Source organism: Comamonas sp. FUJ_7 (assembly GCF_057369555.1).
The window spans coordinates 225,510-283,180 of the sequence record NZ_JBXXZI010000004.1 but is presented as its reverse complement, the minus strand read 5'-3'; the positions used below and the strand labels follow the sequence as shown (position 1 = coordinate 283,180).

Here is a 57,671-nt window from a genome sequence, read left to right as displayed (position 1 = left end):
TGAATCGGTGCGCACTGAGTTGAGCGAACTCAAGGCCATGGGCGTCAATCGCATCGTGGCCTTGCGCGGCGATTTGCCCAGTGGTTATGGCTTAGGCGGCGAGTTCCATTACGCCAGTGATCTCGTGGCTTTTGTGCGACGCGAGTTTGGCGATTGGTTCCATATCGAAGTGGCTGCTTACCCGGAAACCCATCCCCAGGCTAAGTCCCCACGCAGCGATCTTGATGCATTTGTTGCTAAAGTTCGCGCTGGTGCTGATTCCGCCATCACCCAGTACTTCTACAATGCCGACGCATACATGCGCTTTGTGGATGAGGTGAAGGCTCTGGGACTGGACATTCCTGTCGTGCCCGGAATCATGCCGATTACCAGCTCTACACAGCTGATGCGCTTCTCGGATGCATGTGGTGCCGAGATTCCGCGCTGGATTCGTCTGCGTCTGCAGGCGTACGGAGATGACACTGCTTCCATTCGTGAGTTCGGTCTGGATGTCGTGACTCATCTATGTGAACAGTTGCGCAGCCAGGGTGCCCCGGGCTTGCACTTTTATACGATGAATCAGAGCGTCGCCACTCTGGAGATCTGCGACCGTCTGGGTCTGTAAGCCACAAGCTTGCAGGCAGCTTGGCGGGCTGTCTTGGGCGGCTCTCACTTGAGTTTTCAAGGAGATTGCGCCCGTGAAATATCTTTTTTGGCGTCCGCGTTGTTGTCAGTGGATGGGCCTTGCTGTGGTCACTGTTGCCATGGCGGGCTGCGCCCCGTTGCCTGAACAAACGGCAGAGCCAGCCCCTGCTCTGCACAGTCCTGCCCGAAAGGCGGCGCAGCCTAGCGTGTCTGCCTCCATGCTGCCCGATGCCTATGCGCGCAGCAACTATCGGGACAAGGGGCTGGGCGTCAAGGCCAACAAGCCTGTGGATGCCGACTCTGCAGACCTGCCCGAAGACAGCAACAAATACGAACTCAGCCCCCCTCGCGAGAGCGATCAGTCCGGGCTTGCCTCCTGGTACGGCGGCAAGTTCCATGGCCGCAAGACCGCCAGCGGCGAGCGCTTTGACACCATGGACATGACGGCGGCGCACAAGACGCTGCCTTTTGGTACGCGTGTCTGCGTACGCAGCTCCGTTACGGGCAAGAGCGTAGTGGTGCGCATCAATGATCGCGGGCCTTTTGCGCCTGGCCGCATCATTGACCTGAGCAAGGCCGCCGCGCAGGAGCTGGGCATGCTGGGCCTGGGCATCAAGCCGGTGGAGCTGTGGCAGCTGGAAGAGGACGAGGACGAATGTCCCGCGACGCTCAATGCCTCTGCGAAGAAGCGCCACCCCAGTGCAGCGAAGGGAGCATCGGCTTCCAAGGTCCGGGCAGCATCTTCCAGACGTCCGGTGCGCCAAGCATCACAGACAGCGAAGAAAAAGCGTTGATCTGAGCGGACTACTTTCCTTCTGCTTCGCTGGCCTTCGGCAAGGCCAGTTGGCCTGTGAGTCCTTTGTGGACTGACACGACTGAGCAAGCCATGGACTTGCGCTTGGAACGAAGCGCAAAGCCGCAGGCATTTCAGACGTGTACGAAAAGGCGAACAACCATGTGTCCATGGTTGTTCTGGAAGCTCTTAGCCACCCGACTCCAGAGTGAAAGCGGCATTGCCATCCTGGCCCAGCAGCTTGACCAGTTGCGGCATGGCCGGCTTGAGCTGATCTTTCAGGTTGAAAGGCGGGTTGATCAGGAACATGCCGCTGGCAGGCAGACCGCCGCGCTCGGAGGTCTTGTTGCTCTTGACCGTCAGCGTGGCATGCAGCCAGCTCTTGCTGGCCTTGGTAGCCATGGTTTTCAGGCGCTTGGGCAGATCGTGGGCTTCGGGGCGCGGAATGATGGGGTACCAGACGGCGTAAGTGCCGGTGGGAAAGCGCTTGAGGCTGTCGGCCACCATGTCCAGCACGCGGCCGTAGTCGGTCTTCAATTCATAGCTGGGGTCGCACAGCAGCAGTGCTCGGCGAGAAGGCGGGGGCAAGAATTTCTTCACTCCCTCAAAGCCGTCTTCCAGCAAGATGGCGACCTGGCGCTTGACCTCCAGCTGAGCCATGTTGCCGGCCAGCGAGCGCATGTCTGTGGGGTGCAGCTCGAAGGCTTTGAGGCGGTCATGGCCGCGCAGCAACGACTGGGTGATGAAGGGAGAGCCGGGGTAGTTGCGCAGCGCATTGCCCTGGTTGAAGCTGCGCACCGTCTGCATGTAGTTCTGCAGCACAGGAGCCAGCTCGGACTCCTTGGCGGCGGCCAGGCGCAGGATGCCGTCCTCGGCTTCGCCGCTCTTGCTGGCGTAGTCGCCGTCAAGACGGTACAGGCCGGCACCGCCGTGGGTGTCGAGCACCGTCAGCGCAGCCTCTTTTTGGGTGAGGTATTGCACGGTGGCGATCAAAACGGTGTGCTTGAGCACATCGGCGTGATTGCCGGCATGGAAGGCGTGGCGGTAACTGAACATAGAGACGGATGGTAACCAGCAGGGCAAGAGGGGAACAGCACTTTTTACCCTGTGGCTCTAAAGGCTGTTGGCGCCTGTGTGCACAGAGGAGAACAGGTCCTGTGGGGGCTGTTTCACAACAAGTGACTTCACGAAAAAACGCAGCTTCTGGCGTTTTTGTATAATGGCGGGCTTCGCAGCGATTTTATGGTTCCCGCGGCGAAGGCTTGGACTTTAGTTCGAGTAACCCCGCCTAAGAGGCTTCCTTTAAAAGACCTGTCTTTTTTGAGAAGAAGCACCGACCGCGGAAAAGGGACCGCCAAACCCTCTTTGAAAGAGAAAACTCATGTCTACATTCAGCGCAAAGCCCGCTGAGGTGCAACACGAGTGGTTTGTGATTGACGCCACCGATAAGGTGCTCGGACGTGTCGCCAGCGAAGTGGCACTCCGTCTGCGCGGCAAGCACAAGGCCATTTACACACCTCACGTTGACACCGGTGACTACATCGTCATCATCAACGCCTCCAAGCTCAAGGTCACTGGCACCAAGAACCTGGACAAGGTGTACTACCGTCACTCCGGTTTCCCCGGTGGCATCACTGCTACCAACTTCCGCGACCTGCAAGCCAAGTTCCCTGGCCGTGCGCTCGAGAAGGCCGTCAAGGGCATGCTGCCCAAGGGTCCTCTGGGCTACGCCATGATCAAGAAGCTGAAGGTTTACGGCGGTGCTGAGCACCCCCATACCGCACAGCAGCCTAAGGCTCTGGAAATCTAAGGAGACCTAGATGATTGGTGATTGGAACAACGGTACAGGCCGTCGCAAGTCTAGCGTCGCTCGTGTTTTCCTGAAGAAGGGCTCCGGCAAGATTACTGTGAATGGCAAGGACATTCAGCAGTACTTCGGTCGCGAAACCTCCATCATGATCGCGAAGCAGCCTCTGGCTCTGACCGAAAACCTGGAAACTTTCGACATCCAGATCAACGTCCACGGTGGCGGCGAATCTGGTCAGGCTGGCGCAGCCCGTCACGGCATCACACGTGCCCTGATCGACTATGACGCAGCTCTGAAGCCCGTCCTGAGCCAAGCCGGCTTTGTGACTCGCGATGCTCGTGAAGTCGAACGTAAGAAGGTCGGTCTGCACTCCGCACGCCGTGCCAAGCAGTTCTCGAAGCGTTAATTCGTTTCTGCTGCAGAAAGGCTCTTTGGAGCCTTTCCCACAAAAAAGCCGCTCCGGATGCAAATTCAGGGCGGTTTTTTTGTGGGTTGCCGCCGTGTTCAAGGACTGCAAGCAATGTCCCCACTTGCTCTGGCGACAAAGAAAAGCGGCCTGAATTCCCGAGCCCCTTGCTGTACCATTTCGAGCAATCAAGAAACTACGGAGTAATGCCATGAGCGCCGTTGCTGAAACCACGACTACCGAAATGCCTTCCCCCATCGTCTTCACCGACAGCGCTGCTGCCAAGGTGGCCGATCTGATCGCCGAAGAAGGCAACCCTGACCTGAAGCTGCGCGTGTTCGTGCAGGGCGGTGGTTGCTCCGGTTTTCAGTACGGTTTCACTTTCGATGAAATCACCAACGACGACGACACCACCATGACCAAGAACGGTGTCTCGCTGCTGATCGACTCGATGAGCTACCAGTACCTGCTGGGCGCAGAGATTGACTACAAGGAAGACCTGCAAGGCGCTCAGTTCGTGATCAAGAACCCCAATGCCACCACTACCTGTGGCTGTGGCTCCAGCTTCTCGGTCTAAGTCTTTGCGTTGATGCCAGACACAGGGCCAGTAGCGCAAGTCTGGCATCCGCACATCATTGAAGCCGCTGTTTTTCAGCGGCTTTTTTGTTTTTGAATTTCGGAGTTGCCCATGGGTGAGACACCCGCCATGCACAGCAGTGCACCCCACAAAGAGAGATTGCTGTGGCTAGTGGCCATCGGTTTTTTCATGCAGTCACTGGATGCGACGATTCTCAACACAGCCTTGCCTGCCATGGCACGGGAGCTGGGCGAGAGCCCGATGAAGATGCAGTCCGTCATCGTGGCCTATGCGCTGACTACGGCCATGCTGATTCCAGCTACGGGCTGGGTGGCTGATCGCTTTGGCACAAGGCGTGTGTACGGCTGGGCGATTGCCTTGTTTGTGCTGGGATCTGTGCTGTGCGCGCTCTCGCCTAGCCTGCCGTTTCTGATCGCGGCGCGGGTGGTGCAGGGCGTGGGCGGGGCCATGATGCTGCCGGTGGGGCGCTTGGCCGTGCTGCGTACCTACCCGCGTGGCGAGTTCATCCGGGCCATGAGCTTTATTGCCATTCCCGGCCAGGTCGGGCCGCTGTTGGGGCCGACCTTGGGCGGCTGGATGGTGGAGTACGCCAGCTGGCACTGGATCTTCTGGATCAACGTCCCTGTGGGGCTGATCGGGCTGTGGGCCACCTGGCGCTGGTTCCCGCGTAATGCTCCCATAGTGATTCGCAGCTTTGACGGTGCTGGTTACGCCATGCTGGCCTTTGGGATGGTGGCGATTTCCATCGCACTTGATGGTATGTCGGGCATGGGGCTGGGCATGGCGCTGGTCGTGGTGCTCATGGTGTTTGGCCTGGCCAGCCTGGCCAGCTACTGGATGCATGCGCTGCGCGTGGAAGAGCCTTTGTTTGCTCCGGGCCTGTTCAAGGTGCGCTCGCTGCGAGTGGGGTTGCTGGGCAATCTGTTCACACGCTTTGGCAGCGGCGCCGCGCCGTTTCTGATTCCGCTGATGCTGCAGGTAGGCCTGCAGATGTCGCCCATGAACGCCGGCATGATGATGCTGGCCACGGTCATCGGCTCCATGCTGGTCAAGCGCATTGCGGTGCGCACCGTGCAGCGCTTTGGCTACAAGCGGGTGCTGCAGGTCAACTCGGTCATGCTGGCCATCATGCTGGCCTCGTTCGGGCTGGTGGTGCCGGGCACACCGATCTGGGTGCTGCTGGTGCAGATGTTCATCTTTGGGGGCTTCAACTCCATGCAGTTCTCTGCCATGAACTCGGTCACGCTCAAGGACATGGAGGGCGAATTTGCCAGCAGCGGCAACAGCCTGCTGTCCATGGTGCAGATGCTGGCCATGAGTATGGGGGTGGCGCTGGCTGGGGCCTTGCTGACAGGCTTCAGTGATATGTGGCCAGGCCAGGCCGATGAGCGCATGCTGGCCATTCGGGCCACTTTTGCGACGGTGGCCCTGATGACACTGGCGGCTACGCTGGTGTTCAGTCAGCTCGATAGCGATGAACCGGTGCGACCTGCTCCTGATGGTGGTGATGCCTAAAGAAAATTGATAGCTTATGGCGCTTGTCATCTCTTGATTTCAGAGATGAATCTATTTGAGATCAAGATTTATAAAGCGCTTCAAGCTATCAAATTGATTAGTTTGAAGATGGGGCTTTGCTGTAAGCCCGTCTCCGCATTAACCCGGGTGAAAGCGCATTTTCTGCGGGTTCTCCCTTGATTTGTGGCGCAAATATATGCAGGGCTGCATAGCCGCTATGAGCGCTGCGATATGAGAAGCCGCAAGAGCACGCGTAGTCTTGCCATATTGACAAATGCCGCGTGTTGAATTCATCTTGCACGCAGGCACTTCTTCTCATTTCAGCACCACGATCATGAGTCATAGCCCGAACACACAGCCCATACGCTTCTTCCACCGTGGCGAGGTGGTGGAAGTGCAAGGCCCGCACCCCACACGCTCCGTGCTGCAATGGCTGCGCGAGGATGCGCACTGCACGGGCACCAAGGAAGGCTGCAACGAAGGCGACTGCGGCGCCTGCACCGTCGTCATCGGTGAGCTGGCCGAAGCCGGTGATACCCAGGCCATCAACGGCTTGCGTCTGCAGACCGTCAACGCCTGCATTCAGTTTCTGCCCAGCCTGCACGGCAAGGCCTTGTTCACAGTGGAAGACCTCAAGCGCCAGTGCGAAGGCGCATCCGCCTGTGCCAGCAAGCCTGCAGTCCAGTCACTGCACCCTGTGCAGCAGGCCATGGTGGACTGCCACGGCTCGCAATGCGGCTTCTGCACGCCCGGCATCGTGATGACGCTGTGGTCGGCCTACGAGCATCACCAGCAGCAAGGCAGCGAACCTTCGCGCCAGCAGCTGGCCGATGAGCTGTCGGGCAATCTGTGCCGCTGCACGGGCTACCGCCCCATTCTGGATGCTGGCCAGCGCATGTTTGATCTGCCTGCCGTGCGCCTGGATGCCGTGCCCGTGGTGGCGGCGCTGCAAGGGCTGCGCAGCGAGGCCGGGCTGCACTACGCGGCGGTGCAGAACACGCGTACCGATCACTTTCACGCACCACGTACGCTGGACGAACTGGCAAGTCTGTGCGAGGCCAAGCCCAAGGCGCGCATCGTGGCGGGCTCCACCGACGTGGGGCTGTGGGTCAACAAGCAGTTTCGTGATTTGGGCGACATGATTTATGTCGGGGATGTGGCCGAGATGAAGCGCATTGAGGTGCGCCAGAGTGTGGAAGGTGGTGCAGAAGGCGCAGAGCTGTATATCGGCGCTGGCGCCTCGCTGGAAGCGGCCTGGACTGCGCTGGTGGCGCGTGTCCCCAGCCTCACCGATGTGTGGCTGCGTTTTGCCTCGCTGCCCATCCGTCATGCCGGCACCATGGGCGGCAATGTGGCCAATGGCTCGCCGATTGGCGACTCACCGCCGGTGCTGATGGCGCTGGATGCGCAGATAGAGCTGCGCAAGGGCGAGCGCGTGCGCCGCATGCCGCTGCAGGATTTCTATCTGGACTATATGAAGAACCAGCTGGAGAGCGGCGAGTTTGTTCAGGGCCTGGCCGTGCCGCTGGCGGCCATGCAGCGTCAGGTGCGTGCCTACAAGATCAGCAAGCGCTTTGACTGCGATATCTCGGCCCTGTGCGCGGGCTTTGCCATCGAGCTGGATGGCGAAATCGTCAAGGCTGTGCGGTTGGCATTTGGCGGCATGGCTGCTACGGTAAAAAGAGCTGCTGGCGCTGAAACTGCCTTGCTTGGAAAGCCTTTTAATGCTGAAAACGTCAAGGCCGCGCAAGCGGCGCTGGCGCAGGACTTCAAGCCCATGAGCGATATGCGCGCCAGCGCCGACTACCGCCTGAAGGTGGCGCAGAACCTGATTCAGCGCCTGTGGCTGGAAACCCGTTCCGAGCAGCCATTGAATACGCAAGCCACCAGTGTCTGGAGCGTGATGCCGCACGTCACCCCGGCGGCCGTGGAGCAAGGAGTCTGAGATGAACCACCCGCATGAACTCCAAAGCGAGCTGGTCGCCGAAGCCTTTGCCGACTACCGCAAGAACACCGCCTATCGCGTCAACGAAAGCGCGGAAGCCAAGGCCCATGAGCAGGGCACGCGCGTGGGCATCAGCCGCAAGCACGAGTCCGCGCACCTGCATGTGGCCGGTGAAGCCGCATACATCGACGACCTGCCCGAGCTGGAAGGCACGCTGCATTGCGCTTTAGGTCTGTCGCCCGTAGCCCATGGCCGATTGACTGCGCTGGCGCTGGAGGCCGTGCGTGCCATGCCCGATGTGGTGGATGTGATCACGGCGGCGGATATCCCGGGTATCAACGACTGCGGCACCATCATCAAAGACGATCCGATTTTGTGCGACGGCGAGATTCGCTATGTGGGCCAGCCTCTGTTTGCCGTGATTGCGCGCAGCCGTGATGCAGCCAGGCGTGCCGCTGCGCTGGCCAAGAATGCGGCCACCATCAGCGAGTTGCCACCGGTGCTGACGCCGCACAAGGCCCATGAACTGGGCCAGTATGTAATGCCACCCATGCACCTGGAGCGCAGCACGCATGAAGGGGGTGCACGCGCCGCCATCGACACTGCGCCGCATCGCATCAAAGGTACATTCGATGTGGGCGGGCAGGAGCAGTTTTATCTGGAGGGGCAGATCAGCTACGCCACCCCTAAGGAAGATGGAGCTGTGCACATTTACTGCTCCACCCAGCACCCCAGCGAGATGCAACATCTGGTGGCCCATGCCCTGGGTGTAGCCTCGCACAGCGTGCATGTGGAATGCCGGCGCATGGGCGGCGGCTTTGGCGGCAAGGAGTCGCAATCGGCACTGTTTGCCTGCGTGGCTGCGGTGGCTGCAACCCGTCTGAAAAAGCCGGTCAAGCTGCGTGTGGACCGTGATGACGACTTCATGATTACCGGGCGACGCCACTGCTTCTGGTACGAGTACGAGGTGGGCTACGACGACGACGGCCGCTTGCTGGGCGTGGAGATTTCCATGGTCTCGCGCGCCGGTCATTCGGCGGATCTGTCGGCTCCGGTGATGACGCGGGCGCTATGCCACTTTGACAATGCCTACTGGCTGCCCGATGTGTTGATGCATGGCTACATGGGCAAGACCAATACCCAGAGCAATACCGCGTTTCGCGGCTTTGGCGGGCCGCAGGGCGCGATTGCCATTGAGAACATTCTGGATACGGTGGCGCGCAATCTGGGGCGCGATCCGCTGGATGTGCGCCGCGTCAATTTCTACGGCAAGGACGAGCGCAATATCACGCCTTACGAGCAGGTGGTGAGCGATAACGTGATCCACGAGCTGGTGGCCGAACTGGAGCAAAGCAGCGACTACCGCGCCCGCCGCATGGCGGTCAATGCGTTTAACGCGCAAAGTCCCGTGCTCAAGCGCGGGCTGGCGTTGACGCCGCTGAAGTTCGGCATCTCGTTCAACGTGGCTCACTTCAACCAGGCCGGGGCGCTGGTGCATATCTACACCGATGGCTCCATTCTGGTGAACCATGGCGGCACGGAAATGGGCCAGGGGCTCAACACCAAGGTGGCCCAGGTTGTGGCGCATGAGCTGGGCGTGGGCTTTGAGAAAGTGCGCGTGACAGCCACGGACACCAGCAAGGTGGCCAATACCTCGGCCACGGCAGCGTCAACGGGGGCCGACCTCAACGGCAAAGCTGCCCAGGATGCAGCGCGCCAGTTGCGCGAGCGGCTGGCTGCCTGTGCGGTCAGGCTGCACGGCGGCAAGGAGACCGACGTGCGCTTTGGCAATGACTGCGTGCAGGTCAACGGCCAGATCATCGCCTTTGCCGATCTGGTGCGCAGCGCCTATCTGCAGCGTGTGCAGCTGTGGTCCGACGGCTTTTATGCCACGCCCGGTTTGCACTGGGACGGCAAGGCCATGAAGGGCCACCCTTTCTTCTACTTCGCCTATGGCGCCGCGGTGAGCGAGGTGGTGATCGATACGCTGACCGGCGAATGGAAGCTGCTGCGCGCCGATGTGCTGCACGACGTGGGCCGCTCGCTGAACCCTGCGTTGGATGTGGGCCAGGTCGAGGGTGCTTTCATCCAGGGCATGGGCTGGCTGACGACCGAGGAGCTGGTCTGGCATCCGCAAAGCGGCAAGCTCATGACGCATGCCCCCAGCACCTACAAAATTCCGACAGCCAATGACTGCCCGCCGGTCTTCAATGTGCGCCTGTTCGAGGGCGACAACTTTGAAGACTCCATTCACCGCAGCAAGGCGGTGGGCGAGCCGCCGCTGCTGCTGCCGTTTTCGGTGTTCTTCGCAATTCGTGATGCGGTGTCTTCTGTGGCAGGTCATCAGGTCAACCCGCCGTTGCAGGCGCCTGCGACCGCAGAGGCCATCTTGCGAGCAGTGGAAGCTGTTCAAGGGCACACTGGCTAGTTTTTCCTCACGGGTGTTGCTGCCTTGCGGGGCAGCAGCCGTTCTGAATCATGGCCGATTGCTGCGCGGCAAGGCCATGTGCTACGCCGTCATTCGTGGCGTAGAACCGGGCGCGTTACTCTCGTTGCGCCTTGCATGCAAAACAACACGGAGACTATGCAATGAACTGGACAGAGCGGATATTCAAACTCAGTGAGCACCACACCAATGTGCGCACGGAAATGGTCGCAGGCCTGACGACCTTTCTTTCAATGGCCTACATCATGTTCGTCAATCCCTCCATCCTGGGGGATGCGGGCATGCCCAAGGGCTCGGTCTTTGTCGCCACCTGCCTGATTGCCGCCCTGGGATCGACCATCATGGCGCTGTATGCGAACTATCCGATTGCGCTGGCACCGGGTATGGGTCTGAATGCCTACTTCGCCTATGTGGTGGTGCTCAAGATGGGCTACACGTGGGAGGCTGCACTGGGTGCCGTTTTTGTCTCAGGCTGTCTGTTCCTGATCTGCACCTTGCTGGGTCTGCGAGAACTCATCATCAAGGGCATACCGCAGTCCATACGTGTGTCTATTACCGTCGGTCTGGGCTTGTTTTTGGCGCTGATTGCTCTCAAGACCGCTGGCGTGGTGGCTGCCGACCAGAATACCTATGTCACGCTGGGTGATCTGCACAAGCCCGAGGTCATCATGGCGCTGCTGGGCTTTTTGCTGATCGTGGTGCTGGACCGACTCAAGGTCCCGGGTGCGCTGCTGATCGGCATTCTGGCTGTGACCGTGGCCTCGTTCTTTTTCGGCGGTAACACCTTCCAAGGTATCTTCTCGGCACCCCCTTCCATCGAGCCAACGTTCATGAAGCTCGACATCAAGACAGCGCTGACCACGGGTTTTCTGAATGTGGTGCTGGTGTTCTTCCTGGTGGAGCTGTTTGACGCTACCGGCACGCTGATGGGCGTGGCCCGCCGCGCCGGTCTGCTGGTGCCCGAGCGCATGGGCCGCTTCAATCGTTCGCTGCTGGCGGACTCAGGCGCCATCTTTGTGGGCTCGGTGCTGGGCACTTCCAGCACCACGGCTTATGTGGAGAGTGCAGCAGGTGTGCAGGCCGGTGGTCGTACCGGCCTGACAGCGCTCACGGTGGCCGTGCTTTTCCTGGCCTGCTTGTTTATTGCTCCGCTGGCTGGCGTGGTGCCTGGTTACGCCACAGCACCTGCACTACTGTTTGTTGCCTGTCTGATGCTGCGAGACCTGACGGAGGTGGAGTGGGATGAAACTACAGAGGCCGTGCCTGCGGTGGTTACCGCGCTGATGATGCCTTTTACCTACTCCATCGCCAATGGACTGGCATTTGGCTTCATCACATATGCCGTGCTCAAGCTGTTCACTGGCAAGGTTCGTGAGGTGCACTGGATCATGTGGGTGATTGCAGGCTTGTTCCTTTTCAAGTTCGCCTATATCGGTGGGCACTGATTGAGTGCATCGCAATAAAAAAGGCAGCCTGCGGGCTGACTTTTTTATGCTCTGTTCACGCGGGGTAGATGGCACCCAGAATGCGCGGGCCGCGTGCACCGGTCACGCTGGCCAGGTTGCCGGGCAGGCCCAGCAGGCATTGGCGTGCCAGCCAGGCAAAGGCGGCGGCCTCGACTTCGAGTGGGGGCAGGCCGCGCTCTGCCGTGGTGGTGACGTTCACGCCGGGCAGCAGGGCCGTCAGGCGCTGCATCAGATAGCGGTTCAGTGCGCCGCCGCCGCAAACCAGCAACTCGCTGCCACTCTTGCCAAAGCGCTTTACCGCATCAGCGCAGCTGACTGCGGTGAACTCGGTCAGGGTGGCCTGCACGTCGACCGGTGCGGCCTGTGCGGCATGGCGCTGCAGATGAGTGCTCAGCCAGTCGGCATGAAACAGGTCGCGGCCTGTGCTTTTTGGAGGGGGCTGTTGTAGGTACGGGTCGCCGAGCATGGCGTCCAGCAGTTCGGGCAGAACATGCCCGGTGGCAGCCCAGCGGCCGCCTTCGTCATAGGCTTGGCCGGTATGGCGCAGGCACCAGCCGTCCATCAGCGCATTGCCAGTGCCGGTATCAAAGCCCAGCACCGAACCATCCACTCCCAGCACGCTGAGGTTGGCAATGCCACCGATATTGAGCACCAGAGTTGTCGCGCCAGCCTTGCCAAAAACGCCTTGGTGAAAGGCTGGCACCAGCGGCGCGCCCTGACCACCTGCCGCCACATCACGGCTGCGAAGATCTGACACCACGGTGATGCCTGTCAGCTCGGCCAGCAAGGCAGGGGCATTGAGCTGCAGTGTGTAGCCTGTGCCGTCAAACATCTGTGGGCGGTGGCGCACGGTTTGCCCATGGGCACCAATGGCTGCGACCTGGCAGGCTTGAACGCCGCTGGCAGCCAGCAGCTGGCGCACCACCTGCGCATAGTGATGCACCAGCGCATTGGCGGCCAGGCAGGCGCGATGCAGCTCATCTTGCCCGCCGGGTGTATTCAGTGCCAGCAGCTCGGCGCGCAGGGCTTCATCAAAGCCGCAGCTGACATGCTGCAGCACCTGTGTGCCTTGGCTGAAGTCCACCAGAACGCCATCTATGCCGTCCATGGAGGTGCCGGACATCAGGCCGATATAGAGCGGGCTTGAGGCCGCTTGGGTGAGGTCAGAGTTCATGGCAGAGCAGCGTGTGGTGATGTGAAACACTATCTTAGCTGTAGCGGTCAGCGCTTGACTGGTGCGCGCTTAAGCCACTTTTTGCTTGAAATAAAAAAGGGCTGCAATGGCAGCCCTTGAAGAGTGTGTGTAGTGAATTAGCGTGCGCTGGCCATGGCAAAGGATTGGGAGCCGGCGCTAAGTTCAATGCGCATTTGTGCAGCCAGTTGATCGAAGGCAGGGCGGGCAGCTTTGGAAATGGGCTGGGCAGCATCGGTGATCTGGGCAATGGTCATGGGATCGCGTTGCTCACCTTTTTCTCGAAATTCAAAGTGCAGGTGCGGACCGGTTGCCCAGCCGGTGGAGCCTACGGCACCAATGATGTCGCCCTGTTCCACGCGCTGGCCTTGCTTGACGTCCATGCGGCTGAGGTGGGCATAGACGGTGGTGTGGTGGTTGGCGTGGTCGATGAACACGACATTGCCGTAGCCGTTTTGCACGCCGGCAAAGGATACTACGCCATCACCCACGGTACGCACCTTGGTGCCGGTGGGGGCAGCAAAGTCCGTGCCCAGGTGGGCGCGCCAGGTTTTCTGAATGGGGTGTACGCGCATGGAGAAGCCGCTGCTGATGCGCGAGAACTCCACGGGATAGTTCAGATATGCCTGACGCAGGCTCTTTCCGTCCAGCGTGTAGTAGGCACCTTTTTTGCCTTCTTCCTGGAACCACATGGCCTGCAGAGTCTTGCCATTGTTGTGAAACTCCGTGCTCAGCACGCGACCGGCACGCAGAGGCTCGCCATCTGCCTCCAGCGATTCGTAGACCACGGAGAAGCGGTCACCCTTGCGCAGACCACGGCGGAAGTCCAGCTCGCCCTGGAAGATGTCGGCCATCTGCATGGAGACGCTGTCGGGGATGTCGGAGGCATCGGTAGCAGCAAAGAACGAGGAGCGAATCACGCCGCCAGCCAAGCGGGGGCTGGCAGTGAGCTTGCCGGTCTCGATCTTGGTTTGCAGTTTGTCGTCCACGCGCTCAATGGTCAGGCGCTGAAAGCTGCCGTCTTCATTGGGCGCCCAGCGCACGGTCAGCTGGCTGAGCTGGTGATCGGCAGTGGTCTCGGCAGAAACCAGGCGACCCGAGCGGCCCAGTACGTTCTGTCGCACGGCATCGTTGCTGCGCATGTAGGCTGCTGCCTGCGGGTCGGCGATGCCCAGGCGCTGCAGCAGCGACTCGGCAGTGTCGTTGCTGCGGGTGTATTCGGAGCGGTAGAGAGAGAAGGACTGCAGATCCGTCAAATCCGCCAGGTCCTGGCCTGCGGCCAGCGAGAGCACAGGCTCGGTGAGCGTACGCACGGGAAGGTCAGCAGGGTCTGGGCCGAGACTGGCCACAGCAAAGGCTCCGCTGCCTCCTGTGAGAAGCACCGCAGCCAGGGCAGCCGTGGCGCGCTTGGGGTGCTTTTGCAAAACCAGTATCAGCTGTGCGATCAGTGCACTGCCGGCATTTTTCAAGCCAGTCATCAAAACTTCAAATCCTTGGGAGAGCGTGTCGGCAGAGTTGGCATTTGTTACGACTGACACGACTCCAGCAACTCAACCGTGCCATAAGTCCATCCAAAGAGGTCTTTATGAGGGAGCAGTCTAGAATTGGTCGCAACGCCAAACCTCCAAGTATATCGGTCGCGTCCTACCGCGCCTTCCGAAAAACCCTTATGAATCAATCTGCTGTTACAAGTTTCCCCGTGACCGACAGAGTGAACCAAGCGCTGGAAGTCACTCTTCGTGGGGTCGATGAATTACTGCCCAAAGATGAATGGATCCAGAAGCTGGCCCAATCCGAGGCCACGGGTGTGCCTCTGCGCATCAAGCTGGGTCTGGACCCCACGGCCCCCGACATCCACCTGGGTCACACCGTGGTGCTCAACAAGATGCGCCAGCTGCAGGATCTGGGCCATCAGGTAATCTTTCTGATCGGTGACTTCACGACCCTGATTGGAGATCCTTCGGGCCGCAACTCCACCCGTCCTCCGTTGACGGCCGAGCAGATCAAAGTCAATGCCGAGACGTATTACACCCAGGCCGCTAAGGTGCTGGACCCGGCCAAGACCGAAGTTCGTTACAACAGCGAGTGGTGCGACAAGCTGGGCGCTCGCGGCATGATCGAGTTGTCGGCCAAGTACACGGTGGCGCGCATGATGGAGCGCAACGACTTCCACACGCGCTATACCGAAGGCAGCTCCATCAGCCTGCACGAGTTTCTGTACCCGCTGCTGCAGGGCTATGACTCGGTGGCGCTCAAGGCCGATCTGGAAATGGGCGGTACCGACCAGAAGTTCAACCTGATGATGGGTCGCCATCTGCAGTCTGAATATGGTCAGGCGCAGCAGTGCGTGCTCACAATGCCTTTGCTGGTAGGTCTGGACGGGGTGCACAAGATGTCCAAGTCCAAGAACAACTACATCGGCATCACCGAAGACGCCAACACCATGTTTGCCAAGGTGCTGTCGATCTCGGACGATCTGATGTGGGACTGGTACACCCTGCTGTCCTTCAAGAGCCTGGCCGATATCGCGGCGCTCAAGGCCGAGATCGAAGCCGGTGGCAACCCCAAGCACGCCAAGGTGGCTCTGGCCAAGGAGATCACCACGCGCTTTCACAGCGCCGAAGCGGCCGATGCGGCCGAGCAGGACTTCATCAACCGCTCCAAGGGCGGTATCCCCGACGAGATTCCTGAAGTGTCGCTATCGGGCGCGCCGGTGGGCATTGCCGCACTGGTCAAGCAAGCCGGTCTGGCTGCCTCCAACGGCGAGGCCAACCGCCTGATCGACGGTGGCGGCGTACGCGTGGATGGCAACGTGGTCAGCGACAAGGGCCTGAAGCTGGACGCTGGTACGTTTGTGCTGCAAGTGGGCAAGCGCAAGTTTGCGCGTGTGACTTTGAGTTAATCCCCTGAGGCGCTTTGCGCCTTCCGCCTTCCTCGCTACGCGGAAGGGGACCATGCCGTCGCTGCAGGGCGGCCGTTGCTTGGCATTTCTGGCTCAGAACCTGCTCATGCAAGGAGACTCAATAAAAAGAGAGCTGCTTACGCTTGATACGTATACGTTTCAAATCACTTTGTATTTGAAATATATGTAGATTAAGCGCTGGCAGCTCTCTTTTTTATGTCTTATCTCGTCTGCATGCGAGCGCGGGTTTGGCTGGCCTCAATCAGCAACCACTGGCAAAAGGCTTGCACTTCGGGGCGCTCCCCGCTGCGCGGGCCTTGCAGCAGCCAGTACGACAGTGGGGATGCCAGACGGTGCTCGGGCAGCACCTCCACCAGACTGCCTGCGGCCAGCGCATCGGCCACCAGCGGCAGGCGGGCGATGGCCAGCCCTTGACCAGCCAGAGCAGCCTGCACGATCTGGTGGGCGTAGTTGAAATACAGCCAGCGCGGCGGCTGCAGCTGGTCGCAGCCGTTGGCGGCAAACCAGCGCTGCCAGCTCAGCCACTCCAGCTGGGGCATGCGGTGCACATCGCCGGTTTCAATCAAGGTGTAGTGCGCGGCATCGGCAGCTTGCCGCAGCGGTGGGCCGTTCTTCAACAGCGCAGGGCTGGCCACCAGCACCAGTTCCTCGCCAAACAGGGCCTTTGCCGAGGCATCGGAGACGCCGGCGCTGTAGCGTATGGCCAGGTCCACATCGGTGGTCTCCAGATCCACCACGGCGTCGCCCGTATCGATGCGGATGTCGATATCGGAGTGGGCGCGCTGAAAGGCCTCCAGCCGGGGGATCAGCCACATGGCGGCAAAGCTGGCCCAGGTGGTGATGGCCACGCTCTTGCGGCCTGCCGTCTGGCGAATCTGGCGCACGGTGGCATCAATCGATTCCAGCGCCGGCTGCACGGCATGCAGCAACTGGGCGCCCGCGCCGGTGAGTTCCACGGCGCGTGAGTGACGCAGAAACAGCGGAATGCCCACTTCGTCCTCCAGCGACTGAATCTGCCGGCTGACGGCGGACTGGGTCAGAGCCAGCTCATCGGCCGCTGCGCGAAAGTTCAGATGCCGGGCCACGGCCAGAAAAGCGCGCAGATGGCCAGCGCCGATGGCGCGGGTTCGAAGCAACGGAGTGGGGCTGGTAGTGGCATGGGGCATGTAGCGCCAAGCATACGGTGTTTGCGGTGGCTCTTACTGGGGTAAGCAGTTGTCAGACATGGGGATGGGCCGATAATCGAGCAGTTTTTATCCTACGAATAACTATGACTGCACCTCTGGATATCGTCGTCATGGCTGCCGGCAAAGGCACCCGTATGAAAAGCCGCCACCCCAAGGTGCTGCAAAAGCTGGCTGGTCGCGCTCTGCTGCAGCATGTGCTGGATACGGCTGCGCAGCTCAAGGCGCGCTCGGCCGTCGTGGTGACGGGCCATGGCGCTGCAGAAGTGGAAGCCGCTATCGCTGCAGCCAACAGCGCTGAAGGTGCGCTGGATCTGAAGTTTGTGCGCCAGGAGCCCCAACTGGGCACCGGCCACGCCGTGCAGCAGGCCGTGCCGGCACTCAAGGATGATGGTTTGGTGGTAGTGTTGTCGGGCGATGTGCCGCTGACAACCGCCGATACGCTGCAAGGACTGCTGGATGCAGCTGGCAGTGACAAGATGGCGCTGCTGACGGTGACCATGCTTGACCCCACGGGCTATGGCCGTATCGTGCGCAATGAAGCGGGCACCGTGCAACGCATCGTCGAGCAAAAAGACGCGAATGACGCCGAGCGCGCCATCACCGAAATCTACAGCGGCATCATGGCCGTTCCCGCCAAGCACCTGACAGCCTGGCTGGCCAAGCTCGATAACAACAACGCCCAGGGTGAGTATTACCTGACCGACATCGTGGCCATGGCCGTGGCCGATGGTGTGCCTGTGGTGGGCCACCGCATTGACGATGCATTGCAGGTGGCAGGCGTCAACAGCCCGCTGCAGCTAGCCGAGTTGGAGCGCGCGCATCAGCTGCGTCAGGCGCGGGTGCTGATGGAGCAGGGCGTGCGCATGGCTGACCCTGCCCGCTTTGACCTGCGTGACGATGCACGTGGTACCAAGGCCAGCCTGAGCTGCGGCCAGGATGTTGAAATCGACGTGAACTGCATTTTTACCGGCAAGGTGACGATTGGTGCTGGCGCAAAGATTGGCGCCAACTGCCATATCAGCAATGTCACGATTGCCGACGATGCCGTGATCCACCCCTTCACCCATATCGATGGTGAAAAGGCTGGCGCAGAAGTGGGCCAGGGTGCGCTGATCGGCCCGTTTGCCCGTCTGCGCCCTGGTGCCAAGCTGGGTCGTGAAGTGCATATCGGCAACTTTGTGGAAGTGAAGAACTCCACGCTCGCCGATGGTGCCAAGGCCAACCACCTGGCCTATCTGGGCGATGCGACGGTGGGCGAGCGAGTGAACTATGGCGCAGGCAGCATCACCGCCAACTACGACGGTGTGAACAAGCACCGCACGGTGATCGAGGCAGATGTGCATATCGGCAGCAACTGCGTGCTGGTGGCCCCTGTGACCATTGGTGCCGGTGGCACCGTGGGTGGTGGCTCTACGGTGACCAAGAGCACCGAAGCCGGTGCGCTGACGGTTGGCCGAGGAAAGCAGGTGAGCATCAGCAACTGGAAGCGTCCTGAAAAGCTGCCTAAGCCCTGATGGAGCAAGCGCAAAACGCTCTTGAAAGCATAGCGCCTCAGACGCTGGATGAGGCGCTGGCGCTACTGGCCCGGCGTGATGCCGAGTTGACGGCCTTGCGCAGCGCGCAGCAGGATTGGGTGCATGCGGTGTCGCATGACTTGCGCGCTCCTTTGCGCCACCTGCTGGCGTTCAACCCGCTGATTGCCGAGTTGCTTCAAGCGTCCAGACCTGCGTTGGAGGATCTGGAAGAAGCCCGTAGCTTTTTACAGACCATGGATCAATCCGCACAGCGCATGTCGCAGATGATGGATGGCTTGCTGCAGCTGACACGGGCGCAGCGCCATGTGCTGCAGTGGCAGACGGTGGACTTGGGGCAGTTGCTGTTCGCGTTGCAAACGCGCTTTCAAGCGCAGTCCATGGATCGAGAGATTGAGTGGCGACTGCCTCTTGCAACGCCCCAGGTTCAGGCCGATGCCCATTTGCTGGAGCAGGCCTTGATGGCCGGTCTGTCGAATGCCGTCAAGTTTTCCAGGGCTGTTCCGCAGACACGTATCCAGGTGGATGTACGTACGGACGAGCACGGCGCATGCATTGTTTCTATCCGTGATAACGGTGCAGGCTTTGAGCAGGAGCGCGCAGGACGACTGTTTGGCATTTTTCAGCGCATGCATCGTGAGGTGGACTTTGAGGGTGTGGGTGTGGGCCTGGCCCTGGTGCGCGATATTTGTCGCCGCCATGGCGGCGATGCGGAGATTCAGGCACAGATGAATGCCGGCTGTCAGCTGACCATGAGCTGGCCTCAAGGCTGAGGCGCAGACTCAGGCAGAGCAATGGTCTGAGTGCTTTTGCTCTGTATTTTCAGGTTTCAACCGCGTGGACTCTGGCGACATGGGCATGGATGAGGGGCTATTGCGCCGCTCGGGCTCCTGCATGGCATCCATGACCTGATCGCGTCCACTGCTCTTGGCGCCGTAAAGCGCACTGTCTGCAGCCTTGACCCATTGGGTCACTGAGGTGAAGCCATCTTCCGCAGCTGCGACCCCGATACTCGCACTGACACGCAGTTGCGGATAGTCACGCACTCTGATCTGGGCGATTTTGTCGCGTATGCGCAGAGCGACGGAATATGCGGCGTCTGCCGTGGTGTTTTTGCAAAGCACGGTGAATTCATCGCCTCCATAGCGCCCAGCTATATCGTGGCTGCGCAGACTGTTTCTGATGGCCAGGCCCACCAGCTTTAAAACTTCGTCGCCCACAATATGGCCGTGCAGGTCATTCACGTCTTTGAAACGGTCAATGTCTATGACCAGCAAACTGGTGGGTTCATTCACTGCATGGTGCTGCTTCAAAGCGGCCCTGGCTTTTTTCCACCAATAATCGCGGCTGTAAACCGTGGTCAAAGGGTCAATACGTCCCAATAGCTTGAGTTGCAGATTCTGGCGGGCCAGGGTTTTTAGCATTTTGCTGTTGGCCCAGCTTGCATAAGCGCTGTGCAAAATGATCAGAGGCAGAAGGCTGAGCTCTACGGCAAGAGGGGCCTCCCATTGGGGCAAGGGAGTGAGAGCCAGTCCCATGAGGCCCATGCCAATCAGTAAAGCAGCCAAAGAGGGCAGCCAGTGACGCTTCAAGCCGGTATAGAAACGGTCTGCAGTCCCGATTGCCAATATGCAGATTCCGGGCAGGAGACTCCAGTGCATGAGCGCAATCCAGCTTCCGACGATCAAGGCATCCAGCAGCGCATTGACATATTCGGCTTGAAACTTGTCGTCTTGGCGGCAGGAGTGCAAGAAAGCGATATGGGGCCAGATCAATGCACTGACGACAGTAAATGCCCAACAGGCGATATTCGTGGGCATATGGAGCAAACTCACGCCGACTACGATTCCTCCCAGTGCCATATACGAGATACGCAGAGGATAAGTACGACGATGAATTTCTCGGTGCAAAGGCATCTGCGTGGATCGTAATAGGCAGAGTGAATCGGCGAGAATAATCGAATTAATACAATTTGTATCAAATATTGGTACGGTTGCGCTGCATCTAAACCACAGTTAAAGGTTCAAAAAATGTGGGTGTTTACTGAGAAATTTCAGGTAGAGGCAGTTCTGTACTGAATTTGGCTCGTTTGACGCTAAAAAACGCTTTTACATTGCGCACATTGGCGTCTTGTGTAAAAAGTGTTTGACTCAGAGCCAGGTAAGCGGGCATATCCGTCGTGGCAATGATCAGGATGAAGTCAGGCCCCGGAGAGACTCTCCAGCACTGCTGAACGCATGCCTCTGCAACGGCTTTGTGCTCGAACTGCAACAGTGAGGTGCTGTCCTGACGATCCAGAGAGACTTCTACGATGACCTGCAGTCCATGGCCCGCGAGGCTGGCGATGCGTTCGCTGCTCAGGATAGCGACTTGCTTCTCGATCACGCCTAGCTCTTGCAGACGCTTGACGCGGCGCAGGCAGGTGGGAGCTGACAGGTTCATCAGTTGTGCCAGTGCCAGATTGCTGAGGCTGCAGTCGCGTTGCAGCTGGCGCAGAAGCTGCAGATCTATAGCATCCAGCTGGATGAAACTTTTATTCATATTTTTGAATTTTATGAATTTAAAGTGATCATCTTGATGTGTTTGAAATTTTTGTTCGAATAATTATTTTTTTTGAATAAAAATTTTTTATCTCAACGAGTAGCATCCTCGGCAAATCAACTTAAGGCGTACTTCTATGTGTGGCATCGTTGCTGCGGTTTCTCATCGCAATATCGTTCCGGTTCTGGTGCAGGGTCTGCAGCGACTGGAATATCGTGGCTATGACTCCTGCGGCGTGGCTGTGCAGGCGGCTGACGCCAATGGCCTGGCTCTTGGCTTGCAGCGCGCGCGCTCCACAGCGCGTGTGGCCGAGTTGATGGAGCAGGTCAAGACCGAGCATGTGAGTGGCCTGACGGGTATTGCTCATACGCGCTGGGCTACACATGGTGAGCCTGCGGTGCGCAATGCCCACCCTCACTTCAGTCACGGCCCCGGCATCTCTGCAGTTGCAGATGCGGATGCCCCGGCTCGCGTGGCTCTGGTGCACAACGGCATCATCGAGAACTACGAAGCCTTGCGTGCCGAGCTGCAAGCCAAGGGATATGTGTTTGCCAGCCAGACTGATACCGAAGTCATTGCACATTTGGTGGACAGTCTCTACAACGGTGATCTTTTTGAGGCCGTGCAGGCAGCGACCGCACGCTTGCATGGTGCTTATGCCATTGGCGTGATGCACAAGGATGAGCCGCACCGAGTGGTCGGCGCGCGAGCGGGATCGCCACTGATTCTGGGTGTGGGCAAGGATGGCTCAGAGCATTTCCTGGCCAGCGATGCGATGGCCCTGGCGGGCGTGACAGATCAGATCATCTATCTGGAAGAGGGTGACCTGATTGACCTGCAGCCCGGACGCCATTGGATCATCAGCAAGAGTGGCGAGCGCCTGACTGAAAAGCAGCGTCCGGTAAAAACCGTGCAAGCGCATAGTGGAGCTGCAGAGCTGGGACCCTACCGTCATTACATGCAAAAGGAAATCTTCGAGCAGCCTCGCGCCTTGGGAGATACCTTGGAAGGGGTGCTGAACATTGCCCCCGAGCTGTTTGACGGCGTTACTTCTGAAGGCAAGAACGGCGCTGCAGCCTGGCGTGTCTTCAAGGAAATTGACCGGGTACTGATTCTGGCCTGTGGTACCAGCTATTACAGCGGCTGCACGGCAAAGTACTGGATCGAGGCGATTGCAGGCATTCCCTGCAATGTGGAAGTGGCCAGCGAGTACCGCTACCGCACCAGCGTGCCAGACCCCAGAACGCTGATTGTGACCATCAGCCAGTCTGGTGAGACGGCGGACACCTTGGCTGCTCTGCGTCATGCTCAAGGCTTGGGAATGAAGCACACGCTGACCATTTGCAACGTGGCCACCAGTGCCATGGTGCGTGAATGCGAGTTGGCCTATATCACCCGTGCAGGTGTGGAAATTGGTGTGGCTTCGACCAAGGCGTTCACGACGCAGTTGGCGGGCCTGTTCCTGCTGACACTGGCACTGGCGCAGTCCAAGGGGCGCCTGACCGAGGAAAAAGAGCAGCAATATCTGACCGCAATGCGTCACTTGCCTGTAGCGTTGCAGTCTGTGCTCGCCTTGGAGCCGCAGATCATCAGCTGGGCCGAAGACTTTGCCAAAAAGGAGAACGCACTCTTCCTGGGCCGTGGCATTCACTACCCCATTGCGCTGGAAGGGGCGCTCAAGCTCAAGGAAATCAGCTATATCCACGCCGAGGCTTACCCCGCAGGTGAGCTCAAGCACGGCCCGCTGGCGCTAGTGGACAGTCAGATGCCTGTGGTTACCGTGGCGCCCAATGACGAACTGCTGGAAAAGCTCAAGAGCAATATGCAGGAAGTTCGTGCACGCGGCGGGGTGCTTTATGTGTTGGCCGATGCCAAATCCAATATCGAAAGCAGCGAAGGCATGCACGTGATTCGCATGCCAGAGAACTATGGCTCCCTGAGCCCCATCCTGCACGTGGTGCCGCTGCAGTTGCTGGCCTATCACACCTCGGTGGCACGTGGCACGGACGTTGATAAGCCGCGCAACCTGGCCAAATCCGTAACGGTTGAATAAGCCATTGGGATCTCGCAAAAAAGCGCTCTTGTGAGCGCTTTTTTCATGGGCTGCAAGCAAAGTCCAAGGCTAGACCCTAGACCCCTGCGGCAAGAAAGACGCGCCGCAAGACCTGCATGGGCAAAAATTTCACGCGACGGCGCTTGAGTTCCTGACGGTAGAGGCGTTCCCTCTCAATGAAGTTGATTTTTTCTTTCATTGCGATGCATTTGGATGACGGACTTCGGCAATCTAACAGGGTTGTTTGTCTTTGAAGTAACACCCTGTCAGATGGGTTCGGCTTCCATATTTGTCGCTATCCGGTGGTATGGGGCTGATTGATCCTCTGCAGCCAGCCCTATGAAAAAGCGCCCCGAAGGGCGCTTGAGTCAACTCACTGTGCTTACATATTGTTGGGCAGCATGGTCACAATTTGTGGAAAGAACCACAGGAGAACCAGTGCCAGCAGCATCAGCAGAAAGTAGGGGGCGCATACCCGAGCAAGATAGGTGATCTGCTTGCCTGTCATGCCTTGCAGTACGAACAGGTTAAAGCCCACGGGGGGCGTGATCTGAGCGGTCTCCACTGTGATGACCAAAAAGATACCAAACCACAGCGGATCAATGCCTGCGGCCTGAATGATGGGCAGCACCACGCTGGAGGTCAGCACGATGGTGGAGATGCCATCGAGAAAGCAGCCAATCAGAATGTAGAACAGGCCCAGCACCACAATCAGCATGGCTGGCGAAAGATTCAGGCTGCCTACATATTCGGCCAGCTGTCGTGGCAGACCGATATAGCCCATGGATAGCGTCATAAAGGCTGCGCCCGCAAGAATCAGGGCAATCATGCAGTACAGGCGCGTGGCACCGAACAGAGAATCCTTGAAGTTCTTCCACGTCAAAGCGCCTTGCAGCGCCGACAGAATCAGCGCACCCATCACGCCGATGGCGGCGGCCTCTGTCGCGGTGGCAATGCCGCTGTAGATGCTGGCAATCACGCCGGAGATTAGCAGCACCACGGGAATCAGATGGCGGGACTCATAGACCTTCTGCTTGAAGCTCATGGAGTTGTCGGCCTTTGGGATTTTGCTGGGATTCAGCAACGCCCAGACCATGATCCAGCCGCTGAACAGCAGAGCCAGCATGACGCCGGGCAGCACACCCGCCATGAAAAGCTTGGAGATCGACAGCTCGGCCGATACACCATAGACGATCAGGATGATGGAGGGCGGTATCAGCAAGCCCAGTGTGGCAGGGCCTCCCAGAGAGCCAATCACCATATTTTCTGGGTAGCCGCGCTTGCGCAGCTCGGGCACGTTCATCTTGCCAACCGTGGCACAGGTCGCGGCCGACGAGCCGGAGACTGCTGCAAAGATCGTGCAGCCAATGACGTTGGTGTGCAGCAAGCGGCCCGGCAGAGCGTTGACCCAGGGGGCCAGGCCGCGGAACATGCTCTCTGACAGGTTGGTGCGGTAAAGAATTTCGCCCATCCACACAAACAGAGGGAGGGCCGTCAAGGTCCAGCTGCTGGCAGAGCCCCAGATGGTCATGGCCATGGCATCGCCAGCTGCGCGTGGGGTGAAGAACTCCATGCCAAACCAGGCTACGCCGGCCAGAGTCAGGCCGACCCAGACCCCGCCGCTGAGCAGGGCCAGCAGCACCACAACCAGTGCAATGCTTGCGGTAATTTCATTCATGAGGGGCTCCCTCCTTTTCTACCGCTTTGCGCTTGCCCATCAGCTCCAGTACCAGCTCATCACAAAACGCAATGAAAAAAACCAGGGTGCCGAGGGCCATGAAAATCTGAGGAATCCACAAAGGGGTGGCGTCGATGCCTACGGAGATGTCGTCAATCTCCCAAGATTGCCAGACTAGCCGAGACGCGTAGAACGCCAGAAAGCCGGAGAGGATGGTGGCGATAAGCAGGGCAATGACTTCCAGAGTCTTGTAGGCCTTGCCTTTGAGTGCGCCCAAAATCAGGGTGACGCGGATATGCTCGCCTTTTTTCAATGTGCTGGCCAGCGCCATGAAGCCCGCGCCTGCCATGGCGTATCCGGCATAGGCGTCTGTTCCCGGAGCGCTGAAGCCAAAAAGTCGGCTGGTGATGGTCAGAAGCACCATGGCCAGCACGCCCACCATGGCGATGCCCGCAATCCAGGCGCTGCCTTCGTATAGGCCGTTAAGTAACTTGCGCATGCTTGTCTTTCCGTGCAAAGGCTCCGCTGGTGTGCGCCTTCAGGGCATGCCAGCGGAGGGTGGCGGCGTCTTACTTGGCGGCCTTGTAGGCGTCCAGAATGGCCTTGCCATCCGCGCCGGCCTTGTCCGTCCATTCCTTGATGACGGTTTCGCCGATCTTGCTCAGGTCTGCCTTGAGCTGGGCAGAAGGCTGCTCAACCTGCATGCCGCCTTGCTTGAGCGTGGCGAGGGAACGTGCATCCACCTCTTTGGACTCTTTCCAGCCGCGTTCTTCGGCAGCGGCTGCGGCCTTCAGTACGGCATCCTGAGTGGCCTTGTCCAGTGCGCCGAAGGCTTTTTTGCTCACGGTCACGGCGTTCTTGGGAATCCATGCCTGAACGTTGTAGTAGTACTTCAGGCTTTCAAACAGCTTGTTGTCGGCTCCCGTGGCGCTGGAGGTAATCAGGCCGTCAACCACGCCGGTGGCCAGCGCCTGAGACAGCTCCGCTTCCTGCACCGTCACAGGCTGGGCGCCAATCAGCTCGCCAATGCGGGCCGTGGTGGGCGAGTACACGCGCCACTTCATGCCCTTGAGGTCAGCCGCTGAGAGGATGGGCTTCTTGGTGTAGATGCCCTGGGGAGGCCATGCCACCGAATACAGCAGAACCTGCCCTTGCTTGTCCAGCAGCTTTTGCAGTGCGGGCTTCTGGGCCTGATAGAGCTTGTAAGCCTCGTCATAGTTGCTCACCAGAAATGGCAGGCCGTCCACGCCGAAGATCTGCGATTCGTTCTGAAAGCTCACCAGAAAGAACTCGCCCATCTGCGCATTGCCGGTTTGCACGGCGCGCTTGATCTCGGGCATCTTGAACAGCGAGGCGCCGAAATGCGGCGTGATCTTGAGCTTGCCGCCGGTGGCTGCATCCACATCCTTCACAAACAGCTCGTTGTTCTTGGAGTGAAAGTTACCTGGGCCATAAGCCGTGGCGAAGTCCCATTTGGTTTGGGCGGCTGCGGCAGTGGCAAAGCCGAGGCTGGCGATCAAGGTGGCGGTGGCGCAAAAGATTCGACGCTTCATGAGGACTCCTGATAAAGGCTGAGAAATGCTGAGAGGCAATAGCTAGGCAATTAGCGTGCCAAAAGTAACATTTGCTTCAACAACCATCTATAGGGGATTTCAACGATGCGTCTTAAGTGTTGGTGATTTAGTTTTAGATTGTTGAAGGAGTGATTTGAAATTGTTCAACCAAATTGGTGCAAGACTCTGGTGCATGCACCGGATTGGGGCTGTGATCTGTGATCTCCGGCTATGGAACCTGGCGGGCGTAGACCGCCAGAACCATGCGCTCGGACAGGACCAGATAGTTCTCCAGCTCCTGCGCCGCCTCTTTGGTGCGGCCCTCCATGAACAGCTGCAGCAGCCGGGCGTTGTGGTCCACATAGGGGGCGTGCAGGTACTCGGGGTCGTCCAGCATGCCAAAAGCAAGGCGCAACTCTGCGGCCAGGTGTTCGAACATGGTGGACAGGCGGTCGCTGTCGCTGAGGGCCACGATGGCCGCGTGAAAACACATATTGGCCGAGCCAACGGTGTGCCAGTCGCGTTGCTCGCGTGCTGCCAGTGCTTCGTCCACGGCCTGGCGCATGCGCTTGTGGGCTGGGTGCAGAGGCCAGGCTTTCTCCAGGGCCTGGCACTCGATCAGGCGGCGCACGCGGTAGATGTCGATGATGTCCGCAATCGACGGGGTAGCCACGGAGACGCCGCGATTGGGCTCGTGGTGCAGCAGTCCTTCCTTGATCAGCGTGCGGAAAACCTCACGCAAGGTGTTTCGAGAAATATCGAGCTGCTGGCTCAAGGCCGCCTCCGAAAGGCGCTGACCGGCACGCAGCTCGCCATTGATCAACTGCTGGCGAATCTGGTCGGCAATGGTGTCCGTCAGGCTGGGAGTGTCAGCGTGCTTGCTGGTGCGAATGGCTTGCATGGCGTTTTGGTAAGAATCTTGCTAACGATTGTTGAACAATCAAAAGGTATCCAGTGCAAGGAGCATACAAGATGGATCTGAATAGCGATTTGGGCGAAAGCTTTGGTGCCTGGAGCATGGGCGACGATGCGGCCATGCTGGACATTGTCAGCAGCGCTAATGTGGCCTGTGGCTTTCATGCGGGCGATGCGGCGGGCATTCTGTCCACCTTGAAGGCGGCCAAGGCGCGCGGCGTAGTGGTGGGCGCGCATGTGGCCTATCGTGATCTGGCGGGGTTTGGCCGCCGTAACATGGATGTGGCCAGCAGCGATCTGGTCGCTGATGTGATCTATCAGATCGGCGCCCTGCAGGGGCTGGCGCAGGCGGCGGGCACAGCGGTGAAATACGTCAAGCCCCATGGCGCGCTCTACAACACCATTGCCCAGGACCGGCGTCAGGCCACCGATGTGATCAACGCGATTTTGGCGATTGATGCCTCGCTGGTGCTGATGGCGCTGGCCGGCTCGCCCTTGATTGGCTGGGCGCGTGATGCCGGCCTGAGCGTAGTGGCAGAGGCCTTTGCCGACCGCGCCTACACGCCCAGCGGAGCGCTGGTGTCGCGCCGCGAGCCGGGAGCCGTGCTGCACGATGAAGCACTGATTGCGCAGCGCATGCTGACGCTGGTGCGCGAAGGCGTGATTGAAGCGGTGGATGGCTCCATGGTGCGGGTGGATGCGGACTCCATCTGCGTGCATGGCGACAGCCCCGGTGCAGTGGCCATCGCCCGCAAGATTCGCCAGCGCTTTGAGAGCGAAGGTGTGCAGATCGCCTCGTTTGTGGGTGTGGCGCGATGAGTTTCAAGCGCTCCGACATGCGTTTTTTGCCCGTCAATCGCCATGCCATTTTGGTGGAGCTGGCCGACCTGCAGCAGACGCTGGTGCTGTTGAGCGCGCTGCAGGCCGAGCCCATCGACGGTGTGCAAGAGCTGGTGCCTGCCGCCCGAACGATTCTGGTGCAGTTCGCGCCCCACATCATCAGCGCGGCGCAGTTGGTGCGGCGCATTGCCGCTTGCGATCTGCAGGGCGCGGTGCAGCGCTCGGATGTGCTGGTGCAGATTCCCGTGCGCTATGACGGCGAAGACCTGGCCGAAGTCGCCGAAATTCTGGGCGTCAGCCCTGAAGAAGTTGTGCGTCGCCATACGGGCAGTGAATGGTCGGTTGCTTTTACCGGCTTTGCGCCGGGCTTTGCCTACCTGAGCGGCGGCGACCCGCTCTTTCAGGTGCCGCGCCGCGCCACGCCGCGCACCAAGGTGCCTGCGGGTGCTGTGGCGCTGGCCGGCACATTCAGTGCCGTGTATCCACAGGCCAGCCCTGGCGGCTGGCAGATCATCGGCGTGACCGATGCCGCCATGTGGGATCTGGAACGTGATTTGCCTGCGCTGCTGCAGCCCGGCTACCGCGTGCAGTTTGTGGATGCTGCTGCGCAAAAGATAGCTGCTAGCGCTGGTTCTGATTTGGTTTCAGTAATTAAAGTATCTGAAACCAATGAAAAGCAAGCGCAAGCTGCTACCAATTTAAAAGAGTGCGCTCTGCAGGTGCGTGCCACGGGCTTGCTCACCTTGTTTCAGGACAGAGGTCGCCATGGTCAGGCCGGGCAGGGTGTCTCCGCCTCGGGCGCCATGGATCAGGCTGCGTTTAAAACTGCGAACCGATTGGTGGGCAATACCAGTCAGCTGCCGGTGCTGGAGACCGTGGGCGGTGGCCTGTCGTTGCAAAGCGTGGGAGAGAACGTCGTCGCCATCACCGGCGCGGATGCGCCCATCACCATCACCACCGCGCAAGGCCATCGCTGGCTTGCGCCGCGCTATGCCGCCATTGCGCTGGCCGATGGCGACACGCTGAGCCTGGGCCAGCCCACTGCCGGTGCCCGCTGCTATGTGGCGGTACGCGGCGGCTACGCCGTGGAGCCCGTGCTGGGCAGTGCATCAACCGATACGCTGGCCCATGTGGGTCCGCCGGCACTGCACAACGGGCAGTTGCTGCCGGTGCGCCCCAGCCTGCATGCGGTGGTGGCGGATGCAGCCCTGCCGCCCGAAGGCTTGCCCTGCGCCGGTGCGGAGGTGGTGCTGGATGTGGAGCTTGGCCCGCGCACCGACTGGTTCACGCCAGAGGCCGTAGCCCTGCTGGCCAGTCAGCGCTGGCAAGTCACCTCCCAGTCCAACCGCGTGGGCCTGCGCCTTGTAGGAGAGCAGCCCCTGACGCGCGCCATCACCAGCGAGCTGCCCAGCGAAGGCACGCCGCTGGGCGCTATTCAGGTGCCGCCCAGTGGTCAGCCCGTGTTGTTTCTGGTCGACCACCCGTTGACCGGCGGCTACCCCGTCATCGGCTGTGTTGCGCCCCACCATCTGGATCTTGCGGGACAGATTCCTGTAGGCGCATGGATTCGTTTTAACCCTATTCGTGCGTTTGCAGAGTTGACTCCTGCGGCGGCGGATTGAGGAAGTTGTATGAAAAAAGTTCTGATTGCCAACCGCGGCGAAAACAGCTGCGCAGCTGTTGTTTCACCACATTGCCGTGCCTGCGAAGCAGGCGGTGATCTCGCACTCCTGTCTTTTGCTTCCTGAGGTGGCAGCCATGATTACCAAAGTTCTGATTGCCAACCGTGGCGAGATCGCCGTCCGTATCGCAAGAGCCTGCGCCGACTACGGTGTGAAGTCTGTGGCCGTCTACGCCAATGCCGATATCGATGCCCTGCATGTGCGCCGCGCCGATGAGGCCTATGGACTCGAGGGTGACAAGCCTGCCGAGACCTATCTGAACATCGAAAAGCTGCTGGCCGTTGCCAGGCGATCCGGTGCCGACGCCGTGCATCCCGGCTATGGTTTTCTGTCGGAGAGCGCGGCCTTTGCGCAGGCCGTGCTGGATGCGGGGCTGATCTGGATTGGCCCGCGCCCGCAGACCATTGCCCAGCTGGGCGACAAGGTCGAGGCGCGCAAGATCGCGCTCAAGGTGGGTGCGCCGCTGGTTGCCGGCACGCCTGACCCCGTCAAGAGCGCCGATGAAGTGCTGGCCTTTGCCCAGCAGCATGGGCTGCCTATCATCATCAAGGCGGCATTTGGCGGCGGCGGTCGCGGCATGAAGATCGCATGGCGCATGGATGAAGTGGCCGAGCTGTACGAATCCGCCGTGCGTGAAGCGGTGACCGCCTTTGGCCGTGGCGAATGCTTTGTGGAGCAGTTTCTGGACAAGCCCCGCCATATCGAGGCCCAAGTGATTGCCGATACGCACGGCAACGTGGTGGTGGTGGGCACGCGTGACTGCTCGCTGCAGCGCCGCAACCAAAAGCTGGTGGAAGAAGCGCCTGCGCCCTTTATCAGCGACGCGCAGCGTGAAAAAATTCATAGCGCCGCGCGCAATATCTGTGCGGAGGCGGGCTATGTCAGTGCGGGAACCGTGGAGTTTCTACTCAGTGAGAACGGCCAGCAAGAGGGTGCAATTTCCTTCCTCGAGGTCAACACCCGCCTGCAGGTAGAGCACACGGTGACCGAGGAAACCACGGGCATTGATCTGGTGCAGGAGCAGCTGCGCGTGGCCGATGGCCTGCCGCTGTCTTTCATGCAGACGCCCGCGCCGCGTGCGCACGCCATCGAGTTCCGCATCAATGCCGAAGACGTGGGCCGTGGCTTCTTGCCCACGCCCGGCCTGATCACGCGCTTTGCGCCGCCCTCTGGCCCTGGCGTGCGACTGGATTCTGGGGTGGAAACGGGCTCCATCATTCCCGGCACGTTTGACTCCATGATGGCCAAGCTCATCGTCACCGGCACAACGCGCGAGCAGGCGCTGGCGCGTGCCCGCCGTGCGCTGGCAGAGTTTCAGATCGAAGGCGTGGCCTCGGTGCTGCCCTTCCATAAGGCTGTACTCAATCAAGCTGATTTTGTGGCGGATGCCTCGGCGGGGCAGGGCTTCAAGGTGCACACGCGCTGGATCGAGACTGAGTTTGCCGAGCCTCTGGCCGCTGCCGCCCGCGCAGAGCCCATGGCCGACACCAGCTTGCTGCGCACCGCCATTGAAATTGATGGCCGCCGCGTGCAGCTGGGCCTGCCCGCCATGCTGCTGCAAGGTCTGTCGGCCGCAGGCGCTGCAGCCCCGCAAGCCGTGCAGCCAAGCAGTGTGGACCCCGATGCCGTGGCATCGCCCATTGCCGGTAATCTGCATGCCTGGAAGGTGGCTGATGGCGATGAGGTCAAGGAGGGCGATGTGATCGCAGTGATGGAAGCCATGAAGATGGAGATGCAGGTGTCGGCCCATAAAAATGGCCGCATCACGCTGGCGGCGCAGGCGGGCTCTGCACAAGCGCTGGGCGCTGTGATTGCACAGATTCGCTAAGCGCGTTTCTGGCTTCTGCCTACCCAAAGCGCGACCACGTTGTCGCGCTTTTTTGTTTCAGCGTTTGCCCACGCAGCTCATGGCCATGGCCACCAGCGCATCCAGAAACTGGGGCGACTGGGCCTGCTCAGGCACATCGTGCACGGCGCTGTGAATGATCTCGCGCAGGCCCTGTCCCATCAGGTAGGCGGCCAGTTGCGGATTGTCGGTCTGCACTTCTGAGCCATGCATCTGCAGCAGCGGCAGCCAGGTGGTGTTGATGAAGGCCTGCCGGCTGGCCTGCGGCGCATGCCACAGGCCCAGGTGCAGGGCCGAGCGGTAGCGCGCATGAAAGGCGCTGCTGAGGCCATGCAGCCGCTGCTCCACCCGGATCATGTTGGCAAACACCCGCCGCAGCAGCGCCTCCAGCGATAAGCCCTGCAGTTGCTCGCGCATGGCAAACAGCTGCTCGGACTCCTGATCGAGAAGACGCTCATACACGGCGGCAATCATGGCCTCCTTGTTGGGAAAGTACTGGTAGATCGATCCCACGGTTGCGCCCGATACCTCGGCAATGCGGTTCACGGTCAGTGCATCTTCACCCTCTTTTTCAAGAATGCGCAGGCAGGCCTGTGCCACGGCATCAACCAGCGCTTTGGAGCGGGCCTGTGTGGGCTGCTTGCGGGGCTGGGGCAGAAGATCTTTGGGGCGCTGCGCTGGCGTCGAATCCATGAAATGCAAGTCCTGTTTTTTGAGTGGAGGGGCGGTCGTTATTTTTCTTTGTCTTTCAATGACTTGAGTGCTTCTTTGCGGGCGCGGAATGCGAGTGGAAAAAGCGCCTCTGGCTGCCTAGACTGGGCTGTCCGCACAAGAGATCAAAGACCAAGGAGACAAGCATCATCATGCCAAGTTCATTGACGATTCGCCCGCTGGGGCCGCGCATAGGCGCAGAGGCATCGCAGCTAGACCTGAGCGGTCAGCTGTCCGCGCAGACGCTCAAGGCCATCGAGGCCGCACTGGTGCAGCATGAGGCGCTGGTGCTGCATGTGCCCGACATGAAGCCCGATCAGCATCTGGCCATTGCCCGCCATTTTGGCGAACCCGAGGTGCATACCTACTACCCCAATCTGGGGGAGGGTCACGAGCAGATCACAGTGATCGACTCCAAGCTGGGCGACCGTGCCGATATGTGGCACCACGACGAGAGCTTTCTGCCCAGCCCGCCCATAGTCACCATGACCCATGCGCAGATCTTGCCGCCCACGGGTGGCGATACCTGCTGGATCAGCATGACCAGTGCCTACGATGCGCTGTCGCCGCGCATGAAGCAGTACCTCGATGGCCTGAGTGCCTGGCATGACATGAATAAGCCCATGACGGCGGCTCTGCAGCATGGCATCGTCACGCATGAGCGCTATGTGGAGGTGGTGTCGCAAAACCGTCGTCATCTGCACCCGGTGGTGCGCCAGCACCCGGTCACGGGCCGCAAGGCGCTGTACATCAGTCCCACTTATGTCACGCATATCGACGGCCTGCCGCAGGCCGAAAGCCGCGCGATTCTGGCCTATCTGCATGCGCACTGCATGCAGGTTGAATTTCTGTTCAAGCACCGCTGGACCTTGGGCGACATGGTGCTCTGGGACAACCGCAGTGTGGTGCATAACGCCATCATGGATTACGCCCCGCACCAGCGCCGCATGCACCGCGCATCGGTGTTTGCACGCCAGACAGAAGTCACAACCCAACAAGGCAACAAGGAGGCCGCATGCGCCACGACGGTTTGAATCAGGTCCTGCTGGTCCAGTACGCCTCGCGCCCCGGCCGCAGGCCCTTGCTGCCTGCACTGAATGAGCGCCAGCAGGTCGCGCTGCTATGCCGCGTGCTGTCGCGCGAAGGCTATAACGACCATATTGCTGGCCACATCACGCTGAGGCTTGACGATGGCACTTATCTCGCCAATCCATGGGAGCTGACCTGGAGCGAGCTGACCGCATCCGACATCCTGCAGCTCGATGCCAATGGCAAGGTTCTCGACGGCGAGTGGAATATCACCCCAGCCATTCAGCTGCATATCGACGTGCACAACAAGCGCCACGATGTGCGCGTGGTGATTCACAACCACCCCGAGTGGGCCTCTGTCTGGTCTGCCACCGGCAAGGTACCGCCCGTGTATGACCAGACCTCGGCCCTGGTCGACACCGACCCAGTGGTCTATGACGAGTACCGCGGAACGGTGGAGCAGCGCGAGCTGGGCAATGCCGTGGCCAATGCGCTGGGGCAGAGCAAATGGGCGCTGCTGGCCAATCACGGCGCGGTGGTGGTGGGTGAGAGCATCCGTCAGGCACATCTGCGTGCCATTACGCTGGAGTGGCGCTGCCGCCTGGCCTGGCGCGTGCAGGCGCTGGGTGGCGGCAACCCCTTGAGCGAAGCCGTGATTCAGGCGACAGGCGCTCGTACCGACCTCAATGGCTTTCCTTTCCTGTGGGAAGCCATGTGCCGCGAAGAAATTCGCCGCGATCCTTCTGTGCTGGATTGATAGCGATCCGTGCAAGCCAGTCAAGGGCTTGGCCTTGTTTTGGCCCTTGTGCTGAAGGGCTAAACCAAGGCGGTTGACATTGACATGATGTCAATCTCTACAGTGGCATTCATTGTGAATGGAGATCGTATGAATGCACTGAGGCAGCCCGGTATCAAGAACGGCAGCTTTGAGCTGTCGGTGGAAGGAATGACTTGTGCATCCTGCGTAGGCCGGGTAGAGCGCGTGCTCAAGAAAGTGCCCGGTGTGCAGGATGCGGCGGTCAATCTGGCAACCGAGAAAGCCAGCCTGACGGTGGATGACCCGGCGCAGGCCGCGACCATCCTGCCGCAGGCCGTGGCCGCGATTGAAAAAGCCGGTTATGCCGTGCCCGTGCAAAGCGTGGATTTGCGGGTCGATGGCATGACTTGCGCATCTTGCGTGGGGCGTGTGGAGCGTGCGCTCAAGAAGGTGCCTGGCGTGCAAAGCGCAGTGGTCAATCTGGCCACCGAGCGTGCCAGCGTGCAACTTCAGGGCGGCACGGATGTGGCCAGCCTGATTGCGGCGATTGAAAAAGCCGGCTACGAAGCGCAGCCAGTGGTGCAGGGTGCAGCTGCGACGGGCGAGGATGCCACGGCCCAGCGCCAGGCTGCAGAGCGTGAAGCGCTCAAGCGCTCTCTCCTCATCGCCACAGTCCTGGCGCTGCCCGTGTTCATTCTGGAAATGGGGGGTCATATGGTGCCTGCGTTCCACCACTGGATCGCGGGCAGCATTGGTACGCAAAACAGCTGGTACATCCAGTTTGTGCTGACAGCGTTGGTGCTGTTTGGCCCGGGCCGCCGCTTCTTTGAAAAAGGCGTTCCGGCCTTGCTGCGCGGTGCACCCGATATGAACTCGCTGGTGGCTGTCGGCACCTCGGCAGCCTTTGCCTATTCGGTGGTAGCCACCTTTTTACCGTCTCTCTTGCCCGCAGGCACGGTCAATGTGTACTACGAGGCGGCAGCCGTCATCGTGGCGCTGATCTTGCTGGGCCGCTTTCTGGAAGCACGCGCCAAGGGCAACACCTCAGAGGCGATACGCCGTCTGGTTCAGCTGCAGGCCAAGACGGCCCGCGTGCGCCGAGATGGCGCGGTGCTGGAAATCGACATTGCCCAGGTGCGTGCCGGTGATGTGATTGAAGTGCGCCCTGGCGAGCGTATTCCCGTCGATGGCGAGGTCATCGAAGGCCAGAGCTTTGTCGATGAATCCATGATCAGCGGCGAGCCCGTGCCGGTTGAAAAAACCGCGGGTGCTGAAGTGGTGGGCGGCACCGTCAACCAGAGTGGCGCGCTGGCCTTCAAGGCCACCAAGGTGGGGGCCGATACGCTGCTGGCCCAGATCATCCGCATGGTGGAGCAGGCGCAGGGCAGCAAGCTGCCAATACAGGCGCTGGTGGACAAGATCACCATGTGGTTTGTTCCGGTCGTCATGGCTGCGGCCCTGCTGACCTTTGGCGTCTGGCTGATCTGGGGGCCAGAGCCCGCGTTGAGCTTTGCGCTGGTCAACGCCGTGGCCGTACTCATCATTGCCTGCCCTTGCGCCATGGGTCTGGCTACGCCCACCTCCATCATGGTAGGCACGGGCCGCGCTGCGCAAATGGGTGTGCTGCTGCGCAAGGGCGAGGCCTTGCAGCAGCTCAAAGACGCCAAGGTGGTGGCCGTGGACAAGACCGGCACCTTGACCAAAGGCCGCCCCGAGCTGACGGATCTGGTGCTGGGTCATGCTTTTGAGCGTGCACAAGTGCTGGCGCAGGTGGCTGCGGTGGAAGACCGCAGCGAGCACCCGATTGCCCGCGCCATCGTCGATGCGGCCAAAGCCGAAGGCCTGCAGATTCCCGCCATCAGCGACTTTGAATCCGTCACCGGCTTTGGCGTGCGCGCTGTGGTGGATGGTTCAAAGGTAGAGATTGGTGCCGACCGCTTCATGCGCGAGCTGGGGCTGGATGTGAATCACTTTGCCGCCGAGGCCCAGCGCCTGGGCAGCGAAGGCAAGACACCGCTGTATGCCGCGATTGACGGCCAGCTGGCGGCCATGATTGCCGTGGCGGACCCCATCAAGGACACGACACGGCCAGCGATTGAAGCGCTGCATGCGCTGGGCCTGAAGGTGGCCATGATTACCGGCGACAACCGCCACACGGCCGAAGCCATTGCCAAGCAACTGGGCATTGACGAGGTGGTGGCCGAGGTGTTGCCCGGCGGCAAGGTGGAGGCAGTGCAGCGCCTCAAGGCCGAGCACGGCACATTGGCCTATGTGGGCGACGGCATCAACGATGCGCCCGCGCTGGCCGAGGCCGATGTGGGCATTGCCATTGGCACCGGCACCGACATTGCGATTGAGGCCGCTGATGTGGTGCTGATGTCGGGCGACCTCTCTGGCGTGCCCAATGCGATTGCGCTGTCCAAGGCCACGATGAAGAACATTGGCGAAAACCTGTTCTGGGCCTTTGCCTACAACGTGGCGCTGATTCCGGTGGCGGCGGGCCTGCTGTACCCGTTCAACGGCATGTTGCTGTCGCCCGTGTTTGCGGCTGGTGCCATGGCACTGTCCAGCGTGTTTGTGCTGTCGAATGCACTGCGCCTCAAGCGCTTCAAGGCGCCGCTGTAATGGGCTTGATTGCAGCTGCCCCAGATAAGCCTGTGAGCAGGCTCTACTTAATTTGACTGAGCCACAATAGTGCAGGCACCTCCATTTGGAGGTGCCTTTTTCTTCGGTGTGGTGTTTCATGCTCCCTGTTCTTCATCCCTGGCTGCTGCGTTTTTTGATGGTGTTCGCACTTCTGCTCGGTGGAACTCCGTATGCCAATGCATCTGGTGCGAGCATGAACCCGTGTGCGCCGCAGTTGCTGGGCAGCTGGGGGGCGAAGGAGGTCAACGAGGGGCAGCGCCCCGCGCAAGGCTGGGAGCCAGTGACGATTCCGCACAGCTCTTCAGCCTCATGGCCCGGCTGGCAGGGGGCTGTCTGGTACCGGCTGGACTGGAGGCTGAGCTGCACGCAGCAGGGCGCAGCTGGGCCGGGCAATCTGGCGCTGGCCATCTCCGGCATTCGCCTGGCTGGCACGGTGTACTGGAATGATGAACTGCTGTGGAGTGACCAGTCTTTGGTCGAACCCTTCTCGCGCAGCTGGAATATGCCGCGCTGGTGGCCGGTATCGATCAAGGCCGCTGGCGATGTGCAGACCGTCTGGGTGCGAGTGGTGGCGGCGCAAGCAGCGTTCAAAGGGGTGGGCTATGTGGAACTGGGAGACATGGCCGCCATTCAGGAAGACTATGCGGCTCGCGAATGGCGTCAGCGCACCAGCTATGTCATCACCGCCAGTCTGTCTTTGACCATTGCCTGCATAGCGCTGGTGGTATGGCTGTGGCGGCGCAGCGAAAAAATCTACCTCTGGATGGGGCTGATGCAGGTTTTCTGGACTTTGTATCTGTCCGTGATTCTCAGCCTGAAGCCCTGGCCGGGGATTGGCAGCGAGGTCTTTGCGTTGCTGAACCTGCTTTTCTTCATGCTTTATGGGCATTGTTTTTTGATCTTTGTTCTGCGCTTTCATGAGCAGCACCGCATCGCCCTGGAGCGTGTGATCTGGGGCGGGCTGGGGCTGTGGGTTGTGGCCATGGTGATGAGCGAAAGCGTTTCGCGGCAGATGAGCGATCTGGGACTGGTCTGGGGTGTTGTGATGTTCAATGCCGGCTGTCTGTATGCCATCTATCGCGCCCTGCGCACGCGCAAGCCTCAGCACTTGCTGCTGGCTGCGGCCTGTGCCGTGATGGTGGTGGTGGCAATCCACGACATCGTGGTGGCGCTGCAGCACTGGAATAACGACCAGACCTGGTCTTACTTCAGCTGGCCGCTGAACATGCTGGTGCTGGCGGTGCTGCTGGGCTGGCAGGTTGCCGGTCATATGCGCCGCGTGGATGGCTTCAATGCCGAGCTGACCGAACATGTGGCGCAAGCCAGAGCCGAGCTGGCTGAGGTGCTGGAATTGCAGCACGCGAGAGACTTGCAAAATGCCAAGCTGCAGGAGCGCGTGCAACTGGCGCACGACCTGCATGACGGGCTGGGCGGCAGTCTGGTGCGCTCCATGGCGCTGGTGGAGCAGGCGCCTCAGCAGCTGAGCAATGACCGCGTGATGTCGCTGCTCAAGTCGCTGCGCGACGATTTGCGTCAGGTGATTGACTCTGGCTCCAGCAGTGGTGCAGCCGCGCCGGAAACTCCCAGGCGCTGGCTGGCACCGCTGCGTCATCGTTTTACCCATGTGTTTGACGAGCTGGGTGTGCATGCGCAGTGGCTGGTGGACGAAGAATGGAAAACCACCCCCTCGGCGCTGCAGTGTCTGGGCATGCTGCGCTTTCTGGAAGAGGCGCTGACCAATGTCATCAAGCATGCGCGTGCGCAGCAGGTGGCGGTGACCTGCACGCAGCCGGATGTGCACACCTGGGTTTTGAGCGTGCACGATGACGGCGTGGGCTTCGACTGGGGAGCGGTGCAGCAGGCAAGGCTTAGCGTGGGCATGCGCAGCATGCAGACCCGGGTGGAGCGTGTGGGCGGTACTTTGCAGGTGCAGTCGCAGCCCGGCAGCACGCAGCTGACAGCACAGCTCAAGATTTTGACGGCCGCTGCAGAAGCTGAGTGAAGGCGCTATGAATGTGCGAGCTTCATCCGCTTTCAATATATGGTTTTGAAGCAAATTTGATATGAAAAAAGGCGCTGAGTAAGCGCCTTTAGCTATCAATATCTTTAAAAGCTTGCTTATTGGATGCTGGGCGGCACGTCCATAAAATCATCAAGGCTCAGGCCTTTTTCTTTGAGCAAGGCTTCCAGCACGGGCTTCAAACGGCCCAGGCTGGCTTCCACCGTCTCGCGCACGGTATCGACCACCACCTGGGTGCTGCGCTCGATCTCGATATTCACCATGTCGCCCACTTTCTTGCTGCCGAATACCGTCATGCGCAAGGTCTCGGGAATCAGCCAGACCTCGAACCAGCCTTCTTTGCGATTCACCTCGGCCACTGTCAGGCTGGCACCGTTAACGGCGATATAGCCCTTGGCAAACACATAGGGGCGAAACGCTTCGGGGATGCCAAAGCGGATCTTGTGGTTGGTGTCGGTCTTCACAATCTCCAGCAGCGGCGCGGTGAAGTCCACGTGGCCCGACAGCGGGTGGCCGCCAATCTCGGCTCCATCCTTGGCTGCGCGCTCCACATTGATGGCATCACCCACCTGGTAACTGCCCAGCGTGGTGATGTTCAGGCTTTGCTGCATCACATCGAAGGTGGCACTGGTGGGGGACAGGTTTTCCGTCACCGTCAGGCACACACCATCGTGCGAGACGCTGGCGCCAATGGCCAGATCCTGGCAAAAGCCTTCGGGGAATTCCATGGTGAAGGTGCGCAGACCGTCCTGGTCGCGCAGCGCGGCAATGGTTGCCACGGCCTGAATGATGCCGGTAAACACGGGGCAGACTCTCTTATCAACAGGCCCGCGCCAGGCGCAGACCAGGGGCCAAAACGGCTATTTTGCCTGTGTTGCAGGGATGTCGTGACGGGTGTGTTTGTGTGGGCTCTTCCTCAGAGACACCGAGCAAGAGCCGCGCAGCGGCTCAGGGGGTGAGCGCAGCGTTTTCCCACCATCCGCTGATCAGGCTTTGTGGCTTTTTCAGTGCCCGCACCCAGGCGCAGTCGGGCCAGGCTTCCATCTGCACATTCATGCCGGCAAATACGCCGTAGCCGGAACCGGCGGCAATCTCGCCTTCGGCCTGCAAGGTCTCGCCTACGCGAATGCTGCAGGCTGCGCGAATATCGCCCAGGGCCTTGATACCCCAGCCAGCCTGAATATGGTTGCCGCACTCGATATGGTCGTTGCAGGCAATGCCGTGGCCTACATCCAGCAAGCCTTGCACTTGCAGCTTGCTGCCCGAGCGCAAGCCCTTGGCACAGCGCAAAGCGCCTTGCACATCGACTTCACGGTCAATCTGGCCATTGCCCTTGAGGTCCACATCGCCTGTGCACATCAGCTCCCAGCCGGCGCGCAGGTCTTCGGCGCGAATGTCACCTTGCACCTCGATGCTCCAGGCGGCTTTGATATTGCCACCGGCCTTGAGCAGCTCGTCGCAGAAGATGGCACCGCCGCATTGAATGTCCTCGCCCACCTCCAGCTTGCCTGCGCGTATGCCACCACCGGCCTGCAGGCTGCGTCCCACCAGCAACTGGCCGGACACTCGTACATCGCCGTGCACGATCAGCGTGCCTGCGTAGACGAAGTTTTCGGCCTCCAGGTGCTCCAGCTCCAGCACGCTGTGGGTGGAGCCAAAGTTCTCCAGCAGCCAGCGGGCATCTTCCACGCGGCCAGCAGCGACCTGGGTGTCCATGGCGGCCTGATAGTCACCGCCCGCCAGGTTGTTGCGCACAAACCAGCGATACCCCATAGCGCAAGGGTTTTTACCGCGCAAAAAATTTTGAGTGAGTTCCATGTCCATGGCTGAGCTCCGAGTCGTCCGTTAAGCAGTGCGATGCGTGCCGGGTCGTACTCAAGCATGGCCTTGGCGGCCGTGAACGTACCTCTCCCGTGCACCTGGGTTTGTGCTGTGTGGGAAGGCCGTGCGGAGGATGTGAGCTGTGTGCTTCAAGCCATCCGCACGGCGGCGGAAAGCATGGCCGTGACACCGCTCAGGCTCACGAACGCGGTAGGAATGCCATGGCGGCAGGTGTGCAAGGCACGCAGCGCACGGGCACGCGCAGGCAGCTCTGCAACGAGGGCAAAGCGGCGCAAGCGGGCGGTGGTGGACAGGTGCAGACAGGCCATGGACAGGGTGAAAATTTGGCCTCAATTATGCCTTCAGGCCTTTTTTGCAGTCTTGCGTACAGGTATGCGATGCGTGTTACGGCCGGCTGAGGGGTTTCCGTGTGTCGCGCAAGACATCCATGCATTGGGTAACATCGGCACCCTTGCGGGCGCGCGCATTTTCTGGACACAAGCTGGAAACAAGACTGTTGTATGCGCAGTGCCATGCCCTGAAATTGCAGCCCCAGGCCCGGATGCCCCGGCCTGCGGTCTTGAGACAAGTCATGACTCAAAACACCCCACCATCCACCCCTCCTTCGTTCCTGAGCCGCATTGCCATTGCGATCGGCAGCTTTTTTGCCATTCTGGGCAATGGCCGTCTGGCCGCCGATGTGAGCCGTGTGCGTGCAGGTGAAGCCTTTGCCGCCGATGTGCCCCCCAAGGAAGTGCGCGTGGAAGTGCCGGTTGAGAAGATCGTCGAAGTCCGCGTGGAAGTGCCCGTGGAAAAAATCGTCGAAAAAACGGTCGAAAAGCGCGTTGAGGTTCCCGTTGAAAAAGTGGTTGAAAAGCTGGTTGAGAAAACCGTCGAAGTCACCAACAACGCCGCTGCCTTGCAACTGCTGGGCCTGATGCAGCGCGAAGCGCGCTTTGTGGATTTCATCCAGGAAGATGTGGCTCCCTACACCGATGCCGAAATCGGAGCCGCCGCCCGCGTGGTGCACGAAGGCTGCCGCAAGGTGCTGCGCGATAACTTCACCATTGCCCCTGTGCGCACCGAAGCCGAAGGCTCGCGCATCACCTTGCAAGAGGGTTTTGATGCCGCTGCCGTGCGCCTGACCGGCAATGTGGTGGGCCAGGCCCCGTTCACCGGCACGTTGGGTCATCGCGGCTGGCAAGCCACGGAAGTCAAGCTGCCCCAGTTGACCGACAGCAAGGCCGCCCAGGTCATTGCGCAAGCCGAAGTGGAGCTGTAAGCCATGAATATGTTTGCCTCCATTGCCGCATCCGGCACGGCCAATACTGCTGATACCGCCGCTAATACCGCTGCATCCACTCCTGATTCTGCAGCTGCTGGTGCGCAACCAGAAAGCGCTACAGGTCAAAATGATCTGAAGTCAACCGCTGCCAAGTACAGTATTGGTATTGACCTGGGCACCACGCACTGCGCATTGTCCTTTGTCAACAAGAGCGCCAGCGATGGCGAAAAAGTCGTGCAAGGCGTGCTGGAAGTTCCCCAGATTACAGCCCCTGCCAGCGTGCAAGCCCTGCCGCTGCTGCCTTCGTTTTTGTACCTGCCGCATGAAAGCGAATTGACCGAAGCCGAGCGCACTCTGCCCGGCAAGGCCGCCACCGATTTCATCACCGGTGAATTTGCCCGCACACGTGGTGCTGCCACGCCCATCCGACTGGTGAGCAGCGCCAAGAGCTGGTTGTGCCACCCCGGCGTGGACCGCCGTGCAGGAATTCTGCCCGCCGATGCGCCCGAGGAAGTCAGCCGTATTTCGCCGCTCACGGCCTCCATCCGCTATCTGGAGCACCTGCGCTGGGCCTGGGAGCAGCAGCATCCTGAAGCACCGTTTGCCCAGCAGGACATTACCGTCACCATCCCTGCATCGTTTGACCCCGCTGCACGCGAGCTGACAGCCGAGGCCTGCCGCGCTGCCGGCTTTGACAATCTGACCTTGCTGGAAGAGCCACAAGCCGCGCTGTACAGCTGGATTCAGGCCAGCGGCGGCAACTGGCGCAAGCAGGTCAAGCATGGCGACATCATCCTCGTGGTGGACGTGGGCGGTGGCACCACCGACCTCTCGCTGATCGCCGTGCTAGAGCGCGAAGGCAATCTGGAGCTGCAACGCATTGCCGTGGGCGAGCACATCTTGCTGGGCGGCGACAACATGGATTTGGCGCTGGCCTATGGCGTGGCCCGCAAGCTGGCCGCCGAGGGCAAGCAGCTGGATGCCTGGCAAACCCGTGCCCTGTCGCACGGCTGCCGCGCCGCCAAGGAGCAGTTGCTGGCGGATAGCTCGCTGCAATCCGTGCCCGTGGTCGTGCCCAGCCGGGGCAGCAAGCTGATCGGCGGAAGCATCCGTACCGAAGTCACACGCGATGAAGTGCTGGCCATGCTGGTCGAAGGCTTCTTCCCCAAGGTGGCCGTCAGCGACAAGCCCAAAACCCGGGCCCGTGGTGCGCTCACGCAACTGGGCCTGCCCTATGCGCAAGATGCTGCGGTCACGCGGCACCTGGCGGCATTCCTTTCCCGCCAAGTCAATGCATTGGCTGAGATCGATGGTCTGAACGGTGACCAGGTGGAAGGCTCCACCTTCTTGCACCCCACGGCCATTCTGTTCAATGGCGGTGTGCTCAAGGCTTCGCAGATTGAGCAGCGCATTCTGGAAGTCATCAACGGCTGGCTGGACGAAGAGGCCTGCGAGCCCGCCCGCCTGCTGGTCGGTGCCAATCTCGACCTGGCCGTGGCCCGCGGCGCGGCTTACTACGGCCACATCGCCACCAGCGGCCGCGGCGTACGCATCCGCGGCGGTACGGCGCAGAGCTACTACGTGGGTGTGGAGAGCAACATGCCCGCCATCCCCGGCATGGAGCCGCCCATCTCCGCCCTGTGCCTGGCCCCGTTTGGCATGGAAGAAGGCACCGAAGTGGCGCTGCCCGATGAAGAATTTGGCTTGGTCGTGGGCGAGCCTGTGCGCCTGCGCTTCTTCGGCTCCAGCGTGCGCCGCGCCGATACCGTCGGCACCATGCTGGACTTCTGGGGCGCGGAAGAGCTGATCGAGTTGCAAGAGATTGAACTCAACTTGCCCGCCGAAGGCCGTGCCGCTGGCGAGGTGGTGCCGGTGACATTGGCTGCGCGCGTGACTGATATCGGCACGCTGGAACTCAACGCTATTCCAGTGGGCGGCAACGAGCGCTGGAAGGTGGAGCTGGATGTGCGGGCGGAGACTGCAGCAGACGCGTAAAGTCTGCTTCACGCTTTGGCTTGAGAAGCCTGCTGACCGACCGGTTGGCAGGCTTTTTTGTTTGGACGTTTGTGGTGTCTCTGCTGCTTGAGTTATCACCAAGCCATTAGTCAAATACTGCTCTGGCGCTTATCTATGAAGCCCAAGTAGCTCATCTTTTTGTGAAGAATTTTTGCGAAGAGGTCGCGCACACCACTCCCACCAGAACATGGTGCGCGCCCATCACTGCAATTGGACTGAAATGGCCTAGAACGCGTGGCGCAGGCCCACGCTGAAGCTGCTGGCGTTCTGTCCGTAGCCCACGCCGCCCTTGAAGTTGTAGCCATAGGCCACACCGCTTCCGTTGTCGATATGGGTGTAGGCCGCGTACAGCTTGCTGCGTTGGCTCAGGTGGTGGTTGTAGCCAAGAATCCACTGGCGTGCGCCGCTGCCGGGCACATGGCTCCAGCGGCTGGCCCAGCCATAGCCGAGCGCAACTTCTGAAGCACCAACCCGATATGCCGCCGTTACGCGGGCCGCATCGCGGGTGCCGCAGCCTGCGCCTGCATGGCTGCACATGGAGCCAGAGCCGTTGTCAGAGCGCTGGTAGTAGGCGCCGATTTGCAGCGCGCTCCAGCGGTAGTGGCCGCGTAGGCCGAATTGCTTGTCGTCACCCAGCTGGGTATAGCCAGCGCCCAGAGCCAGCGGGCCGCGTTCCCAGTTGGCATAGAGGTCGTAGCCATTTTTCTGCACCGCGCCAGCGGCTTTTTCGTGCAGCGAGGCCTGGGCCTCCACCGTCAGCCCGCCCATGATGGGGCTGCGGTAGCCGACCTTGTTGGTGTTGCGCATGACATAGTCGTACAGCGCATCGGCGATGGAGCCCGTGTCGTGATTGGGTTCGTCCAGCGCACCATAGTCGGCAATGCCGAAATAGGTCGCCGCACCAAAGCGGCCCACGCGCAGCTTGCCCCAGTGACCGGAGAGGTTCACTTCGCTCTGGCGCTGAAAGGCCAGTGCGCCGCTGCTGCCGGTGCCTGCGCCGGTGTCGGAATCAAAGCCCGACTCCAATTGAAAGCCAGCCTTGAGGCCGGCACCCAGATCTTCGCTGCCCACAAAACCAAAGCGCGAGTTGTTGTTGAAAAGCCCCGTGAGGCTGTTGCTGCCGACCTTCTGGTGCTCGGCAGAAGTGTTGATGCGGCCATAGATTTGCACGCTGCTTTGCGCGAGCGCTGCAGAGGCGAGGGCAGAGCCCAGAATGACAAGAAGAGTGCGAGCTAGCGTTGTTGTTTTTACAGGCATGTGGCGACTGGCTTTCGGACGTTGCTATGAAACTTGCGCGACTTTGCGCACCTGTAACAAGGCAAATCTCGTGCCAGCACTCATGCACCGATTTGGCGTCCGCGTTAGCGAGGGCGGAAGCTTGCGGGTCCATGCCTTAAAGCAGCCCAGATGCATCGACCGACCAAAGCGAACCGCCCGTTGGCTGACAGCTGTAGCCGGGAGAGGATGACAGTTGAAAAGAGTTGGCCTGCAGAGGCTGTCACCAGAATGCGTATTCAGCGCTGGATGCAGAGCTCCTTGCCCTCGTTCATGAGGGCTGTGCTGTAAACGGATGGCCTGAAGCCTTGCCTTGGGTGTGGCGAAAGAGGCGAGACGCATTTCTGCAGAGGGTGTTTTTCGAGAGCGCTCATTTTTTTCACTAAGGATCAAGCATGGCTTCAGAGAACTCTTCCCATAACCCGCTGTGGACCTGGGCCGTGCCCCTGATCAGCTGGGCATTTCTGCTGCTTTATGTGCTTGCCCCGGGCATGCCGGGCGTGGTGGTGCTGCTGTGCGTGGGTCTGCTGGGGGGCGTGGTTGCCGCCGTTCACCATGCGGAGGTGATTGCGCTCAAGGTGGGAGAGGCTTTTGGAACCCTGGTGCTGGCGCTGGCCGTCACGACGATTGAGGCGGCGCTGATTGTCTCCATGATGCTCTCTGGCGATCCTGCAGATGCACTGGCCTTGCCGCGGGACACGATTTTTGCGGCAGTGATGATCATTCTGAACGCCATCATCGGGCTGTGCCTGGTGGTGGGCGGGCGCAAAAAACACGTGCAGCAGTTTCATGTGGAAGGCATGACGGATGCTTTGTGCACCATGACCGTGATCATTGTGCTGTCCATGATCCTGCCCAACTATGTCAGCAGCTCTGCGGCTGGCACGTACAGCCCTACTCAACTAGGCTTTGTGGCGGTCGCGACCTTGGTGCTGTTTGTGGCATTCACCTTTTTTCAGACCATGGGGCACCGAGAATATTTCTTGCCAGTCAAGCAGCCTGGTCAAAAGGATGAGGAAGCGGTTGCCCTGCCGCCTGATGCACGCACAGCCTGGATCAGCCTGGCTTTGCTGCTGCTGTCTCTGGTGGCGGTGGTGCTCAGTGCAAAGGGCATCTCGCCTACGCTGGAGGGCTTGCTGGGCAGATGGGGAGCCCCTGCGGTCACGCTGGGCATCATCATTGCGGCGATTGTGCTGCTGCCGGAGTTTGGGGCCGCCATGCGCAATGCTTCGGCCAACCGGCTGCAGGCCAGCCTCAATCTGGCCATAGGGTCGGCGATTGCAAGCATTGGCCTGACCATTCCTGTGGTCGCGTTGCTGGCCAACTTTATGGGCTGGCCGCTGCAGCTGGGGCTGGATGGGGTCTCCACCGTCATGCTGATGCTGTCGCTATTCGTGGTGGCGCTGACACTGCGCACAGGCAATACCACCATGCAGCCTGGCATTGTGCATTTGGTGATTTTTGCGGTGTACCTGTTCTTCAGCTTTGTGCCCTGAGGCAGGGCGCTGCCTGAAGCTCAGCAAGGCTTGCGAGGGCAATCCCTCCCGGCAGAGCAAGGGCTAGAGCTCGCCCAATCCCGGTCATGCAAGCAGTTGTTACGATTCAGTCCTTTGCGCGCCTTGCTTTTCTGCTTTCATGACCGTCTCTTCTTCGTCCTCAGCCTTTGTCGTTGGAATCGATCTTGGTACCAGCCATACCGTGGTGGCCAGCGCAGCCTTGCATGGAGAAAAGCAGGCGGCCATTACGCTGCTCGATATTGCCCAGCGCAGCACCGCTGCAGAGCTGGTGTCCCAGCCCCTGCTGCCTTCGGTGCGTTATCAGGCGGCGCAAGGGGAGCTGGGCGATTCTTGGCAGCAGCCCTGGCCACCTCAGGGGGCGGATGATGCGGCGCCCGCCGTCATTGGCCGCTGGGCGCGTGATCTGGGAGTGGCTGTGCCAGGTCGACTGGTGGCCAGCGCCAAAAGCTGGCTCTCGCACACCGGTGTGGATCGCACGGCGGCCATCCTGCCCTGGGGCGCGGGCGAGGATGTGGCCAAGGTCTCGCCATTGGCAGCATCGGCCTCGTATCTGGCGCATGTCAGGCAGGCCTGGGACCAGGCACATCCTGCCGCGCCTTTGCACCAGCAAAGCGTGGTGCTGACCGTGCCTGCTTCGTTCGACGAAGGCGCGCGTGCGCTGACGCTGGAGGCCGCGCAACTGGCTGGCCTGCCCGGCGTGCAGTTGCTCGAGGAGCCCAAGGCCGCTTTTCATGACTGGCTGCTGCTGCAAGGCGATGCGCTGGCTGAGCAACTGGCGCAAAGCCGACTGGTGCTGGTGGTGGACGTGGGCGGCGGCACCACTGACCTGACCTTGATTCGTGTGGATGCTGCTGCAGAGGGTGGCATGCCAACGCTGACCCGTACCGCTGTGGGTGAGCACCTGATGCTGGGTGGCGACAACATGGATTTGGCGCTAGCCCATCAACTCGAGCCGGCTTTTGCAGGCGAGGGCAAAAAACTGCCCCCGCAGCGCTTTGCCCAGTTGGTGCAGCGTTGCCGCGCCGCCAAGGAGCAGCTGCTGGCACAGGATGCGCCCGAGCAGGTCAGCATCACTTTGCTGGGCAGCGGCAGCAAGCTGCTGGCCACAACCCAAAGCGCTACGCTGACCCGCGAGCAGGTGAGGCAAACGGTGGTGGAAGGTTTTTTGCCAGATGTCGCCTTGGCAGATACCCCCATCAAACGCCAGAGCGCGCTGCGCGGCTTTGGCCTGCCTTACCCGGCCGATGCCGCCATCAGCCGCCATCTGGCGCAGTTTCTGAGTCTGCATGCCGACGGCGCGCTGCCCGATACGGTGTTACTCAATGGCGGTGTGTTTCATGCCCACGCCATTGCCCAGCGACTGACGGATTTGCTCAGCCGCTGGCGTGGCAGTGCCGTGCGTGTGCTGCACAACCCCCACCCCGACTGGGCCGTGGCGCGTGGTGCAGCAGCTTATGGCCTGGCGCGCCACCAGGCGGAACAGATCGCTGGGCAACTGGACGAGCAGCAACTGGCGGAATCACAGTCAAATCAGCTCCAGAATAAGGCGAAGAAAGCGCCAGCAGCTATCAAAACCATATTGCCGCGCATTGGCGGCGGCTCGGCGCGCAGCTACTGGTTGCTGCTTCCCGGCAAAAAAGGCCAGGCTCCGCAAGGCATCTGCCTGCTGCCGCGTGGCACCGAAGAGGGCGTGCGCATCGTGCTCTCGGGTCGGCGCTTTGCGCTCAAGCTGGGGCAGGCCGTGCGATTCAATCTGCTGGCCAATAGCCAGAGCCATCTGCCGGTGCAAGCAGGCCAGATTGCACCATTGACGGGCGATGGCTGGGTGGAGCTGCCGCCGTTGACCACCGTACTGCCCGCGCCAGAAGACAAGGTGCAGACGGGAGGGCAGGCTCAGGTCGAAGTGCAGTTGCAGGCCTGCATGAGCGAAGTGGGCACGCTGGAGGTGCGCTGCGTGGCTGTGCAGGATGCGGCGCAATCCTGGCTGCTGCCTTTTGCCGTGCGTGTCGTGGCGAAAGAAAGCACTGCTGATTTTGAAACCATAGCTGCCAGCGATCAGCAGCAAACAGTTTCAGATAAAAAGCCATATCAAAGTCAAGGACAGCATGCGCAAGCAGCTATTGATTTGATAGATCGCATTTTCGGCAACCAGGCCCGGGAGGTGACGCCCAAGGAGGTGCGCCAGTTGCGCCAGACGCTGGAGAAGACCATAGGCCCGCGCGATGCCTGGGATGTGGGCTTGCTGCGTGCGCTGTTCGATGCCTTGCTGGCCCGTGCCAAGCGCCGCCGCCGCACGGCAGAGCATGAGCGCGTGTGGCTCAATCTGGCGGGCTGGTGCCTGCGCCCTGGCGTGGGCGCAGAGCTGGATGGCTGGCGCATGGATCAGGTCTGGGCGCTGTATGCCCAGGGCTTGGGCCATGGCAAGGAGGCTGCCAACTGGACGGAGTGGTGGGTCTTCTGGCGCCGTGTGGCAGCGGGCCTGAACGAGGCCCAGCAGATGGAGTTGCTGGAAGACGTGGCCGGACACATGCAAAAAGCCGTGCAGCAAACCACACGCAGCGGTGGCAAGAGCAGCCATGGCAGTTATGACGACATGCTGCGCTTGTTTGCGGCCATGGAGGCCGTGCCCTGGCAGTACCGCCAGGAGATGGGGCAGTGGATGCTGCAGCGCTTGAAGCGTGAGGGTGAAACCGTGCAGACCTGGTGGGCTATTGGCAGGCTGGCGGCACGCCAGTCGCTGGCGGCCAATGCACATCTCGTGATGCCGCCCGATGCTGCGCAGGAGTTTCTCGATGCTACGCTGACGCAGGACTGGCGCAAGAACGAAACCGCCATGTTTGCTGCCGTGCAAATGACCCGCATGACGGGCGACCGTGCGCGTGATTTTCCCGATACCGTTCGCGCACAGGTGCTGCAGAAGATGCGCGCCAGCGGTGCGCCCGAGCGCTGGCTGGCCATGGTCGAGCAGGTGGTGCAGATGGAGGCCGAAGACCACAAGCGCAGCCTGGGCGACAGCCTGCCGCCAGGCCTGGTGCTGCTGTAGCCCCAGCGCTGGTCGCTGCATTTGCAGGAGGCAGACCTTGCCAAACACGATGGCTAAAGAGTGAGTGCTCCCCAGTCCGTCGCTGAGGGGGTGCAAGAATGATTTGTTGCATGGAACGAAATGCCAGCACGGAGGGCTGGCAGCATCTATGCCAACCACCACTCGGAGTTTTTGCTATGAAGTTTGATACTGCTGCGCGCACTGTGATTGCGCAGAACGCTGTTTTTATCTCCAAGAATCAACGCCGCTCGCTGCTACTGGCAGCGATGGCTGCAGTGGTGGTTGCAACTCCTCTATCTAAGGCGCAGGCCAAGGGGGCGGACTGGCCTGTCAAGCCCATTACCTTTGTTGTGCCTCAGGCACCGGGCGGCGCGAATGACGTGATTGCACGTGCTATTGCGCAGGGGCTGGAGAGGTCGTTGGGTCAGCCCGTGATTGTGGAAAACCGCTCAGGAGCCAATGGCAACCTGGGCACAGGCCAGGTGGCGCGCAGCGCGGGCGACGGCTACACCTTTTTGGTGACGGCGCAGAGCGCCTACACCATCAACCCGGCGCTGTATTCCAAGGTGCCCTTTGATCCCATCAAGGACTTCACCCCCGTCATGCAGCTGGCGGTTGCGCCTTATCTGCTGGTGGTGAACCCCAGCTTCCCGGCCAAGAATCTGGACGAGCTGGTGGCTTATGCCAAGGCCCATCCGGGCAGGGTGGAATATGCGTCGGCGGGCAACGGCACGCTCAACCATCTGCTGGGCGAGATGCTGAAAAAGCAAAAGGGCGTGGAGCTTTTGCATGTGCCATACAAGGGCGCATCGGCTGCGGCTACCGATGTGGTGGCTGGTCAGCTGCCGGTGACTTTTGGCAGCTTCCCCGGTGTGATGCCTTTTGTCAGCAGCGGCAAGCTGCGTGTGCTGGGCGTGGCCTCCGACAAGCCCACTGCGCTGGCACCCGAGATCCCGGTGCTGGGCAAAGGTCTGGCCGTGACCAGCTGGTATGGCCTGTTTGCACCTGCCGGTACACCTCAGCCCGTGGTCGACAAGCTCTATCGAGCTGTCCAGACCGTGCTGGCCAAGCCCGAGATGGGGGAACGACTCAAGGCTTTGGGAGCGGAGCGCGTGCAGTCCACGCCGCAAAGCTTCAAGGCCATGCTGCCGGGCGAGCTGGCGTACTGGAAGCAGGTGGTCAAGGACTCTGGCGCGCACATCGACTAAGAGCCGCTAAGACAACCCTTGATACGTCGCTGCTTCGCCTTGTCGTACGCTTGTACTGCCTGCGGCTTCGCGCCTCGTCTCAACCGCAAATTTTCAATTTGCTGGGTGGTGTTAGCTGCTCTAAGGCACAGGCCCGCCTACAGGGTTTTTTCTGAGCGCTGGATGATACAGGGGGGCGCGATCTCGGTCTCGCACTTGTCATGGCGCGTTAGCATGGATGGCTAGAATTTTTGAATTCCCTGGTCATTCACCATGCCCGGCCTTGCACATCTGCAGGGGGATGAGGGTCGGCACAGACGAGACATGCGATGAGCACTGCATATCCTGATACCCAGCTTTTGATCGACGGTCAGTGGCAGGACGCTGCCAGCGGCAAGAAAATTGAGGTGCGCAACCCGGCTTCGGGCGAAGTCATTGGTCGGGTGGCCCATGCCGATATTCCCGATCTGGACCGCGCTCTGGCTGCGGCCGACAAGGGCTTTCAGGTCTGGCGCAAGGTGTCGGCCCATGAGCGCGGTGCCATCATGCGCCGTGCGGCAGCTTTGCTGAAAGAGCGTGCCGACGATATTGCTGCGCTGCTGACGCAAGAGCAAGGCAAGCCCCTGGCAGAAGCCAAGGTGGAAATCATTGCCGGCGCTGGCATTTTGGAGTGGTTTGCAGACGAGGCGCTGCGTGTTTATGGCCGCATCGTGCCATCGCGACGACCCGAGCAGCAGCAACTGGTCATCAAAGACCCGGTCGGCCCTGTGGCGGCCTTCACACCCTGGAACTTCCCGGTCAACCAGATCGTGCGCAAGATTGGCGCGGCACTGGCATCGGGCTGCTCCTTTCTGGTCAAGGCCCCCGAGGAGACTCCGGCTTCGCCCGCAGCCCTGCTCAAGTGCTTTGTTGATGCGGGCATTCCTGCTGGCGTCGTGGGCCTGGTCTATGGCAATCCCGCGCAGATTTCCGAATATCTGATTCCCCACCCGGTCATCCGCAAGGTGACTTTCACGGGCTCCACCGCGGTGGGCAAGCAACTGGCCGCATTGGCCGGACTTCACATGAAGCGCAGCACCATGGAGCTGGGTGGTCACGCCCCCGTGATCGTGGCCGAAGATGCCGATGTGGAACTGGCCGTCAAGGCGGCAGGCGCGGCCAAGTTCCGTAATGCGGGCCAGGTCTGCATCTCTCCCACGCGCTTTCTGGTGCACAACAGCGTGCGCGAGGAGTTCACCCGAGCCATGGTGGCCCATGCCGAGGCGCTCAAGGTCGGCAATGGTCTGGAGCAGGGCACGCAGATGGGCCCGCTGGCCAACCCACGTCGCGTCACTGCGCTGACTCAGCTGATTCAGAATGCGGAGCAAAGCGGGGCCAAGCTGATGACCGGTGGCGCTGCTTTTGGCTCTGGAGGCAACTTCTTCGCTCCAACGGTGTTGGCCGATGTGCCTTTGACGGCCGATATCTTCAATCAGGAGCCCTTTGGCCCCGTGGCCGCCATTCGCGGCTTTGACAGGATTGAAGATGCGATTGCCGAGGCCAATCGCCTGTCCTATGGACTTGCGGCCTATGCGTTCACGCGCTCACTCAAGACCACGCACCAGCTGTCGCAGGATGTGGAGGCCGGCATGCTGTGGGTGAACCAGCCCGCGCTGCCATCGGCCGAGCTGCCATTTGGCGGTATCAAGGATTCGGGCTATGGCTCCGAAGGCGGCCCCGAGGCGCTGGAGGCCTATCTGGTGTCCAAGGCGGTCGCCATCAGCTGTGTTTGATTGGCAAGGCATTTGAGACCAGGCCACCCCAGGGTGGCCTTTTTCATGGGCTGTCGATGCCGTTTGGCTTATGAAGGCTGTTTGTCTATCGTTATTTCAAAATGAATAGCAATGGATGGGGTCGACGTCCTTTACATTCGATAACAGCGTATAACGCGCGCCAGGTCACCGCATTTCACTGCTTCTCAGGTTTATCCTCAGAGTTTTGTTCTTCGCCGTAGCTGGCTCTGTGCTGCTCTGTCCAGCGTTGCCATGAGGAGGGTCTGGCGGAGGGTCTGGTGCAAGTGGCTGCTGGAGATGTTGCAGAGTCCGTCCGCTAGTCCTCCACGCTGTGAACGGTCGAAGTTAGCGCACGTCGTGATGCGCATGAGCTTGGCGTAGGCGAGATGAAGGGCACCAATGCCAACACCGTGGCCGATGCCGCGCACAGCCTCCCCGGCGTAAGTCTGTCGCGCCCCACTCGCAACGAGGAAATGGTCAATCTGCGCGGCTTCCACTCGCGCCAGTTAGGCATTGACGTCGATGGTTTGCCTCTGGATGTACCTTATGACGGCTATGTGGACCTGGGTCGTTTCACCACCTTTGATCTGGCCGAGATCAATGTCGCCAAGGCAGGTGCTTCGCTGCTGTACGGCCCCAATGCATTGGGTGGCGCGGTCAATCTGGTCACGCGCAAGCCAAGAAAGTCGTTCGAGGCAGATGTACGACTGGGCTTTGCCAACGCCAGCGAGCGCAAGGCGGACTTCAACCTGGGAGGCAATCAAGGCTGCTGGTATTACCAACTGGTCATCTCTTATCTGGATGCCGACAGCTTTCCCTTGCCCAAAGGCTTCAAGGATTGCCAAAAGCAGCCTCCTGATACCGCCAGCAAGGGTGAGAATGCAGAAGAGCGCACAGACAAGCGCCTGTCCTTCAAGCTGGGGCTGACGCGCAATGCCCCGGATGAATATGCGGTGGGCTATGTGCCTCAGGCCCAGGCCGGAGGGCTTTTGAGACGCTGTACATGGGCAACCAGATCCGCGTGCTGGAGCAGATTGCCGTGTTAAGAGCCCCGGGCATGTCCACCCATCAACCCGAGCATGCCTTGCGTGTGGCGGATCGAATGGCCATGCTGGGGCGCGGAAAGCTGCTGGCTGTGGGCACGCCTGCCGCCGTAGCAACGCCCCGGGTGCTGGCCGATCTCTATGGCGTCAGCGAGACGGCGATTGCCAGCCATTTCTCCACCCATCTGGCGGGCGGACTCTAGGCAAGACGTTTTCAGTCATCAATGCAAGGATGCGCTGGAGGCAAAGAAGGCCGGGTGGGAGGCGATGTCCTGCGCCGCCAGCTGAAGCTGCAATGCCTCTTCCGGCTGGCGTTGGGCAATGCGCTCGGCAAGGCCTTGAAGCAAAGGGATGGGCTTGGCGGGAGCGCTGGGGAGCTGCTGCAGTCTTTGTAGCGCACTGCGCGCAGCACGCAAGGTGCTTTCGGATAACAGCACATCGCTCTCCAGCGTGTGCAGAATCAAGATGGCCTTGCCTACGCGCAAAGCCGCCAGGCCACAGTCGGCGGCCTCCTGTGCAGCGGTGGCGCTGATTTTTTCGGAAGCACGTATCAGGCGCAGCAGGCGGTGATAGAGACGGGCACGCCAGACGCGCACTTCACGGGCGTGCTGTGGCGCAGCGGCCATGTCCTGCAGCTCGTGCACCATCATGGCGCGCAGGCCGTCAAGACGGCCCTGCACGGTGACGGGCAGGATGAAACGATAGGCCGCCCAGCCGGCCAGCGGCCCGGTGACGATGGCAAACGCCATGGACAGCGAGTGCCCCATATCGAGCTGATACGGGAAATGCGGTGACAGCGCCAGCAGCAGCACCATATTGCAGTCATAGCCGGCCACCATGGTGCGACGGTGGCTGAACAGCAGTGCGCCGATGTAGATGAAGGGCAGCATCATCAGAACCATCTGCATCTGGCTGCTGGCAAATGGCCAGGCAAACCACTGGCAGGCCAGTGCCACGCCCGCGCCCATGGCCTGGCCCAGGGTGACAAAGCGCATGGTGAAGACCGGGTTCTCGAACGAGGAGAACACGGTGATCATCACCGACAGGCCCAGCAGCATATAGGCACCGCCATGCCAGCCTGTGAGTACCCAGATCAGGCCGACGAGAAAAATGGCGCTAAAGGCGCGCAGCATGGCGCGGCGTGCGCCCACCCAGTCGCTGTGCAGCACCACGGGCAACTGGCGTGCACGGTGGTGGGCGGGCAGGGGCAGGTCGCTGGCAGCGACAAAGTGGGCCTGCAGAGCCAGGCCTAGATTGGTCAGAATGTCTTCGGCATGGCCCCAGCCTGCAGCCGCCTGCCGTGCCTTGGCAATGGCATCGATGGCCGCCAGTGGCGCGGGCTGGGTGTCCAGCAACCGTGCCGCTTCTTCCAGGCCTGCGCTCATGATCTGGGCTTGCTCGGCGGTGAACTCGGCCGTGATGGTCTTGCCCGTGCTGTCACGCAGCCACAGTAGCGCCGAGATTTGCGTGTTGATCAGGCGACGCAGCGCACGCACGGCACGGCGCGAGCGCTGTGAACCGGCGGCATGGGGATCCAGTCCCTCCTCGATGGCTGCCATGACGGCCAGGCGCTCGGCCAGCTCCTTGGGGCCGAGAGCACTCTGGCCCCGCGCAGCGGCCTGTGATGCGGCGGCGATGTCGCGCAGCAGCCGGGCGCACAGGCGCCGTACCTTGCCGTCACCGGGGATTTCGGCCCCCACGGGGGTGAACAGCCAGCCGACGATGAGGGCGGCGGCCACGCCGGTCAGTGCGGTAAAGAGCCGGTCCCAGCCCAGCTCATAGACATGGGCGGGGTTGCCGTTGTCCAGCAGGGCCACCATGGAGGCCGAATAGCCGGCCAGCATGGTGCCGTAGCTGGCAAAGCTGCGTTGCAGATTGCCCAGACCGGCGCAAATGCCCATCCACACGGCCAGGCCCATGACCAGCCACAGCAGATCGCCATTGGCCACCAGCACCAGCACCACACCGGCGGCCGTGCCGATGACGGTGCCCGTGGTGCGGAAAAAGCTTTTCTCCAGCAACTGGCCGCGCAGCGGCTGGGAGGCGGCCCAGACCGTCATGCCCGCCCATTGCGGATGTTCCAGCCCCAGGGCCCAGGCTGCAAACACGGCAAGGCAGGCGGCAAAGGCCGTGCGCAGATGCTGGCGCAGGCGGGCGCTGTCAAAGCCCCAGCGCGTGGTGCGCTCCAGAAAGCGGTCGTAGGCAGCCACACTCATGCGCGCTCCTCGGCTTCGGGATGGGGTTGCGCGCAGCGCTGGGCGTGCAACTGCTCCATGCGGGCGCGAATCTTGTTGACGCTGCCCAGCATGGTCTCGACCTCGGCGTCATCCAGATCCTGGAGCATGCTGAGCTCGGCTTCCAACATGGTGGCGCGAATGCGGTCCACGGCGCTGTTGCCTTCGGCCGTGAGAAAGATGCGCTTGCTGCGGCGGTCGGCCACATCGGCGCGGCGCTCCACCCAGCCCTTGCCTTCCAGAATGTCCAGCAGGCGCACCAGGCTGGAGCCGTCCAGGCCCACGCGTTCGGCCAGTTCCTTTTGCGTCACCCCATCGCCCCAGGCGCGCAGGTGCAGCAGCGGCGTCCAGGTGGCATCGGTCAGGCCGCTGGCCGCCAACTGCTCTTCGACAAAGCGGCGCCATTGGCGGGTGAGGGTGACCATGAGAAAGCCCAGACGGTCGCGGGAGGGGGAATCAGCAAAAGACATAGGGGATGAATTTTGCTTGCCTCTCAATTAATTTGCAATTCAAACTAATTGATTCTGCATTGATATATAGGGTATTCCCTTGATTTTGAGTTGGCGTAAAAAAAGAGAGCGGCTAGCGCTCTCTTTGCAAGGGTTTCAGTATTGATTGGGCCTGAAACTGAAGTCCATCAGCCGCTATGCGCTCTCAAAACAAAGATGGAATCCACAGGTTCAGAGCCAGACCGGCGGTCAGCAGCCAGATGAACAGGGCCAGCGCCAGAATCAGGGGCTTGGTGCCTGCAGCGCGCACGGCGCGGATGTGGGTGGTCAGGCCCAGGGCGGCCATGGCCAGCGTCAGCAGGATGTTGTCCAGCTGAATGCCGGCGCTGACCACGGGCTTGGGCAGCACGCCCAGAGAGTTGATACCGGCCATGACCACAAAGCCCACGGCAAACCAGGGGATGGTGATCTTGCTGCCGCCCGCCTGCTGACTCTCGGCGCGTTCGCTGCGCGACAGCCACATGGACAGAATCAGCAGGAAGGGGGCGAGCATCATCACGCGCACCATCTTGGAGATCACGGCCGTATCGGCGGCCTGGCTGCCAATGGCTTCGCCGGCAGCCACCACCTGGGCCATTTCGTGAATGGTGGAGCCTACGAACACGCCGTATTGCTGTGTATCCACATTGAGCCAGCCGAATTCGGTATTCCAGTGAAACAGCGCAGGGTAGAGGAAGGTGCCGATGGTGCCGAACACCACCACGGTGGCCACGGCTACGGCCACATCTTCTGCGCGGCCCTTGGCCACGGGCTCGGTGGCCAGCACGGCGGCAGCGCCGCAGATGGAAGCGCCGGCACCGACCAGGATGGTGGTGCGCTTGTCCATGCCCAGCAGCTTCTGGCCTATCCATTGCGCCAGCAAGAAAGTGCTGGACAGCACCAGCGCATCAATCACAACGGCGGCCATGCCGACCTGGCCGATGTCCTGAAACGTCAGGCGCAGGCCATAGAGCACGATGCCGGTGCGCAGCAGGCGGGCCTTGGTGAACGCAATGCCGCTGGCGCACTGGCTGGCAACGGCGGGATAGAGAGTGTTGCCAATGACCAGGCCGATGAGAATGGCCAACGTCAGCGCGCTCAGTCCCTTGCTTTGGATGGCGGGAAATTGCGCCGCCCAAGTGGCGAGGGCTGCAATCGATCCGGCCAGCAGCAGGCCGGGGATCAGGCCCGCAGTCTTTTGCAGCCAACCTTGTGCGGGCGGAGAATTTTTCAGTGTTGTTGTATTCATGGTGAGCTTTCGTCAGTCGGCTGGACCGCAGAGGTG

Annotated in this window: 45 protein-coding genes and 2 pseudogenes (1 of these 47 only partly in view); 28 read left to right on the top strand and 19 right to left on the bottom strand. The window is 60.7% G+C overall.

The window, feature by feature from the left end; translation table 11 throughout:
* Together metF and AC2I9W_RS08415 are read left to right on the top strand one after the other, a co-directional pair.
* A protein-coding gene (gene metF / locus AC2I9W_RS08420) for a methylenetetrahydrofolate reductase [NAD(P)H] (RefSeq protein WP_486409538.1) crosses the window boundary here: on the top strand, positions 1–604 show its 3' portion. Its footprint begins 224 nt before the window's first position; the window shows 604 of its 828 coding nt (coding positions 225–828); the start codon falls outside the window, past its left edge; it ends in the stop codon at positions 602–604.
* A 139-nt stretch (positions 605–743) separates the two neighbouring features.
* Positions 744–1,418: a septal ring lytic transglycosylase RlpA family protein gene (locus AC2I9W_RS08415; protein ID WP_486409591.1), complete on the top strand. Its 675-nt coding sequence runs from the start codon at positions 744–746 to the stop codon at positions 1,416–1,418.
* 188 nt (positions 1,419–1,606) lie between these two features.
* On the opposite strand, the gene AC2I9W_RS08410 is transcribed toward AC2I9W_RS08415, so the two are convergent.
* Positions 1,607–2,473, bottom strand: a complete 867-nt coding sequence (locus AC2I9W_RS08410; protein WP_486409537.1) for a 23S rRNA (adenine(2030)-N(6))-methyltransferase RlmJ — start codon at positions 2,471–2,473, stop codon at positions 1,607–1,609.
* A 325-nt stretch (positions 2,474–2,798) separates the two neighbouring features.
* Here AC2I9W_RS08410 and rplM point away from each other — a divergent pair, with 325 nt between their 5' ends.
* From rplM to AC2I9W_RS08375, 7 genes are all read left to right on the top strand, one after another.
* On the top strand, positions 2,799–3,227 hold the full coding sequence (gene rplM / locus AC2I9W_RS08405) for a 50S ribosomal protein L13 (RefSeq protein WP_003059004.1): 429 nt from the start codon (positions 2,799–2,801) through the stop codon (positions 3,225–3,227).
* 10 nt (positions 3,228–3,237) lie between these two features.
* Positions 3,238–3,630: a 30S ribosomal protein S9 gene (gene rpsI / locus AC2I9W_RS08400; RefSeq protein ID WP_486409536.1), complete on the top strand. Its 393-nt coding sequence runs from the start codon at positions 3,238–3,240 to the stop codon at positions 3,628–3,630.
* A gap of 211 nt (positions 3,631–3,841) precedes the next feature.
* Positions 3,842–4,207 (top strand): iron-sulfur cluster insertion protein ErpA, encoded by a 366-nt coding sequence (erpA, locus tag AC2I9W_RS08395; RefSeq protein ID WP_158389236.1) that lies wholly within the window; start codon positions 3,842–3,844, stop codon positions 4,205–4,207.
* 111 nt (positions 4,208–4,318) lie between these two features.
* Positions 4,319–5,743, top strand: a complete 1,425-nt coding sequence (gene mdtD, locus AC2I9W_RS08390; RefSeq protein ID WP_486409535.1) for a multidrug transporter subunit MdtD — start codon at positions 4,319–4,321, stop codon at positions 5,741–5,743.
* Between the two features lie 334 nt (positions 5,744–6,077).
* Positions 6,078–7,688: a xanthine dehydrogenase small subunit gene (gene xdhA / locus AC2I9W_RS08385; protein ID WP_486409534.1), complete on the top strand. Its 1,611-nt coding sequence runs from the start codon at positions 6,078–6,080 to the stop codon at positions 7,686–7,688.
* 1 nt (position 7,689) lies between these two features.
* Entirely contained in the window at positions 7,690–10,116 is a 2,427-nt protein-coding gene (gene xdhB / locus AC2I9W_RS08380) for a xanthine dehydrogenase molybdopterin binding subunit (protein ID WP_486409533.1), read from the top strand.
* A gap of 161 nt (positions 10,117–10,277) precedes the next feature.
* A complete protein-coding gene (locus tag AC2I9W_RS08375; protein WP_486409532.1) occupies positions 10,278–11,579 on the top strand; it encodes an NCS2 family permease in 1,302 nt (433 codons plus the stop codon).
* Positions 11,580–11,634: 55 nt separating this feature from the next.
* Here AC2I9W_RS08375 and AC2I9W_RS08370 read toward each other — a convergent pair whose 3' ends face one another.
* Positions 11,635–12,774 (bottom strand): anhydro-N-acetylmuramic acid kinase, encoded by a 1,140-nt coding sequence (locus tag AC2I9W_RS08370; protein ID WP_486409531.1) that lies wholly within the window; start codon positions 12,772–12,774, stop codon positions 11,635–11,637.
* A gap of 137 nt (positions 12,775–12,911) precedes the next feature.
* The gene (locus AC2I9W_RS08365) at positions 12,912–14,270 is read right to left on the bottom strand and encodes a peptidoglycan DD-metalloendopeptidase family protein (RefSeq protein ID WP_486409530.1); all 1,359 of its coding nucleotides are present in this window, start codon (positions 14,268–14,270) and stop codon (positions 12,912–12,914) included.
* Between the two features lie 191 nt (positions 14,271–14,461).
* On the opposite strand from AC2I9W_RS08365, the gene tyrS reads away from it, so the two are divergent.
* Positions 14,462–15,694 (top strand): tyrosine--tRNA ligase, encoded by a 1,233-nt coding sequence (gene tyrS, locus AC2I9W_RS08360; protein ID WP_486409529.1) that lies wholly within the window; start codon positions 14,462–14,464, stop codon positions 15,692–15,694.
* Positions 15,695–15,915: 221 nt separating this feature from the next.
* On the opposite strand, the gene AC2I9W_RS08355 is transcribed toward tyrS, so the two are convergent.
* Complete coding sequence (locus AC2I9W_RS08355; protein WP_486409528.1) at positions 15,916–16,881, bottom strand: LysR substrate-binding domain-containing protein; 966 nt, start codon at positions 16,879–16,881, stop codon at positions 15,916–15,918.
* Between the two features lie 104 nt (positions 16,882–16,985).
* Between AC2I9W_RS08355 and glmU the strand changes: the two genes are divergently transcribed.
* Positions 16,986–18,416: a bifunctional UDP-N-acetylglucosamine diphosphorylase/glucosamine-1-phosphate N-acetyltransferase GlmU gene (gene glmU / locus AC2I9W_RS08350; protein ID WP_486409527.1), complete on the top strand. Its 1,431-nt coding sequence runs from the start codon at positions 16,986–16,988 to the stop codon at positions 18,414–18,416.
* Positions 18,416–19,207, top strand: a complete 792-nt coding sequence (locus AC2I9W_RS08345) for a sensor histidine kinase (RefSeq protein WP_486409526.1) — start codon at positions 18,416–18,418, stop codon at positions 19,205–19,207. Before glmU ends, AC2I9W_RS08345 begins: the two co-directional genes overlap by 1 nt.
* Positions 19,208–19,216: 9 nt before the next feature.
* Here AC2I9W_RS08345 and AC2I9W_RS08340 read toward each other — a convergent pair whose 3' ends face one another.
* Both AC2I9W_RS08340 and AC2I9W_RS08335 read right to left on the bottom strand, forming a co-directional pair.
* Positions 19,217–20,350, bottom strand: coding sequence for a sensor domain-containing diguanylate cyclase (locus AC2I9W_RS08340; protein ID WP_486409525.1), 1,134 nt, complete (start codon positions 20,348–20,350; stop codon positions 19,217–19,219).
* Between the two features lie 124 nt (positions 20,351–20,474).
* Positions 20,475–20,975 (bottom strand): Lrp/AsnC family transcriptional regulator, encoded by a 501-nt coding sequence (locus AC2I9W_RS08335; protein ID WP_486409524.1) that lies wholly within the window; start codon positions 20,973–20,975, stop codon positions 20,475–20,477.
* A gap of 136 nt (positions 20,976–21,111) precedes the next feature.
* On the opposite strand from AC2I9W_RS08335, the gene glmS reads away from it, so the two are divergent.
* Entirely contained in the window at positions 21,112–23,028 is a 1,917-nt protein-coding gene (gene glmS / locus AC2I9W_RS08330; protein WP_486409523.1) for a glutamine--fructose-6-phosphate transaminase (isomerizing), read from the top strand.
* Between the two features lie 76 nt (positions 23,029–23,104).
* Here the strand turns inward: glmS and AC2I9W_RS08325 are convergent, their stop codons facing one another.
* From AC2I9W_RS08325 to AC2I9W_RS08305, 5 genes are all read right to left on the bottom strand, one after another.
* On the bottom strand, positions 23,105–23,227 hold the full coding sequence (locus AC2I9W_RS08325; protein ID WP_486409522.1) for a hypothetical protein: 123 nt from the start codon (positions 23,225–23,227) through the stop codon (positions 23,105–23,107).
* A 183-nt stretch (positions 23,228–23,410) separates the two neighbouring features.
* Positions 23,411–24,706 carry a TRAP transporter large permease gene (locus AC2I9W_RS08320; protein WP_486409521.1) on the bottom strand — a complete coding sequence of 432 codons (1,296 nt, stop codon included), beginning with the start codon at positions 24,704–24,706 and terminating at the stop codon, positions 23,411–23,413.
* Positions 24,699–25,205: a TRAP transporter small permease gene (locus AC2I9W_RS08315; RefSeq protein ID WP_486409520.1), complete on the bottom strand. Its 507-nt coding sequence runs from the start codon at positions 25,203–25,205 to the stop codon at positions 24,699–24,701. Before AC2I9W_RS08315 ends, AC2I9W_RS08320 begins: the two co-directional genes overlap by 8 nt.
* Before the next feature lie 70 nt (positions 25,206–25,275).
* A complete protein-coding gene (locus AC2I9W_RS08310) occupies positions 25,276–26,259 on the bottom strand; it encodes a TRAP transporter substrate-binding protein (RefSeq protein ID WP_486409519.1) in 984 nt (327 codons plus the stop codon).
* Between the two features lie 229 nt (positions 26,260–26,488).
* Positions 26,489–27,160, bottom strand: a complete 672-nt coding sequence (locus tag AC2I9W_RS08305) for a GntR family transcriptional regulator (RefSeq protein WP_486409518.1) — start codon at positions 27,158–27,160, stop codon at positions 26,489–26,491.
* Positions 27,161–27,231: 71 nt separating this feature from the next.
* On the opposite strand from AC2I9W_RS08305, the gene AC2I9W_RS08300 reads away from it, so the two are divergent.
* The 3 genes from AC2I9W_RS08300 (at position 27,232) to AC2I9W_RS08290 (ending at position 31,524) form a co-directional block, all read left to right on the top strand.
* Entirely contained in the window at positions 27,232–27,993 is a 762-nt protein-coding gene (locus AC2I9W_RS08300; RefSeq protein ID WP_486409517.1) for a LamB/YcsF family protein, read from the top strand.
* Between the two features lie 17 nt (positions 27,994–28,010).
* A complete protein-coding gene (locus AC2I9W_RS08295) occupies positions 28,011–29,636 on the top strand; it encodes a 5-oxoprolinase subunit B/C family protein (protein ID WP_486409516.1) in 1,626 nt (541 codons plus the stop codon).
* A gap of 139 nt (positions 29,637–29,775) precedes the next feature.
* Complete coding sequence (locus tag AC2I9W_RS08290; RefSeq protein WP_486409590.1) at positions 29,776–31,524, top strand: acetyl/propionyl/methylcrotonyl-CoA carboxylase subunit alpha; 1,749 nt, start codon at positions 29,776–29,778, stop codon at positions 31,522–31,524.
* A 57-nt stretch (positions 31,525–31,581) separates the two neighbouring features.
* Here AC2I9W_RS08290 and AC2I9W_RS08285 read toward each other — a convergent pair whose 3' ends face one another.
* On the bottom strand, positions 31,582–32,235 hold the full coding sequence (locus AC2I9W_RS08285) for a TetR/AcrR family transcriptional regulator (protein WP_486409515.1): 654 nt from the start codon (positions 32,233–32,235) through the stop codon (positions 31,582–31,584).
* A gap of 170 nt (positions 32,236–32,405) precedes the next feature.
* On the opposite strand from AC2I9W_RS08285, the gene AC2I9W_RS08280 reads away from it, so the two are divergent.
* The 4 genes from AC2I9W_RS08280 to AC2I9W_RS08265 all read left to right on the top strand — a co-directional run bounded on the left by AC2I9W_RS08280 (position 32,406) and on the right by AC2I9W_RS08265 (position 38,687).
* On the top strand, positions 32,406–33,287 hold the full coding sequence (locus tag AC2I9W_RS08280; RefSeq protein ID WP_486409514.1) for a TauD/TfdA dioxygenase family protein: 882 nt from the start codon (positions 32,406–32,408) through the stop codon (positions 33,285–33,287).
* Positions 33,269–34,039, top strand: a complete 771-nt coding sequence (locus tag AC2I9W_RS08275; protein ID WP_486409513.1) for a class II aldolase/adducin family protein — start codon at positions 33,269–33,271, stop codon at positions 34,037–34,039. The genes AC2I9W_RS08280 and AC2I9W_RS08275 overlap by 19 nt, the downstream gene beginning before the upstream one ends.
* A 129-nt stretch (positions 34,040–34,168) precedes the next feature.
* Positions 34,169–36,664, top strand: coding sequence for a heavy metal translocating P-type ATPase (locus AC2I9W_RS08270; protein ID WP_486409512.1), 2,496 nt, complete (start codon positions 34,169–34,171; stop codon positions 36,662–36,664).
* 214 nt (positions 36,665–36,878) lie between these two features.
* Positions 36,879–38,687, top strand: a complete 1,809-nt coding sequence (locus AC2I9W_RS08265; RefSeq protein WP_486409511.1) for a sensor histidine kinase — start codon at positions 36,879–36,881, stop codon at positions 38,685–38,687.
* A 116-nt stretch (positions 38,688–38,803) separates the two neighbouring features.
* On the opposite strand, the gene AC2I9W_RS08260 is transcribed toward AC2I9W_RS08265, so the two are convergent.
* The 3 genes from AC2I9W_RS08260 to AC2I9W_RS08250 form a co-directional block, all read right to left on the bottom strand.
* A complete protein-coding gene (locus tag AC2I9W_RS08260) occupies positions 38,804–39,508 on the bottom strand; it encodes a riboflavin synthase subunit alpha (protein ID WP_486409510.1) in 705 nt (234 codons plus the stop codon).
* A gap of 145 nt (positions 39,509–39,653) precedes the next feature.
* The gene (locus AC2I9W_RS08255) at positions 39,654–40,529 is read right to left on the bottom strand and encodes a hypothetical protein (protein WP_486409509.1); all 876 of its coding nucleotides are present in this window, start codon (positions 40,527–40,529) and stop codon (positions 39,654–39,656) included.
* A gap of 146 nt (positions 40,530–40,675) precedes the next feature.
* Complete coding sequence (locus AC2I9W_RS08250; protein ID WP_158389299.1) at positions 40,676–40,855, bottom strand: hypothetical protein; 180 nt, start codon at positions 40,853–40,855, stop codon at positions 40,676–40,678.
* 263 nt (positions 40,856–41,118) lie between these two features.
* On the opposite strand from AC2I9W_RS08250, the gene AC2I9W_RS08245 reads away from it, so the two are divergent.
* Entirely contained in the window at positions 41,119–41,808 is a 690-nt protein-coding gene (locus AC2I9W_RS08245) for a DUF2760 domain-containing protein (RefSeq protein ID WP_486409508.1), read from the top strand.
* A gap of 3 nt (positions 41,809–41,811) precedes the next feature.
* Positions 41,812–43,806, top strand: a complete 1,995-nt coding sequence (locus AC2I9W_RS08240) for an Hsp70 family protein (protein WP_486409507.1) — start codon at positions 41,812–41,814, stop codon at positions 43,804–43,806.
* 246 nt (positions 43,807–44,052) lie between these two features.
* Here AC2I9W_RS08240 and AC2I9W_RS08235 read toward each other — a convergent pair whose 3' ends face one another.
* On the bottom strand, positions 44,053–45,084 hold the full coding sequence (locus AC2I9W_RS08235; protein WP_486409506.1) for a porin: 1,032 nt from the start codon (positions 45,082–45,084) through the stop codon (positions 44,053–44,055).
* A gap of 413 nt (positions 45,085–45,497) precedes the next feature.
* On the opposite strand from AC2I9W_RS08235, the gene AC2I9W_RS08230 reads away from it, so the two are divergent.
* From AC2I9W_RS08230 to AC2I9W_RS08205, 6 genes and pseudogenes are all read left to right on the top strand, one after another.
* Positions 45,498–46,598, top strand: a complete 1,101-nt coding sequence (locus tag AC2I9W_RS08230; RefSeq protein ID WP_486409505.1) for a calcium:cation antiporter — start codon at positions 45,498–45,500, stop codon at positions 46,596–46,598.
* 139 nt (positions 46,599–46,737) lie between these two features.
* Positions 46,738–49,662, top strand: a complete 2,925-nt coding sequence (locus AC2I9W_RS08225) for an Hsp70 family protein (protein ID WP_486409504.1) — start codon at positions 46,738–46,740, stop codon at positions 49,660–49,662.
* 176 nt (positions 49,663–49,838) lie between these two features.
* A complete protein-coding gene (locus AC2I9W_RS08220) occupies positions 49,839–50,870 on the top strand; it encodes a Bug family tripartite tricarboxylate transporter substrate binding protein (RefSeq protein WP_486409503.1) in 1,032 nt (343 codons plus the stop codon).
* A gap of 308 nt (positions 50,871–51,178) precedes the next feature.
* On the top strand, positions 51,179–52,621 hold the full coding sequence (locus AC2I9W_RS08215) for an NAD-dependent succinate-semialdehyde dehydrogenase (RefSeq protein ID WP_486409502.1): 1,443 nt from the start codon (positions 51,179–51,181) through the stop codon (positions 52,619–52,621).
* 383 nt (positions 52,622–53,004) lie between these two features.
* Positions 53,005–53,592 (top strand): annotated as a pseudogene (locus tag AC2I9W_RS08210) (TonB-dependent receptor); the annotation flags it as partial.
* Between the two features lie 23 nt (positions 53,593–53,615).
* Positions 53,616–53,867 (top strand): annotated as a pseudogene (locus AC2I9W_RS08205) (ABC transporter ATP-binding protein); the annotation flags it as partial.
* Positions 53,868–53,885: 18 nt separating this feature from the next.
* Here AC2I9W_RS08205 and AC2I9W_RS08200 read toward each other — a convergent pair.
* From AC2I9W_RS08200 to AC2I9W_RS08190, 3 genes are all read right to left on the bottom strand, one after another.
* On the bottom strand, positions 53,886–55,880 hold the full coding sequence (locus AC2I9W_RS08200; protein ID WP_486409501.1) for an FUSC family protein: 1,995 nt from the start codon (positions 55,878–55,880) through the stop codon (positions 53,886–53,888).
* Entirely contained in the window at positions 55,877–56,368 is a 492-nt protein-coding gene (locus AC2I9W_RS08195; RefSeq protein ID WP_486409500.1) for a MarR family winged helix-turn-helix transcriptional regulator, read from the bottom strand. Before AC2I9W_RS08195 ends, AC2I9W_RS08200 begins: the two co-directional genes overlap by 4 nt.
* Positions 56,369–56,552: 184 nt before the next feature.
* Positions 56,553–57,635, bottom strand: coding sequence for a YeiH family protein (locus AC2I9W_RS08190; protein WP_486409499.1), 1,083 nt, complete (start codon positions 57,633–57,635; stop codon positions 56,553–56,555).
* Positions 57,636–57,671 lie beyond the last annotated feature (36 nt).

Coding starts and splice junctions, on each gene's coding strand:
- AC2I9W_RS08340 (WP_486409525.1), bottom strand. CDS start 20,350: ATGCCTTTGCACCGAGAAATTCATCGTCGTACTTATCCTCTGCGTATC.
- AC2I9W_RS08365 (WP_486409530.1), bottom strand. CDS start 14,270: ATGACTGGCTTGAAAAATGCCGGCAGTGCACTGATCGCACAGCTGATA.
- glmU (WP_486409527.1), top strand. CDS start 16,986: ATGACTGCACCTCTGGATATCGTCGTCATGGCTGCCGGCAAAGGCACC.
- AC2I9W_RS08375 (WP_486409532.1), top strand. CDS start 10,278: ATGAACTGGACAGAGCGGATATTCAAACTCAGTGAGCACCACACCAAT.
- AC2I9W_RS08280 (WP_486409514.1), top strand. CDS start 32,406: ATGCCAAGTTCATTGACGATTCGCCCGCTGGGGCCGCGCATAGGCGCA.
- AC2I9W_RS08325 (WP_486409522.1), bottom strand. CDS start 23,227: ATGAAAGAAAAAATCAACTTCATTGAGAGGGAACGCCTCTACCGTCAG.
- AC2I9W_RS08240 (WP_486409507.1), top strand. CDS start 41,812: ATGAATATGTTTGCCTCCATTGCCGCATCCGGCACGGCCAATACTGCT.
- AC2I9W_RS08245 (WP_486409508.1), top strand. CDS start 41,119: ATGACTCAAAACACCCCACCATCCACCCCTCCTTCGTTCCTGAGCCGC.
- AC2I9W_RS08305 (WP_486409518.1), bottom strand. CDS start 27,160: ATGCAAGCCATTCGCACCAGCAAGCACGCTGACACTCCCAGCCTGACG.
- AC2I9W_RS08225 (WP_486409504.1), top strand. CDS start 46,738: ATGACCGTCTCTTCTTCGTCCTCAGCCTTTGTCGTTGGAATCGATCTT.
- AC2I9W_RS08195 (WP_486409500.1), bottom strand. CDS start 56,368: ATGTCTTTTGCTGATTCCCCCTCCCGCGACCGTCTGGGCTTTCTCATG.
- rplM (WP_003059004.1), top strand. CDS start 2,799: ATGTCTACATTCAGCGCAAAGCCCGCTGAGGTGCAACACGAGTGGTTT.
- rpsI (WP_486409536.1), top strand. CDS start 3,238: ATGATTGGTGATTGGAACAACGGTACAGGCCGTCGCAAGTCTAGCGTC.
- AC2I9W_RS08345 (WP_486409526.1), top strand. CDS start 18,416: ATGGAGCAAGCGCAAAACGCTCTTGAAAGCATAGCGCCTCAGACGCTG.
- AC2I9W_RS08370 (WP_486409531.1), bottom strand. CDS start 12,774: ATGAACTCTGACCTCACCCAAGCGGCCTCAAGCCCGCTCTATATCGGC.
- AC2I9W_RS08315 (WP_486409520.1), bottom strand. CDS start 25,205: ATGCGCAAGTTACTTAACGGCCTATACGAAGGCAGCGCCTGGATTGCG.
- AC2I9W_RS08200 (WP_486409501.1), bottom strand. CDS start 55,880: ATGAGTGTGGCTGCCTACGACCGCTTTCTGGAGCGCACCACGCGCTGG.
- AC2I9W_RS08335 (WP_486409524.1), bottom strand. CDS start 20,975: ATGAATAAAAGTTTCATCCAGCTGGATGCTATAGATCTGCAGCTTCTG.
- tyrS (WP_486409529.1), top strand. CDS start 14,462: ATGAATCAATCTGCTGTTACAAGTTTCCCCGTGACCGACAGAGTGAAC.
- AC2I9W_RS08255 (WP_486409509.1), bottom strand. CDS start 40,529: ATGGACATGGAACTCACTCAAAATTTTTTGCGCGGTAAAAACCCTTGC.
- AC2I9W_RS08295 (WP_486409516.1), top strand. CDS start 28,011: ATGCGTTTTTTGCCCGTCAATCGCCATGCCATTTTGGTGGAGCTGGCC.
- AC2I9W_RS08300 (WP_486409517.1), top strand. CDS start 27,232: ATGGATCTGAATAGCGATTTGGGCGAAAGCTTTGGTGCCTGGAGCATG.
- AC2I9W_RS08270 (WP_486409512.1), top strand. CDS start 34,169: ATGAATGCACTGAGGCAGCCCGGTATCAAGAACGGCAGCTTTGAGCTG.
- AC2I9W_RS08190 (WP_486409499.1), bottom strand. CDS start 57,635: ATGAATACAACAACACTGAAAAATTCTCCGCCCGCACAAGGTTGGCTG.
- AC2I9W_RS08410 (WP_486409537.1), bottom strand. CDS start 2,473: ATGTTCAGTTACCGCCACGCCTTCCATGCCGGCAATCACGCCGATGTG.
- AC2I9W_RS08230 (WP_486409505.1), top strand. CDS start 45,498: ATGGCTTCAGAGAACTCTTCCCATAACCCGCTGTGGACCTGGGCCGTG.
- AC2I9W_RS08320 (WP_486409521.1), bottom strand. CDS start 24,706: ATGAATGAAATTACCGCAAGCATTGCACTGGTTGTGGTGCTGCTGGCC.
- glmS (WP_486409523.1), top strand. CDS start 21,112: ATGTGTGGCATCGTTGCTGCGGTTTCTCATCGCAATATCGTTCCGGTT.
- xdhB (WP_486409533.1), top strand. CDS start 7,690: ATGAACCACCCGCATGAACTCCAAAGCGAGCTGGTCGCCGAAGCCTTT.
- AC2I9W_RS08285 (WP_486409515.1), bottom strand. CDS start 32,235: ATGGATTCGACGCCAGCGCAGCGCCCCAAAGATCTTCTGCCCCAGCCC.
- AC2I9W_RS08415 (WP_486409591.1), top strand. CDS start 744: ATGGCGGGCTGCGCCCCGTTGCCTGAACAAACGGCAGAGCCAGCCCCT.
- mdtD (WP_486409535.1), top strand. CDS start 4,319: ATGGGTGAGACACCCGCCATGCACAGCAGTGCACCCCACAAAGAGAGA.
- AC2I9W_RS08235 (WP_486409506.1), bottom strand. CDS start 45,084: ATGCCTGTAAAAACAACAACGCTAGCTCGCACTCTTCTTGTCATTCTG.
- AC2I9W_RS08250 (WP_158389299.1), bottom strand. CDS start 40,855: ATGGCCTGTCTGCACCTGTCCACCACCGCCCGCTTGCGCCGCTTTGCC.
- AC2I9W_RS08215 (WP_486409502.1), top strand. CDS start 51,179: ATGAGCACTGCATATCCTGATACCCAGCTTTTGATCGACGGTCAGTGG.
- AC2I9W_RS08265 (WP_486409511.1), top strand. CDS start 36,879: ATGAACCCGTGTGCGCCGCAGTTGCTGGGCAGCTGGGGGGCGAAGGAG.
- AC2I9W_RS08355 (WP_486409528.1), bottom strand. CDS start 16,881: ATGCCCCATGCCACTACCAGCCCCACTCCGTTGCTTCGAACCCGCGCC.
- AC2I9W_RS08220 (WP_486409503.1), top strand. CDS start 49,839: ATGAAGTTTGATACTGCTGCGCGCACTGTGATTGCGCAGAACGCTGTT.
- AC2I9W_RS08275 (WP_486409513.1), top strand. CDS start 33,269: ATGCGCCACGACGGTTTGAATCAGGTCCTGCTGGTCCAGTACGCCTCG.
- AC2I9W_RS08310 (WP_486409519.1), bottom strand. CDS start 26,259: ATGAAGCGTCGAATCTTTTGCGCCACCGCCACCTTGATCGCCAGCCTC.
- xdhA (WP_486409534.1), top strand. CDS start 6,078: ATGAGTCATAGCCCGAACACACAGCCCATACGCTTCTTCCACCGTGGC.
- erpA (WP_158389236.1), top strand. CDS start 3,842: ATGAGCGCCGTTGCTGAAACCACGACTACCGAAATGCCTTCCCCCATC.